Source organism: Acinetobacter sp. M5A5_2a (assembly GCF_053345265.1).
Map to the genome: position 1 here is coordinate 1 of NZ_JBKEZV010000004.1, position 57,671 is coordinate 57,671.

At 39.3% G+C, this 57,671-nt stretch carries 55 protein-coding genes and 1 pseudogene (1 of these 56 running past the window's edge); 28 read left to right on the forward strand and 28 right to left on the reverse strand.

The annotated features are described in order from the left end of the window. The first annotated feature begins 195 nt into the window (after window positions 1-195). Together ACLBWE_RS06765 and cysK are read left to right on the forward strand one after the other, a co-directional pair. A complete protein-coding gene (locus tag ACLBWE_RS06765; protein WP_447601900.1) occupies window positions 196-738 on the forward strand; it encodes a GNAT family N-acetyltransferase in 543 nt (180 codons plus the stop codon). 314 nt (window positions 739-1,052) lie between these two features. Next, window positions 1,053-2,051: a cysteine synthase A gene (cysK, locus tag ACLBWE_RS06770; protein WP_348951473.1), complete on the forward strand. Its 999-nt coding sequence runs from the start codon at window positions 1,053-1,055 to the stop codon at window positions 2,049-2,051. Window positions 2,052-2,104: 53 nt separating this feature from the next. Here the strand turns inward: cysK and ACLBWE_RS06775 are convergent, their stop codons facing one another. The 4 genes from ACLBWE_RS06775 to ACLBWE_RS06790 form a co-directional block, all read right to left on the reverse strand. Further along, window positions 2,105-2,713, reverse strand: coding sequence for a lytic transglycosylase domain-containing protein (locus ACLBWE_RS06775; protein WP_348951475.1), 609 nt, complete (start codon window positions 2,711-2,713; stop codon window positions 2,105-2,107). Between the two features lie 279 nt (window positions 2,714-2,992). Then, window positions 2,993-3,226, reverse strand: a complete 234-nt coding sequence (locus ACLBWE_RS06780) for a DUF2798 domain-containing protein (protein WP_348951476.1) — start codon at window positions 3,224-3,226, stop codon at window positions 2,993-2,995. A gap of 4 nt (window positions 3,227-3,230) precedes the next feature. Continuing rightward, a complete protein-coding gene (locus tag ACLBWE_RS06785) occupies window positions 3,231-3,797 on the reverse strand; it encodes a flavodoxin family protein (protein WP_447601903.1) in 567 nt (188 codons plus the stop codon). 16 nt (window positions 3,798-3,813) lie between these two features. Beyond that, window positions 3,814-4,299 (reverse strand): DUF2938 domain-containing protein, encoded by a 486-nt coding sequence (locus tag ACLBWE_RS06790; RefSeq protein ID WP_447601905.1) that lies wholly within the window; start codon window positions 4,297-4,299, stop codon window positions 3,814-3,816. A gap of 81 nt (window positions 4,300-4,380) precedes the next feature. Here ACLBWE_RS06790 and ACLBWE_RS06795 point away from each other — a divergent pair, with 81 nt between their 5' ends. The 4 genes from ACLBWE_RS06795 (at window position 4,381) to ACLBWE_RS06810 (ending at window position 9,603) form a co-directional block, all read left to right on the forward strand. Continuing rightward, window positions 4,381-4,785 carry a helix-turn-helix domain-containing protein gene (locus ACLBWE_RS06795; RefSeq protein ID WP_447601907.1) on the forward strand — a complete coding sequence of 135 codons (405 nt, stop codon included), beginning with the start codon at window positions 4,381-4,383 and terminating at the stop codon, window positions 4,783-4,785. 147 nt (window positions 4,786-4,932) lie between these two features. Beyond that, entirely contained in the window at window positions 4,933-6,192 is a 1,260-nt protein-coding gene (locus ACLBWE_RS06800) for an esterase-like activity of phytase family protein (protein WP_447601909.1), read from the forward strand. 214 nt (window positions 6,193-6,406) lie between these two features. Next, window positions 6,407-8,788, forward strand: a complete 2,382-nt coding sequence (locus ACLBWE_RS06805; RefSeq protein WP_447601911.1) for a YgiQ family radical SAM protein — start codon at window positions 6,407-6,409, stop codon at window positions 8,786-8,788. A 314-nt stretch (window positions 8,789-9,102) separates the two neighbouring features. Beyond that, on the forward strand, window positions 9,103-9,603 hold the full coding sequence (locus tag ACLBWE_RS06810) for a DUF2726 domain-containing protein (RefSeq protein WP_003654375.1): 501 nt from the start codon (window positions 9,103-9,105) through the stop codon (window positions 9,601-9,603). 206 nt (window positions 9,604-9,809) lie between these two features. Here the strand turns inward: ACLBWE_RS06810 and ACLBWE_RS06815 are convergent, their stop codons facing one another. Continuing rightward, the gene (locus ACLBWE_RS06815; RefSeq protein ID WP_209831395.1) at window positions 9,810-10,163 is read right to left on the reverse strand and encodes a RidA family protein; all 354 of its coding nucleotides are present in this window, start codon (window positions 10,161-10,163) and stop codon (window positions 9,810-9,812) included. Window positions 10,164-10,320: 157 nt separating this feature from the next. Here ACLBWE_RS06815 and ACLBWE_RS06820 point away from each other — a divergent pair, with 157 nt between their 5' ends. Then, window positions 10,321-11,136 (forward strand): hypothetical protein, encoded by an 816-nt coding sequence (locus ACLBWE_RS06820; protein WP_447601914.1) that lies wholly within the window; start codon window positions 10,321-10,323, stop codon window positions 11,134-11,136. Window positions 11,137-11,377: 241 nt separating this feature from the next. Here the strand turns inward: ACLBWE_RS06820 and dinB are convergent, their stop codons facing one another. The 4 genes from dinB to ACLBWE_RS06840 form a co-directional block, all read right to left on the reverse strand. After that, window positions 11,378-12,433: a DNA polymerase IV gene (gene dinB / locus ACLBWE_RS06825; protein ID WP_017391135.1), complete on the reverse strand. Its 1,056-nt coding sequence runs from the start codon at window positions 12,431-12,433 to the stop codon at window positions 11,378-11,380. Window position 12,434: 1 nt separating this feature from the next. Beyond that, on the reverse strand, window positions 12,435-13,193 hold the full coding sequence (locus ACLBWE_RS06830) for a glycoside hydrolase family 25 protein (protein WP_447601916.1): 759 nt from the start codon (window positions 13,191-13,193) through the stop codon (window positions 12,435-12,437). A gap of 77 nt (window positions 13,194-13,270) precedes the next feature. Beyond that, a complete protein-coding gene (mdtD, locus tag ACLBWE_RS06835) occupies window positions 13,271-14,662 on the reverse strand; it encodes a multidrug transporter subunit MdtD (protein WP_348951490.1) in 1,392 nt (463 codons plus the stop codon). A gap of 170 nt (window positions 14,663-14,832) precedes the next feature. Next, entirely contained in the window at window positions 14,833-15,456 is a 624-nt protein-coding gene (locus ACLBWE_RS06840; protein ID WP_311076288.1) for an LOG family protein, read from the reverse strand. Between the two features lie 326 nt (window positions 15,457-15,782). On the opposite strand from ACLBWE_RS06840, the gene ACLBWE_RS06845 reads away from it, so the two are divergent. From ACLBWE_RS06845 to ACLBWE_RS06870, 6 genes are all read left to right on the forward strand, one after another. After that, window positions 15,783-17,375 carry a TerC family protein gene (locus tag ACLBWE_RS06845; protein ID WP_447601919.1) on the forward strand — a complete coding sequence of 531 codons (1,593 nt, stop codon included), beginning with the start codon at window positions 15,783-15,785 and terminating at the stop codon, window positions 17,373-17,375. Between the two features lie 72 nt (window positions 17,376-17,447). Then, window positions 17,448-17,915: a YchJ family protein gene (locus ACLBWE_RS06850; RefSeq protein ID WP_447601921.1), complete on the forward strand. Its 468-nt coding sequence runs from the start codon at window positions 17,448-17,450 to the stop codon at window positions 17,913-17,915. Window positions 17,916-17,960: 45 nt separating this feature from the next. Next, window positions 17,961-18,605, forward strand: a complete 645-nt coding sequence (locus ACLBWE_RS06855) for a trimeric intracellular cation channel family protein (protein WP_002121256.1) — start codon at window positions 17,961-17,963, stop codon at window positions 18,603-18,605. A gap of 81 nt (window positions 18,606-18,686) precedes the next feature. After that, window positions 18,687-20,006, forward strand: coding sequence for a niacin transporter NiaP (gene niaP, locus ACLBWE_RS06860; RefSeq protein ID WP_005037373.1), 1,320 nt, complete (start codon window positions 18,687-18,689; stop codon window positions 20,004-20,006). A 152-nt stretch (window positions 20,007-20,158) separates the two neighbouring features. Beyond that, window positions 20,159-22,378, forward strand: coding sequence for a DNA topoisomerase IV subunit A (gene parC, locus ACLBWE_RS06865; protein ID WP_231764242.1), 2,220 nt, complete (start codon window positions 20,159-20,161; stop codon window positions 22,376-22,378). A gap of 296 nt (window positions 22,379-22,674) precedes the next feature. After that, entirely contained in the window at window positions 22,675-24,354 is a 1,680-nt protein-coding gene (locus tag ACLBWE_RS06870; protein WP_447601924.1) for a long-chain-fatty-acid--CoA ligase, read from the forward strand. A gap of 40 nt (window positions 24,355-24,394) precedes the next feature. Here the strand turns inward: ACLBWE_RS06870 and ACLBWE_RS06875 are convergent, their stop codons facing one another. Beyond that, complete coding sequence (locus ACLBWE_RS06875; protein WP_005037366.1) at window positions 24,395-24,784, reverse strand: hypothetical protein; 390 nt, start codon at window positions 24,782-24,784, stop codon at window positions 24,395-24,397. 106 nt (window positions 24,785-24,890) lie between these two features. Between ACLBWE_RS06875 and ACLBWE_RS06880 the strand changes: the two genes are divergently transcribed. Together ACLBWE_RS06880 and ppa are read left to right on the forward strand one after the other, a co-directional pair. Next, window positions 24,891-25,289, forward strand: coding sequence for an MAPEG family protein (locus tag ACLBWE_RS06880; protein WP_003654397.1), 399 nt, complete (start codon window positions 24,891-24,893; stop codon window positions 25,287-25,289). 127 nt (window positions 25,290-25,416) lie between these two features. Continuing rightward, on the forward strand, window positions 25,417-25,941 hold the full coding sequence (gene ppa, locus ACLBWE_RS06885) for an inorganic diphosphatase (RefSeq protein WP_004640620.1): 525 nt from the start codon (window positions 25,417-25,419) through the stop codon (window positions 25,939-25,941). A gap of 106 nt (window positions 25,942-26,047) precedes the next feature. On the opposite strand, the gene ACLBWE_RS06890 is transcribed toward ppa, so the two are convergent. Beyond that, window positions 26,048-27,355, reverse strand: a complete 1,308-nt coding sequence (locus ACLBWE_RS06890; protein WP_447601927.1) for an OprD family outer membrane porin — start codon at window positions 27,353-27,355, stop codon at window positions 26,048-26,050. Between the two features lie 962 nt (window positions 27,356-28,317). Here ACLBWE_RS06890 and ACLBWE_RS06895 point away from each other — a divergent pair. Beyond that, complete coding sequence (locus tag ACLBWE_RS06895; RefSeq protein ID WP_447601929.1) at window positions 28,318-29,139, forward strand: TorF family putative porin; 822 nt, start codon at window positions 28,318-28,320, stop codon at window positions 29,137-29,139. 44 nt (window positions 29,140-29,183) lie between these two features. Here ACLBWE_RS06895 and ACLBWE_RS06900 read toward each other — a convergent pair whose 3' ends face one another. Together ACLBWE_RS06900 and ACLBWE_RS06905 are read right to left on the reverse strand one after the other, a co-directional pair. Beyond that, complete coding sequence (locus tag ACLBWE_RS06900) at window positions 29,184-30,062, reverse strand: dihydrodipicolinate synthase family protein (RefSeq protein ID WP_447601931.1); 879 nt, start codon at window positions 30,060-30,062, stop codon at window positions 29,184-29,186. A gap of 15 nt (window positions 30,063-30,077) precedes the next feature. Then, window positions 30,078-30,854 carry an aldolase gene (locus ACLBWE_RS06905; protein WP_447601933.1) on the reverse strand — a complete coding sequence of 259 codons (777 nt, stop codon included), beginning with the start codon at window positions 30,852-30,854 and terminating at the stop codon, window positions 30,078-30,080. Between the two features lie 111 nt (window positions 30,855-30,965). Between ACLBWE_RS06905 and pdxR the strand changes: the two genes are divergently transcribed. Continuing rightward, entirely contained in the window at window positions 30,966-32,399 is a 1,434-nt protein-coding gene (pdxR, locus tag ACLBWE_RS06910) for a MocR-like pyridoxine biosynthesis transcription factor PdxR (protein ID WP_447601935.1), read from the forward strand. 25 nt (window positions 32,400-32,424) lie between these two features. Here pdxR and ACLBWE_RS06915 read toward each other — a convergent pair. The 4 genes and pseudogenes from ACLBWE_RS06915 to ACLBWE_RS06930 all read right to left on the reverse strand — a co-directional run. Continuing rightward, a pseudogene (locus tag ACLBWE_RS06915) lies at window positions 32,425-32,526 on the reverse strand (magnesium chelatase subunit ChlI family protein); the annotation flags it as partial. A 3-nt stretch (window positions 32,527-32,529) separates the two neighbouring features. Continuing rightward, window positions 32,530-33,075 carry an NADPH-dependent FMN reductase gene (locus tag ACLBWE_RS06920; protein WP_447601937.1) on the reverse strand — a complete coding sequence of 182 codons (546 nt, stop codon included), beginning with the start codon at window positions 33,073-33,075 and terminating at the stop codon, window positions 32,530-32,532. A 105-nt stretch (window positions 33,076-33,180) separates the two neighbouring features. Then, window positions 33,181-34,665: a YifB family Mg chelatase-like AAA ATPase gene (locus ACLBWE_RS06925; protein WP_447601939.1), complete on the reverse strand. Its 1,485-nt coding sequence runs from the start codon at window positions 34,663-34,665 to the stop codon at window positions 33,181-33,183. A gap of 65 nt (window positions 34,666-34,730) precedes the next feature. After that, a complete protein-coding gene (locus ACLBWE_RS06930) occupies window positions 34,731-34,958 on the reverse strand; it encodes an accessory factor UbiK family protein (RefSeq protein WP_447601941.1) in 228 nt (75 codons plus the stop codon). A gap of 278 nt (window positions 34,959-35,236) precedes the next feature. On the opposite strand from ACLBWE_RS06930, the gene glnK reads away from it, so the two are divergent. From glnK to ACLBWE_RS06960, 6 genes are all read left to right on the forward strand, one after another. After that, the gene (gene glnK / locus ACLBWE_RS06935) at window positions 35,237-35,575 is read left to right on the forward strand and encodes a P-II family nitrogen regulator (RefSeq protein WP_000780326.1); all 339 of its coding nucleotides are present in this window, start codon (window positions 35,237-35,239) and stop codon (window positions 35,573-35,575) included. A 56-nt stretch (window positions 35,576-35,631) separates the two neighbouring features. Continuing rightward, a complete protein-coding gene (locus ACLBWE_RS06940; protein ID WP_447601946.1) occupies window positions 35,632-37,026 on the forward strand; it encodes an ammonium transporter in 1,395 nt (464 codons plus the stop codon). A 161-nt stretch (window positions 37,027-37,187) separates the two neighbouring features. Continuing rightward, complete coding sequence (gene nrdR / locus ACLBWE_RS06945; protein ID WP_003654416.1) at window positions 37,188-37,646, forward strand: transcriptional regulator NrdR; 459 nt, start codon at window positions 37,188-37,190, stop codon at window positions 37,644-37,646. A 15-nt stretch (window positions 37,647-37,661) separates the two neighbouring features. Next, window positions 37,662-38,747, forward strand: a complete 1,086-nt coding sequence (gene ribD, locus ACLBWE_RS06950) for a bifunctional diaminohydroxyphosphoribosylaminopyrimidine deaminase/5-amino-6-(5-phosphoribosylamino)uracil reductase RibD (RefSeq protein WP_348951514.1) — start codon at window positions 37,662-37,664, stop codon at window positions 38,745-38,747. Continuing rightward, entirely contained in the window at window positions 38,744-40,036 is a 1,293-nt protein-coding gene (locus ACLBWE_RS06955) for a DNA adenine methylase (protein WP_003654420.1), read from the forward strand. Before ribD ends, ACLBWE_RS06955 begins: the two co-directional genes overlap by 4 nt. A 43-nt stretch (window positions 40,037-40,079) precedes the next feature. Next, on the forward strand, window positions 40,080-40,739 hold the full coding sequence (locus ACLBWE_RS06960) for a riboflavin synthase (RefSeq protein ID WP_005301612.1): 660 nt from the start codon (window positions 40,080-40,082) through the stop codon (window positions 40,737-40,739). A 61-nt stretch (window positions 40,740-40,800) separates the two neighbouring features. On the opposite strand, the gene ACLBWE_RS06965 is transcribed toward ACLBWE_RS06960, so the two are convergent. The 4 genes from ACLBWE_RS06965 to ACLBWE_RS06980 all read right to left on the reverse strand — a co-directional run bounded on the left by ACLBWE_RS06965 (window position 40,801) and on the right by ACLBWE_RS06980 (window position 43,675). Next, on the reverse strand, window positions 40,801-41,019 hold the full coding sequence (locus ACLBWE_RS06965) for a hypothetical protein (RefSeq protein ID WP_003654423.1): 219 nt from the start codon (window positions 41,017-41,019) through the stop codon (window positions 40,801-40,803). 131 nt (window positions 41,020-41,150) lie between these two features. Beyond that, window positions 41,151-41,789 carry a cell division protein BlhA gene (blhA, locus tag ACLBWE_RS06970; RefSeq protein WP_447601950.1) on the reverse strand — a complete coding sequence of 213 codons (639 nt, stop codon included), beginning with the start codon at window positions 41,787-41,789 and terminating at the stop codon, window positions 41,151-41,153. A 37-nt stretch (window positions 41,790-41,826) separates the two neighbouring features. Then, complete coding sequence (locus ACLBWE_RS06975) at window positions 41,827-42,234, reverse strand: DNA polymerase III subunit chi (protein WP_005037339.1); 408 nt, start codon at window positions 42,232-42,234, stop codon at window positions 41,827-41,829. Continuing rightward, window positions 42,227-43,675, reverse strand: a complete 1,449-nt coding sequence (locus ACLBWE_RS06980; protein WP_447601952.1) for a leucyl aminopeptidase — start codon at window positions 43,673-43,675, stop codon at window positions 42,227-42,229. The genes ACLBWE_RS06975 and ACLBWE_RS06980 overlap by 8 nt, the downstream gene beginning before the upstream one ends. 143 nt (window positions 43,676-43,818) lie before the next feature. Between ACLBWE_RS06980 and lptF the strand changes: the two genes are divergently transcribed. The 4 genes from lptF (at window position 43,819) to ACLBWE_RS07000 (ending at window position 48,863) form a co-directional block, all read left to right on the forward strand. Beyond that, window positions 43,819-44,919 (forward strand): LPS export ABC transporter permease LptF, encoded by a 1,101-nt coding sequence (gene lptF / locus ACLBWE_RS06985; RefSeq protein WP_151744797.1) that lies wholly within the window; start codon window positions 43,819-43,821, stop codon window positions 44,917-44,919. After that, a complete protein-coding gene (gene lptG / locus ACLBWE_RS06990) occupies window positions 44,919-45,989 on the forward strand; it encodes an LPS export ABC transporter permease LptG (RefSeq protein ID WP_427962454.1) in 1,071 nt (356 codons plus the stop codon). Before lptF ends, lptG begins: the two co-directional genes overlap by 1 nt. 126 nt (window positions 45,990-46,115) lie before the next feature. Continuing rightward, window positions 46,116-47,663 carry a 2,3-bisphosphoglycerate-independent phosphoglycerate mutase gene (gene gpmI / locus ACLBWE_RS06995; RefSeq protein ID WP_003654432.1) on the forward strand — a complete coding sequence of 516 codons (1,548 nt, stop codon included), beginning with the start codon at window positions 46,116-46,118 and terminating at the stop codon, window positions 47,661-47,663. Window positions 47,664-47,678: 15 nt separating this feature from the next. After that, on the forward strand, window positions 47,679-48,863 hold the full coding sequence (locus tag ACLBWE_RS07000; protein ID WP_447601955.1) for a S41 family peptidase: 1,185 nt from the start codon (window positions 47,679-47,681) through the stop codon (window positions 48,861-48,863). 4 nt (window positions 48,864-48,867) lie between these two features. Here the strand turns inward: ACLBWE_RS07000 and ACLBWE_RS07005 are convergent, their stop codons facing one another. Genes ACLBWE_RS07005 through gacA form a run of 3 tightly spaced genes read right to left on the reverse strand, consistent with a single transcriptional unit; the run spans window position 48,868 to window position 52,525 of the window. Continuing rightward, entirely contained in the window at window positions 48,868-50,286 is a 1,419-nt protein-coding gene (locus ACLBWE_RS07005) for a sigma-54-dependent transcriptional regulator (protein WP_447601957.1), read from the reverse strand. Window positions 50,287-50,310: 24 nt separating this feature from the next. Then, on the reverse strand, window positions 50,311-51,879 hold the full coding sequence (locus ACLBWE_RS07010; RefSeq protein WP_348951526.1) for a sensor histidine kinase: 1,569 nt from the start codon (window positions 51,877-51,879) through the stop codon (window positions 50,311-50,313). Window positions 51,880-51,889: 10 nt separating this feature from the next. After that, complete coding sequence (gene gacA, locus ACLBWE_RS07015; protein ID WP_003654436.1) at window positions 51,890-52,525, reverse strand: response regulator transcription factor GacA; 636 nt, start codon at window positions 52,523-52,525, stop codon at window positions 51,890-51,892. Between the two features lie 212 nt (window positions 52,526-52,737). On the opposite strand from gacA, the gene pbpG reads away from it, so the two are divergent. Beyond that, the gene (pbpG, locus tag ACLBWE_RS07020) at window positions 52,738-53,784 is read left to right on the forward strand and encodes a D-alanyl-D-alanine endopeptidase PBP7/8 (protein WP_003654437.1); all 1,047 of its coding nucleotides are present in this window, start codon (window positions 52,738-52,740) and stop codon (window positions 53,782-53,784) included. A gap of 108 nt (window positions 53,785-53,892) precedes the next feature. Here pbpG and thrC read toward each other — a convergent pair whose 3' ends face one another. The 4 genes from thrC to xerD all read right to left on the reverse strand — a co-directional run. Further along, window positions 53,893-55,032, reverse strand: coding sequence for a threonine synthase (gene thrC, locus ACLBWE_RS07025; RefSeq protein ID WP_003654438.1), 1,140 nt, complete (start codon window positions 55,030-55,032; stop codon window positions 53,893-53,895). Between the two features lie 54 nt (window positions 55,033-55,086). Beyond that, window positions 55,087-56,388, reverse strand: coding sequence for a homoserine dehydrogenase (locus ACLBWE_RS07030; protein WP_004640662.1), 1,302 nt, complete (start codon window positions 56,386-56,388; stop codon window positions 55,087-55,089). Between the two features lie 243 nt (window positions 56,389-56,631). Beyond that, window positions 56,632-57,444 carry a DsbC family protein gene (locus ACLBWE_RS07035; protein ID WP_056484281.1) on the reverse strand — a complete coding sequence of 271 codons (813 nt, stop codon included), beginning with the start codon at window positions 57,442-57,444 and terminating at the stop codon, window positions 56,632-56,634. A 146-nt stretch (window positions 57,445-57,590) separates the two neighbouring features. After that, window positions 57,591-57,671, reverse strand: partial view of a site-specific tyrosine recombinase XerD gene (gene xerD, locus ACLBWE_RS07040; RefSeq protein WP_004640667.1) — the final stretch only. 840 nt of this gene lie beyond the right edge of the window; the window shows 81 of its 921 coding nt (coding positions 841-921); its start codon lies beyond the right edge, outside the window; the stop codon is at window positions 57,591-57,593.

The window sequence follows — 57,671 nt, forward strand, 5'->3', positions numbered from 1 at the left end:
GCGCTGATGGTAGTGTGGGGTTTCCCATGTGAGAGTAAGTCATCGCCAGCTCATTATTCTAAACACCCTCAACTTAACAGTTGAGGGTGTTTTTTTATGACTGGAAATAACCATTAGAGTAGTGTTCATTAAAAATACTGCATATTATTGCGATCTTTGCTTATGATATGAGCAATTAAAATTGAGCTTCTGCTTATGCAGTTTAAAATTATCGCGGCCCAAGACCTAAATAAGCAACAGCGACAACAGATTGCTGAGCTATGTTTTTCTGCTTTTGATGAAGATCCTTGGAGTCAATATACCTTCATGCAAACTGCTGTTCATTTATTAGGCATGTTAGATGATAATATTGTGTCACATGCTTTGTGGACAGATAGAATTTTCACCATAAATGGCAGTTTCAATGTAAAAACTGCTTATATAGAGTATGTGACTACTGACTATAAGATGAGGGGTAAGGGGTTCGCATCGCAATTATTAAGACATTTAGTTGATACATTAACTTCTTTGGAATATGGGCTTGCGGCATTACAACCAGAAGATGAAGCATTTTATAAAAAATTAGGTTGGATTTCATGGTGGGGAAATTTATACATCAAACAAGATACTTCTACTCATCTGACTGATGACTATGAAATTATGCTATATCCTTTGAGTACTAAGCTGACAGATCGACTATCACATCGTTCAGAAGAGAATACTATTTGCGCAGAATGGCGAGAGGGTGAAGTTTGGTAGTTTTAATTACATAAAATATTGAACAAATATTAGCTTTAATGTTTGACCAGAAGATTAGCGTAGTCTTAATAATGTGAAATATTAGCCAGCGTTCCTATTATTTTTAATGTGGTATGTAAATAGGGGAATAAATTTATCTAATCTAATAATTTGATTCTTAAAGTATTTTTAAATTATTGTTTGTTAAAAATAAATCTATGACAAGACACGTTGTTAATTTGATAATTTAGGCATTACTTAGCTTTTCTACTTTCCTGTTTATTAGAGAAGCTTATAATGATTCAGAATCATTCCAAATCTAATAAGGATATAACATGTCTACCGACCAGCAATTTCCAACACCCAATAATTTAGGGATCGCAGTTTATTCAAATAATGCAGAAGCAATTGGTAATACACCTTTAGTTCGTATCAATCGTTTGATTAAAACTGGTGCAACTGTATTAGCAAAAGTAGAAAGTCGGAATCCTGCATTTTCTGTGAAGTGTCGTATTGGAGCGGCACTTATTGCAGATGCAGAAAAGCGTGGTGTGTTAAAAGAAGGCATGCATATTATTGAACCAACCAGTGGTAACACGGGGATTGCGTTGGCTTTTGTTGCTGCAGCTAAGGGTTACCCAATTACTTTAACTATGCCTGCAAGCATGAGTCTTGAGCGTAGAAAAGTGTTAAAAGCACTTGGTGCCAATTTAGTTTTAACTGAACCAGCGAAAGGGATGAAAGGTGCAGTTGATGAAGCTGTGCGATTAGTAGCTGAACAACCAGATGTTTATTTCCTACCTCAACAATTTGAAAATCCAGCAAATCCACAAATTCATGTAGATACAACTGGGCCTGAAATTTGGCAAGCAACAGGGGGGCAAGTCGATATTTTGGTTGCTGGTGTAGGTACTGGTGGCACAATTACTGGTATTTCTCGTTATTTCGAACAAGTTCAAAATAAACCTTTGTACTCTGTAGCCGTTGAACCTGCTGAGTCTCCAATTATTACTCAAACTAGAAATGGTGAGGACATTACACCTGCACCGCATAAAATTCAGGGAATTGGTGCGAACTTTATTCCAAAGAATCTTGATTTAGATCTTGTTGATGAAGTCCTACCAATAACTAGTGAAGAAGCAATTCAGTGGGCAAGAAATTGTGCAACGCAGGAAGGCATTTTAGTGGGTATTTCAAGTGGAGCAGCTTTGGCTGCGGCTGCTAAAATTGCAGAACGTCCTGAAAATGCTGGCAAAACGATTGTTGTTATTCTTCCAGACAGTGGAGAACGTTATTTATCTTCTGTTCTATTTGAAGGTTTATTTGACGAATAAAATTACTTGTATAAAAAGCCCATCAACAGATGGGCTTTTTATTTGACCTTAATTTATAAGGCGCTTTTTAGAGCTTTTTGATGACGTTTAACAGATCGGGCATATTTCTTAGCTTTGTGACGTGTCCAGAAACTTCGCTCATATCCTGTAGGTCCAACATTGTAATAAGCAGTGGCTTTAAACCAACTATCAGCCGACTGATAATAATGATTTAAAATATAGGCCCCACATTGAATATTAGTCGTTTCATCATACAAATTCCCGGCACAAGTTTGTTGCCAATAGCTTGGAATAATTTGAGTTAAACCTACTGCACCCGTAGGTGAGAGGGCGCTACTATTGTAACTAGACTCTTGTCTTATGACCGCGGCAAGTAAAAGAGGAGGTACATTATATTGATCAGCACTTTGAATAATAATTGGCGACAATCGATTTGCTGTGCTTTGTGGAACAGAATAAGCTTTTTGTAAACCAGACGAGAGTTTATTTGAACGCCATGAAAATGAACCACTATTCGGGCCTAAGCTCGTACATCCCGTCATTATTGTCATTAAAACAATTGTAAAAAATTTGAGGCTCAAAATGTGTATTTGAGTTGGTTTAAAATAATTGTTAGATAAAGATGAGGTAAGCAAAATATAAAACCGATAATCAAGTTTCAAATGAAATCATGGTATTCAGCTGTAACTAATGGATCAATATAAGTTCTGTTGCTCAGCACAAGCAAATAGTGATAATTTTGTATAATTAAAATGAAAAAACCCCGACATCCTGTCGAGGTTCCTTCGTATTCAGCTTATGTAGCTAACTCCTGTCAACTACCGCTTCCTGCGTTCTTATTCTTCTTCAATGAGACATCCTGTCTCTCTATGTTTCATATATTATAAAAAAATACTAAAGCTGGATATCCGCAATTCACCGCAAGTTTTGTACGTTTTAACTTACAGATATACTTTTTCAACTTTCTTAAATACGATGTCGACTAGTTTCTGTGCTACAGGAGTACAGATCAACACACTTGGGAAAGCAAATATCCACGCAATACCCCATGCGGATATCCATAATGAAAAGAAATTTTGAACTGGTCCTACTGCTTTGAAAGTCGTAATTTCTGAAATTATAAATGATATCGTTGCGGATAAAATGAGCGGAAATAAAATCCTTTGTGCTGTCATAATCTTACACTCCAAGATAAGCATTCAAGGTCATTGCAAAATTATTTCCAAATAATCGAGCAGTTTTAATGTCTCCTTCATCAAACCTATCGGGACTACTGCCGTGTTCAGCCTGAGCCATTAATCCTGACCATGAACCAAGACGATTAGCAGCTTCAGAATAAGGCACACCTTGATGTTGCTCGGGCAGAATTGGATTACCGATCCATAGCATGCCATGTTGCATACAGAAGATAAAAAGTGAAATTAATGTCGATTGTTTATCGCCTGCAGGAAGGGATGATACGGTAAACCCAGCCGCTAGTTTTCCTTTAAAGCTCTGTTTTTTCCATAGTGGGCCAGTTGCATCCATGAGTTGTTTTAATTTCGAGGATACTCCGCCTAAGTAAGTCGGAGATCCCCAAATTAAGCCATCGTATTGGATAAGTATTTCAGGATTTTCAATGAGATGTTCAGCACTCAGTAGATCTACTTTAATATTTTTTTGGCTTAATACGCCAGTTTGAATTTGCTGAGCAATAAACTGAGTATGACCTTGGCGACTATGGTAAATAATAGCAACGGTTTTCATGAGATTTTCCTTTATTTTAAATTTGAAAGATTTTTGCAGTGAGATATAAACCACAGCCAAAAACACTATGGTTAAGCAAACTTTTTAGACAATTCAAAAATGGATGAGGGGTTTTTGAAGAAGTGAAACCACTACCCATTGCAGGTTGCATAATAAAAAAAGGAATGAGAACAGTGACTAAACCAAAAAGTAGCGCTGAGTAAAACTGAGGATGAATGAGCCAATCGGAGCCCACAATGCAAAGAAAGCTCAAGGCAAAAATCAGCCCAACACTATAGTGAACAATCCAACCCAATAAATATTCACCCTTAATTTGAGAGCTTTGGGCAATGGATTGATGTATGAATTTGCCTTGAAATATCCAACCAACCCAGCGTCCGAGAAAGGCAAAGTTTAATGTAGGAATTTTGAATATCTTTAATATTAACAGCCAGATATCCATAATTACTGTTGCCCCGATACCGAGGCATAAAGCTTGAAAGAACAATGTGGAGATATTCATTTTTACACCTTGCTTTTATACGTATGAAACGTGATAAATTTATTGTGCAAGTTGAAGTTCACTTGAAGTCAAGAGGGTATTATGGATATTGGTGAAGTCGCGAAAAAGGCACAAGTCACAACAGCAACGCTACGTTTTTATGAAGAGAAGGGATTAATTAAATCAATAGGGCGGCAAGGTTTACGCCGGCAGTATGGTAAACAGGTGCTTGATCAATTGGCATTAATTGCTTTAGGTCGTGCTGCGGGTTTTTCTTTAAATGAAATCGCCACAATGTTTGGACAAGATGGTAAACCTGATCTTGATCGTCAAAAATTAAAAGATAAAGCTGAACAATTAGAGCAAATGGCAAAGCGATTACATTTTATTAGTCAAGGATTACAACATGCAGCAGAGTGTCCTGCTGAAAACCATATGAAGTGCCCGACGTTCCAGAACTTTTTGAAAGCAGCCATTGCTGGAGAATATCTGCCAACAAAACTTTAATCAGTTTTATCAAAGAGATTCAATTTTTGCTGTGTATTGAATAGTTAGCTTGTCATATTTTCGCCATAAAGATTTCATCTTTTTGAAGTAAAAACTTCATATAAGCTTGATTAAATTTGCTTAATTTTTTACCGACTGTATAAAACCATGAGCAAAAAAACTTTAGTCGCATTATTATGCTGTGCCAGTTTAGGATTGACAGCATGTAACGATGATAACGATCAAGAACAAACCTCACCCATTGAAAACGTTACCGAACCGACCCTAATTTCTTTTGCTAAGTTACCCGTAGAAACCTACGCTGCTGGTCCAGACTCTGGCGCATATGTGAAAGGTGCAAATGGAATTTATCCTCCATTTAAAGGCCAGCCTGTACAGGGCTTTTCTGCGGCATTAAAAAATGAAGATGGCAGTTATATGGCAATGGCCGATAACGGGTTTGGGACTCAAGATAATTCATCAGACTTTTTACTTCGTATCTATAAATTAAAGCCTGATTTCAAAACTAAAGCTAAAGGCACGGGTCAAGTTACTGTGCAAAGCTTTATCCAACTGCGTGATCCAAACAAGTTAATTCCATTTAATATCGTTAATGGTGATACAGCTGAGCGTTTATTAACGGGTGCTGATTTTGATCCAGAATCTATGCAACGTACTAATGACGGGACTTACTGGATTGGGGATGAGTTTGGTCCTTATTTACTTCATTTCTCTGCAGATGGAGTGTTGTTGGATGCTCCAATTGCTCTGCCAAATCCACTAAATCCGACGCAAGAACTACGTTCACCGCAGAATCAGTTTAATAAAGCGCAAATTAATTTTGTAGAGCCTCTAGTTCAGCAAAGTGGTGGTTTTGAAGGAATGGCGATTTCGCCAGATGGGCAGTTTCTTTACCCTCTTATAGAAAAGCCAATTAAATCAATTCGAGAAACGGAACGACAATTATTGATTTCTCAATTTGATCTGAAGAAAAAAGCGTATACAGGGAAATATTATTGGTTCCAATTGGACAGCAAGGCAACCAATATTGGTGACTTCCAACTCTTTAATGATAAAGAAGGCATTATTATTGAGCGTGATGCGACTCAGAATAATTTAGGCGGATATAAAAAACTAATTCGTATTAAATTAAATGAGTCAGGCCAACTAGTAAGTCGCGAAGATTTAGTCGATTTAATTAAAATTGCCAATCCTAATTTACTTTATGGCACAGCAAGAGCAGGGGATATTGGGACAGAACAAGTTTTCGCCTTCCCATTTGAAACCATTGAAGATGTCATCATTGAAAATAGCACAACGTTGACTGTTCTAAATGATAATAACTTCCCAGGCTCTACAGGGCGTAACGCAAAATTGGCTGACGATAATGAGATTATTCAAATTCGTTTGCCAAAAGCTTTGTTCTAAACCTTATAAATAAATGAGTTAAAAATGCGGCGGCTTTTATTCCGCCGCATTTATTAGAAGAATAAAATATTGAATAAACTTTAATCAAATTAATTTTTACATCCTTGTTTTCGTTTGTTTTATAAACAGGGAAAATGAATGGAATTCATGTTAAAATGATCGGCTTTCATCTTTAGATGTCACTCCTCCATCTGCTAGCCGAGATTCGCAAGCCATGTCTACTGCCTACACCATGCAAACTGCGCCAAAAGCGTTGTTTGATTACGACAAATATTGGGCGTCGTGTTTTGAACCAGCGCCATTTTTGCCGATGTCACGAGAAGAAATGGATCAACTCGGCTGGGATGCTTGTGACTTCATTTTAGTTTGCGGTGATGCCTATATTGACCATCCGTCATTTGTTTCAGGTGTGATTGGACGTGTGCTTGAGGCACAAGGTTTTCGTGTCGGAATTATTGCACAGCCAGACTGGACCAATGTTGAAAGCTTCCGCGTTTTAGGTAAGCCTACCATTGCTTGGGGGGTGACGGCAGGTAATATGGATTCGATGATCAACCGTTATACGGCAGATCGTAAAATTCGTTCAGATGATGCTTACTCTCCAAACAATGAGCCGAACAAACGTCCTGACCGTGCAGCAACAGTATATTGCCAGCGTTGTCGTGAAGCATTCCCTGATGTACCTGTGTTATTAGGTGGAATTGAAGGCAGTTTACGTCGTATTGCACACTACGATTATTGGTCAGATAAAGTTCGTCGTTCAATTTTGATGGATTCAAAAGCCGATTTGCTTATGTATGGTAATGGTGAGCGTGCCATTATTGATGTGATGCATCGTTTGGCTAAAGGTGAAAAAATCCACGAGATTACAGATGTTCGTGGTACAGCATTTATTATTAATAAACATAACAAAGCATCAAAAGCAAAGTTTGTTGAAGTTGCGAGTAATGATGTAGATACGATTGGACGTGTTGATCCAATTATTAACCCATATGTCATGACTGAAGATATTGATGGCTGTGAGGTTGAAAAAGAAAAAGGTAACTCATTAGCTCAGTATCAAGATTTCCAGAAAGAGATTGTTGCAAACCCGATTGTGCGTGAAGGCGATAAACTAGACGACGATACTCAAATCGTGCAATTAAAGCCAGCACCGTCAAAAGCAATTAAACATAAGTTGCCTCCACGCGAGTTAGCGGTAATTCGTTTACCTTCTTTTGAAGAAGTGTCAAATGATCAAGTGCTTTACGCACATGCAAACCGTATTTTGCATCTTGAAACTAATCCGGGTAATGCACGTGCATTGGTTCAACGCCATGGTGAGCGTGATGTTTGGATCAATCCACCTCCAATTCCTCTAACCACTGAGGAAATGGACTATGTGTTTGATTTACCATATGCACGTTTGCCACATCCTACTTATGGCGATGCGCGTTTCCCTGCATTTGATATGATCAAATTCTCGGTCAACATTATGCGTGGCTGTTTTGGTGGCTGTACATTCTGTTCGATTACAGAGCATGAAGGACGTATTATTCAAAACCGTTCGGAAGATTCGATCTTACGTGAGATTGAAAAAATCCGTGATACAGCACCAAACTTCACAGGCATTATTTCTGACTTAGGCGGTCCAACAGCAAACATGTACCGTTTGCATTGTAAAGATCCTGAAATTGAAAAGAACTGCCGTAAACCTTCTTGTGTATATCCGGGTGTTTGTCAAAACTTGCATACTGATCATGCACCTTTAGTACAGCTTTATCGTAAAGCGCGTGCGATTAAAGGTGTGAAGAAGATTCTAATTGGTTCAGGTTTACGTTATGACCTTGCCGTACTGAATCCGGAATATGTAAAAGAACTGGTACAACATCATGTTGGCGGTTATTTAAAAATTGCTCCAGAGCATACCGAAAATGGCCCTTTATCGAAGATGATGAAACCGGGTATTGGTACGTATGATCGTTTCAAGCAAATGTTTGACCGTTTCAGTAAAGAAGCAGGAAAAGAGCAATACTTAATTCCTTACTTTATTGCTGCGCATCCGGGTACTTCAGATTATGACATGATGCACCTTGCAATCTGGCTTAAGAAGAATGGTTTCCGTGCCGATCAGGTACAAACGTTCTATCCATCGCCAATGGCAACTGCAACCACCATGTACTATTCGGGTAAAAACCCGCTTGCTAAAGTAGCTCGCTATACTGAAAAAGTTGATATTGTAAAAGGTGAGAAACGTCGTCGTTTGCATAAAGCATTCTTACGTTACCATGATCCAAACAACTGGCCATTACTTCGTGAGGCCTTAAAAGAAATGGGCCGTGCCGATTTAATTGGTAATTCGAAGCAGCATTTGATTCCGACCTATCAGCCACAAGGTACTGCTGAAGGTGAATATAAATCTGCGCGTAAGAAGAACTCGTCTGTGGCGGGAGATTCAGCAAAACGCGGTCAGGGGCAATCTCGCTCAGCAGCGGGGCAAAAACGTCCACAAAAAGGACAGGTTCTAACCCAGCATACAGGTTTGCCTCCTCGTGAAACAGGTGAGAAAAGACCGTTTGGTGGTAAAAGTAAACCAAAATCAAAAGCTCGTGGATAATGATAAAAAAGGCTCTTAAACAGAGCCTTTTTTGTTTTTAATGTCTCTATTTAAATCGCATAGTGAGATTTTTGCAGATTTAAAGTACAAAAAACGTAACGAAAAATGATAAATACCATAAATCTGACGAGCTGCACTTGATTGTTGTTGACTCTATGATTATAAATAAGGTGAGGGTGGCTAAATTTAAGCCAAGCTTGATAACTACAAGTGAAATTACTAAGTGAACCTTTTAAAGAACGGCTGTGTCGTTATCAATTAAAACAAAGTGTGATCTAGCAAAATCATTATAAAAAACTTAAAGGATTAAGCCCATGTATTATCTAATTACGATCTTATTATTATTTTTGGCTGTTGTGATGGCAGTGAAAAGTCTTTCACGAAGGCATCAACATGATAGTGCCTTGAAGCGCCGTGCAGTATTAACGAGTCATGAGCAAATAACATTAACCAGACTACAAACAGTTTTGCCTAAATTTACAGTATTGGCACATGTATCCTTTGATGCACTATTAACTACAAAATATGCGCATACACGTCGAAAATATCAAAATATGGCAGCTGATTTTGTTGTACTTGATCAAAATTATCAGGTTGTTGTAGTTGTTGTTCTTGGCGAAAATGGTTTACGCCGAGCGCATCAACAATATGAACGTCGTCTGTTGCAACTCGCTGGTTATCGCGTGCTGCATTATAGTGAGGTACCTGACTATCATGATCTAAGAAGAGACTTATTGAGTCCAGAAACAGAGATGGCAACTTTACATGCAACGCCACAGCTAGAAAGAATGTCAAATGCTTTTGTGAAGTCTTAAAAAGTAGGTAACGTCGGATTTGGATAATAGTTCGGTGCAATAAAGATTAAAAATAATTGTGCCTCATCTTGAATAACAAGTATGGGCAAGCTTAGCAATTTGATAAGCCCTAATAAGATACTGACATTAATTATTTAAGCAGTAAAAAATTGAGCAATATAACTAGAGATATTGCTCAATTTAATCTCGATTTATATTTATAAAAATTATGGAAGTACTGCAACAACCGTCATTTCTACAAGCACGTCCGGCGTATAAAGTTTGGACTCTACACAAGTACGCGCTGGTGGATGTCCTTCACTAATCCATGCATCCCAAACAGCATTCATCGCTGCATAATCTTTTTCGATATCTTTTAGAAAAATCATGACAGAAAGAATGTGGGTTTTATCGGTTCCAGCTTCTGCCAATAAGCGATCAATATTATCTAAAGTTTGCTGAGTCTGTGATGTAACATCTACGCTTGTATCATCTGCGAGTTGCCCAGCTAAGTGTACTAAATTACCTGAAATCGCAACTTCGCAGTAGCGTGAAGTAACGTGTAAACGCTTTACCGTCATATTTATTACCGAGTAAAAAAATAAAATGAATTGTACTTGATCGAACTATATTAAATTGTAAATTTTATATTTAAATAGAATAATTAATGAAAATATTTATTATATAGTTTGAGTATTATATTATTAATAAAAATAAACTTAATTGGATATATTCAAGTTGAAAAGAATTATACTATTTATATTATGGATATTAATTAGCACTACCTCTATATCTTATGCATTTAATCCAGATCAACAGTATTTGATGTTCTTAAAAAAATATGAAAATTTGTCAAATAGTTCAGATGCTAAAGGGTTGGAAATGTATGCAGATGATGCAAAAATTCATGCAACAGGTATAGCCCCAGATGGTATTGAAAGAACAATAAGTATGACTGGTAAGAAATTTAAAGAGTTAAACTTAGAGAATATTGAATTAATAAAAAGAATGGCTTATCAAATTAAATTGAGCAATGTGAAAATTATAAGAGAACAAGAGTCCGCGAAAATTACAGCCACTAAGTATAGTAATAGAAATTGTTATTCAGATAATGACTATTATATGGTGGTTTCAAGAAAAGATGATAAAAAACTATATATTACAGAAGAGTATTCAACACTTAACCCACCGAATTTGTGCAAAAAAGGAATAAAAGATGATCTCGAATTACAGTTATCTTTGGGAGCAAATTTAATGAATAAAAATCTACCAAGACAGGTAGATAGAGAAACAAATTTCGAGCATGTCGAAGCGAAAGGTAAGGAGTTAACTATGATTTACCGTTTAATTCACTTCAATGCGGCTGATCTTCCTATTGAATGGAATGAATGGGTTGAAAGTAATGGAATTCCGGAAATGATAAAGAATGTTTGTGAAAATACAACAATGAAAGAACTATTAGATAAAGGAGCACAAATTAGTTTGAAATATTACTATAAAGATAGTTCTTTAATTACTCATATTAAAATGAAAAAACAAGACTGTAATATATAAATATTTTTATTAAAGAATAAATTTTAATTGAGATCTTAATAAAAGGGCACATTTGTGCCCTGTAATATTCGGATTTGGTCGTCACGCCAATCACAGGACGGTATGCCAAAAGTAAAGGTTGCTTTAAGCATGTTGCAAATACATGGGTAATGAATATGCGCTGATTAGGTTACTCTAAACTTGGAGCAAAAGGGAATAGATTTTGTTCAAAATCCACTCTTTTTGAGTGAAAAGTAGTCAATCACCAAAGGTTTAGTTGAAAGTCATCTGATTGGGTTTGTAACTGATAAACCCCTATACCAATTAAGCGAAACTGGAAATGTTCGGGAATCTGCATTTCATTTAATAACAAAAATAAAACTTGGATTAGGTCGTGTAGCGACTGAATAGGTCTTTTAAAGCTTTTACTATGTTGTAAAGTCTGAAAATTCTTGAGTTTAAGTTTGACATTAACACCACGTGCATTGAGCTGTTTTTTCTCTAAGCTTTGCCAGACTTTTTCGGCTAATCCCTGCCAATAGGGCTGACATTGAGCTAAAGTAAAATCACTATCAAAGGTAGTCTCTTTTGAAATTTGTTGGCGAGCTCTTTCAGCTTGAACAGGTCTATGATCAATTCCTTGTGCATATAGATAAAGCTGTTGACCATATTTACCGAAATGGTGAACTAAAATAGCTTCTTCAATTTTCTGTAAGTCACCCAAAGTATGTAGTTGAAGTTGCTGTAATTTTTCTTGAGTGACTTTACCCACACCAGGAATTTTTTTAAGTGGAAGATCTTGAATGAAATTAGCAACCTGCGAAGGTTTTATTACGCATAAACCATTCGGTTTATTCCAGTCCGAAGCAATTTTTGCTAAAAACTTATTGGGTGCTACACCTGCCGATGCAGTGAGTCCAGTTAATCTGAAAATATCTTCTCGAATATGCATGGCAACTTCAGTTGCACTCGCAATCTGTTTTAAATTCTCAGTGACATCCAAATAAGCTTCATCTAAAGATAATGGCTCAATAAGTAGCGTATATTGCTGAAAGATCGAGTGAATTTGAGCTGAAACTGTGCGATATTTTTCAAAATTTGGTTCAATAATAACGACTTGAGGGCATAGTTTTCTTGCCTGACTCATCGACATGGCTGAACGCAAACCAAATTCGCGGGCAGGGTAAGATGCAGCAGCAATGACAGCTCGCGGATGATGAGACGAAATAACAACGGGTAAATGCCTTAATTCAGGTTGTTCCCGTAGCTCGACTGATGCATAAAAGGCATCCATATCGATATGAATGATTTTGCGCATATTATTGTGCTTTCACGATGCCTTGGTGCTGTAAAAATTGGTGCCATTCTTTGACTGACCCCTCATAGACATTGAGATCTACAGGCTTTATCACCCCTTCAATTTTACCTTGATTACTATGCTGCCAAAAGAGCCATTTTCTTTTATCTTTGAGTTCAGGTTTAGCTTCATAATCACGAACCCAAAGGGGAGTAGCAGAAAAATTTCCAACTAAGACAATGTTATAAAAAGTTCTAGAAATATAAAAGATGGGCTGTTTGCCATAATGGTGTTTTAAGCGATCATGCATGATGCCAATTTCTTTAATTAATTGTTCTTTGGTGTATGTATTAATACAGTTACTGTCGTATTCCAGATCAATAACTGGCGGAAGCGCATCTGATTTTTTAGGCACAGTCGCAATAAAGTTATCTGCTTGTGTCTTACCATCTCGACATAGACGGTAAAAGTGATAAGCCCCTACATGAAGCCCATGTTCACGAGCTTTGAGCCAGTTTTCTTGAAATTTTGAATCCTTGTAATCACCACCTTCAGTCGCTTTTAAATAAACGAATTGGAACTTCTCCGGTGATATTTTTTTCCAGTCAATATCACCTTGATGGTGAGAAATATCGAATCCTTGAACTGGATAATCTTGTGCAACGGCTTTTTGTTGATAGAACAGACCAAAATAAGCCAGAACTCCCATAACACATGTTAAGCCAATTCCGATTAAGGTATTGTACCGTGCTGTGAAAAAGATTTTAGCCAGTTTGGTCATGCAAAACTCATTACAGATTTGAAGCCGACATCATAGCGTGATTCAAGAGGGAGAAACCACGCTAAAAATGCAACGGCTTATACGGGGGTATTTTTTGGAATTTGCCAGAAGATAAGTGCAGCAATGACATTGATACAACCGAGGCAAATTAAAGTGACATGGAATGCTGTTGTCACGTGATCGGCACCATAATAACTGGTAAATACATTAATGAGTGTACCTGCCAGCGCCACGCCAATACTCATTGATAGCATCATGATCATCGATAAAAAACTATTACCGCTACTCGCATCTTGTTGAGGTAAATCTTTTAAGGTCAAAGTGTTCATTCCAACAAATTGTAATGAATTTAATGTACCAAATAAGAAAAAGTGTAAGGCTCTAAACCAAGTTGGAGTATCGACTGTCATGATGGCGAAAGAGGCAATACATAGCCCGACCAGCGTTGTGTTGATGAGTAAAAAACGTCGGTAGCCAATTTTCTGAATAATTGGTCTGACGATTGGCTTTGAAAATAATGAACCTAAGACCAGAGGAATCATCATTAAACCCGCAATAAAAGGTTCAAAACCAAAAGCGACCTGTAACATGAGCGGTAAAACAAAAGGTAAGGCATTACCACCAAAGCGGGCAAAGAAATTACCTAAAATACCAATCGCATAAATTTTATTTCTAAAGAGTCGGCTGCGGAATAATGCGTTTTGATGGGTATGAGAATGATAGGCATACCAAAGTGTTGCGATTATGCCGATGACTAATAGCGAAATGCTGAACCATTTTGAATATTCAGGTGATGCCAGATGTTCGATACCCAAAGACCATCCAATCATTGCTACCACTAATAAGATGAAGCCGCCTAAATCAAATGTTTTGACTGAAGGTTCTTTTAAATTAGGCATGACTTTTAATGTCATTAAGATGCCTAAGATACCCATAGGAATATTGATGAGAAAAATCCAGTGCCAAGTTGCAACTTCAACTAACCAGCCGCCTAAAGTTGGACCAGCCAAAGGCCCGAGTAAACCTGCAAGACTCATTAAGCTCATTGCAGCTAAGAACTGAGTTCGAGGAATAATTTTTAAAAGTGATAGTCGGCCAACAGGGAGTAATAATGCTCCACCCACGCCTTGGATAACTCGGAAAACTAACAGCTCATTGAGACTTTGAGAAAGACCACAACCTAAAGAAGCCAGAGTAAAAATAACGATTGCCGATAAGAAAATATTTCTAACACCAAAGCGGTCTGCTAACCAGCCACTTAAAGGAATACAGGCAGCTACTGATAAAACATAGGCCACTACTACGCTGTGCATGCGTAATGGATCTTCATTTAGATGATGAGCCATTGCAGGAATAGCAGTATTTACAATCGTTGTGTCCAAAGCCTGCATAAAAAAGCCAATGGAAACCAAAAGTACGAGTAAGCGATATTCAGGTTGCAAGGCTTGGTGAGTCGGCGTGGCATTCATAACATTTGAAAGTTAACGTTTTGGTCTAGTGTAAAACAAATTGAAAGTAAAAAAAGTAAGACAATGTTGAGTACCCCTTTACTAAATCTAATTGCTTTTGAAGGCACGGTGAAAATAGTTAAAACAAAAAAAGCGGCAGAACCGCTTTTTTATAGAGAGTAGGTGGGCAACTAGACAACAAATCTTTTCGGCATTTTTAAATTTTTAATGACGTTATAAATCTGATCAACATCATCACATACAATTAATTTAGCTCGGTGCTGAAGGGGAAGAAAACCCTCTTGAACAGCATGATCTAACTGAGCAATCAATGCATTATAAAAACCATTTACGTTATATAAAATCATGGGTTTTTGATGTTGGTTGAGTTGACCCCAAGTGGCTATTTCTAATATCTCTTCGAATGTTCCTAAACCACCCGGTAATGCAACAAATGCACTTGCACGTTCAGCCATCATGGCTTTGCGCTCATGCATGGTTTCTACCACGTGTAATTCGGTTAATCTTGAGTGTGCTTCTTCATAGTTGAGCATAAAATCAGGGATCACTCCCACAGCTTCACCGCCATTTTCGAGTACGCTGTCGGCTACTTGTCCCATTAAGCCAATGCTTGCACCGCCGTAGACCAAACCAAAGCCTTGCTCAGCAATGCCGCGAGCGAGTTCAATTGCCTTTTCTCGATAGATTGGATTATTTCCTACACGTGAACCACAATATAATGCAATAAGAGGTTGTTTTGTTTTTACAGCTGTTATAGATGAATCATTTACTGCCATTGTTAATACGCTATTCATTGCTTTATTTTCACCTTATCACGTTCATATTTCTTGTCTACACTAAGCCAAAGATATGACAACTTTATAAGCAGATTTATAAGAAAGATTCATGTTTTGTATGGGTTTGGTGAATGCCCTTCATGAACAAATAAAAATGATGAATTTCTATTAAATCTTGCCTATACTAAAAATTCGTTTAACAACATATGAACAAATATGGGTAGTGGTTGTAGTCGCTCCGTTTTAATTTCTTGTCCTAAAAAAACATTTTCCCTCCTTTGTATGGGCATGCCTGCTGTGTTGCCAAATAAAGATAAAATCCAGTCAGCGCAGGAGCAGGATCGATGATCTTTGAATGGATGTCTGATCCCTCCGCTTGGGTGGGCTTAGCTACTTTAATCGTTCTTGAAATTGTATTGGGGATCGATAACCTCGTTTTCATCGCTATTTTGGCCGAAAAACTGCCGCCAGAGCAGCGTGGTAAGGCTCGAAAACTGGGATTAGTATTAGCCTTAGGAATGCGTCTAATACTTTTAGCTTCGATTGCTTGGGTTGTGACTCTGACTGAACCACTCTTCCATATTCTTAATCATCCATTCTCTGGTCGTGATTTGATTTTGTTGTTCGGTGGTGTGTTCTTGCTCTTTAAAGGCACCATGGAATTGCATGAACGAATGGAAGGTAACCAACTTCATAAAGAAGATAATCCTGTTCATGCTGCGTTCTGGATGGTCATTGTCCAGATTGTTGTGCTTGATGCTGTGTTCTCGTTAGATAGTGTGATTACAGCTGTAGGTATGGTGAAAGAGCTATCAATCATGATGGTTGCCGTTGTAATTGCTATCGGAATCATGTTGTGGGCATCAAGACCACTCATGGACTTTGTTAATAAGCATCCAACGGTCGTTATTCTGTGTCTTGGTTTCTTGATGATGATTGGTTTCTCTTTGGTCGTGGAAGGTTTTGGTTTCCATATTCCGAAGGGCTACTTATATGCTGCAATTGGCTTCTCTGTTTTGGTAGAAATTATCAATCAGAGCATGCGCCGCAATCAGGAAAAGCTGGTTACAACCACAGACTTGCGTTATCGCACTGCCTCTGCGGTTTTACGTATGCTAGGAAGTAAAAACAGTGGCTCTAGCTCAGATACACAATCTTCTGATAAAGAGGACGTATTAGCTACTCAAGCTTTTGCAGATGAAGTTTTTGATGAAGACAATGGTGTTTATCATAGTGTACTTGTGCAAGGTGTTCTTGGTTTATCAGAACGTCCAGTAAAGTCCGTAATGACGCCACGACCTGAACTTGAATGGATTGATTTAGACGATGAGCCTGAAGTTTTAAAAGAACGTTTAATGTCAATGACACACTCTCGTTTGATTGTTGCACGTGGTGAGCTTGATAATATTGAGGGTATTGCACTCACTCATAAAGTTTTGAATGGCTTTATTGAAACTGGTGTGGTCGATTTCCAAAAGCATTTACGTGAACCTGTCATTGTGCATGAAAATGCTCAGGTACTTATGGTGATGGAGCAATTACGTCAAGCGCCTTTACAAATGGCAATCGTTTTAAATGAATACGGTTCAATTGAAGGTATTGCAACACCAATCGATATCTTAGAAGCAATTGCGGGTGAATTCCCAGATGAAGATGAACTAGATGCAGCAGCTGAGAGCTTGGAAGATGGTTCATTAATACTTGAAGGTTCAACCGACATTCGCCATGTATCTTTGTTATTAGGCCGTGATTTGGTTGATGAAAGTGAACAGTATTCTACTTTATCGGGCTATTTATTATTCCATTTAGGTCGCTTGCCTGAAAATGGTGAAACTGTTGAAGCAGATGGTTATCGCTTTGAAGTGGTGACGATGGAAGGCCATAAAATCGAGAAAGTTCATATTGTTTCTATCGAACAAGGTGAATCAAAAGATTAAATGACATTTCAAGTCTAGAAACATCATAAAATAGCTCAAATCTGAGCTATTTTTTTATTTGAGAAACACAGAATGACTCAACACACTTGTCCATGTGGAAAAGGCAGCTATGCAGAATGTTGTGAGCCTTTACATTTAGGCACAGCAAAAGCCCTCACAGCAGAGCAGCTGATGCGTTCGCGTTATAGTGCTTTTGCATTGCAGCAAATTGACTATATTGTGAAAACAACTGCTTTGGGTCAGCAAACTGCGCTTGATAAAGAGGCTATTGCAGACTGGAGTAAACAAAATCAATGGCTGGGTTTAGACGTTATTCAGGCCAAAGAAAAATTAGACAAAACGCATGCGCAGGTTGAGTTCAAGGCGCATTATCATGATGGACAAAAAGCTCAGGTTCACCATGAGGTTTCACATTTTGTATGTCACCAACAACAATGGTTTTTTCTTGACCCCACGGTAGATATGCATGTCACGATGAAACAACCGTGTGTATGTGGCTCCGGAAAAAAATTTAAACAATGCTGTGCACAATTCATATAACTTTACCTTAAAATACGGCCACCGTTTGGCCTGAGGGAAAGGGCGATGTTACTCACCGTTATTTATATTATTGCGATTACTGCCGAAGCCATGACAGGTGCATTGTCTGCTGGACGACGGAGTATGGACTGGTTCGGTGTCGTACTGATTGCCTGTGTGACGGCCTTGGGTGGTGGTTCTGTACGTGATGTACTACTCGGCCACTATCCTTTAACTTGGGTAAAACATCCTGAATATTTGGTTCTGACTTGTTGCGCTGCATTTGTCACAATCATTATTGCCAAATGGATGCGTCACTTACATAACATCTTTTTGGTGCTCGATGCTTTAGGTTTAATCGGGTTTACCATCATTGGTTGCCAAATTGCATTGCAAATGGGACACGGTTTTGTCGTATCAGCTGTAGCTGGTGTATTGACCGGAGTTTCTGGCGGTATTTTACGTGACATTTTATGTAACGATGTCCCGTTCGTTTTCCGTCGCGAACTTTATGCGAGTATTTCTTTTGTAGCGGTCATCTGTTATTGGGTATGTCAGGATTTAGGATTAAGTTTAGAGTTAACCGTCATTTCAACCTTAATTTTCGGTTTTACCCTGCGTTTGATTGCCATCTATTTTGGTTTAGAAATGCCTAAATTTATTTATAAAGATGATGATGCAGAATCGGCTTCTTCAACCGACGAACATTAATCATGCAGAATGCTATGTGAGCATGCTATAACAATTAAATATATTGTCTTGCTCACTTACTTTTTCCAGTAGAGTTTTCCTATGGACCTGATTTCACGTATACAAAATCTTCCAATCGGCAAATTCCACTACACATTATTGTGGGTGGTTGGGCTAGGTTGGATGTTTGATGCGATGGACACAGGAATCATTGCTTTTATCATGACAACCTTAGTCAAAGACTGGGCATTAACTCCAGCCGAAAGTGGCTGGATTGTGAGTATTGGCTTTGTGGGAATGGCGATTGGCGCAGTTTGTTCGGGAGCTTTAGCAGACCGTTTTGGCCGTAAGACAATATTTGCCACAACCATGGCAATTTATAGTATTGCCACAGCCTTATGTGCTTTTGCGCCAGATTTAAAGTGGTTATTAATTTTTCGTTTTATTGTTGGCGTTGGTCTTGGTGGACAGTTGCCTGTTGCTGTAACACTAGTTAGTGAATATATACCAGCACATGTACGTGGTCGTTTTATTGTATTGCTTGAAAGTTTTTGGGGTTTAGGCTGGTTAGTTGCTGCATTAATTTCTTATTTTATTATTCCTAAGTTTGGTTGGCATATTGCATTTCTCATGGGTGGCCTTCCACTGATTTATATTTTAGTGATTTGGAAAAAACTCCCTGAGTCGATACCGTATCTCATTAATCGTGGTCGTATTGAAGAAGCGCATGCATTAGTTCAAAAATTAGAAGCTCAAGCTGGTGTTCAAATTGTCCATCATATTGAAGTCATGCCTGTAGCTATACGACAAAAGGTTTCTTTTAAACAACTTTGGAGTGGTCCTTTTGCACGCCGTAGTTTAATGCTCTGGCTCATTTGGTTTGGGATTGTGTATTCATACTATGGCATTTTCACTTGGTTACCGAGTTTATTGGTGAAACAAGGCTATGACATTGTTAAATCTTTTGAATATGTTCTTCTTATGATTTTGGCACAGCTACCCGGTTACTTGGCAGCTGCATGGTTTGTAGAGCGCTTGGGAAGAAAGATTACACTGGCTTCTTTTATTGGCTTTTGTGCATTGTCTGCATATTTCTTTGGACAAGCCGACAGTGTGAACAGCATTATGTTTTGGGGCTGCCTCATGTCATTCTTTAATTTAGGAGCATGGGGCGTGCTGTATACCTATACGCCAGAGCAATACCCAGCCAATATTCGAGCTTTTGGTTCTGGTTGGGCTTCGGCAATGGGGCGTTTAGGCGGGATTTTGGCGCCGATCGTTGTCACACATATGATGGTGGCTAAGAATGGATTTAGCCACGTTTTTATGATGTTTACAGTTGTTTTGCTTTTGGTTGCTGCTGTAATTTTGATATTGGGTGAAGAAACCCAAGGAAAAAGATTAGAGTCGATAGGCCTCTAGTTTTGCCTAACTTTATAGCAAGTAACTAAAAATATAGAGAGATGAGACATAATTTGACGCTCAGGTGACAGACTCCCTCTTGTGTCTGTAACATAGCCCACTTAGCATAAGACTCATTTAAAATAACGACTGATTTGGAAGATAAGCTGACTATGACCAGCCTTGCGCATCAAGCGACAGAAAACCGCTCTGTAGCCGAATTTACTGAACAGGCTTACCTGAATTATGCCATGTACGTCATCATGGACCGTGCATTGCCACATATCAGTGATGGTTTAAAGCCTGTACAGCGCCGTATTGTATTTGCCATGAGCGAATTAGGGCTGAAAAATAGTGGTAAGCCAAAAAAATCAGCTCGTACAGTCGGTGATGTACTTGGTAAATACCATCCTCATGGCGACTCGGCATGTTATGAAGCCATGGTATTGATGGCACAGCCTTTTAGTTATCGTTATCCTTTAATTGAAGGACAAGGTAACTGGGGGGCGCCGGATGATCCTAAGTCATTTGCTGCGATGCGTTATACCGAAGCAAAACTTTCTGCTTACAGTGAGTTATTGTTAAATGAGTTAGGGCAGGGCACAACTGACTGGCAAGATAACTTTGATGGTTCATTAAAAGAACCTATTACGTTGCCAGCGCGTATTCCTAATATTCTACTCAATGGCACAACGGGGATTGCTGTTGGTATGGCGACAGATATTCCGCCGCATAATTTACGTGAAGTGATTAAAGGAACGATTGCCTTAATTCGTAATCCGCAAACTTCAGATGAAAAATTGGCTGAATATATTCCAGCGCCAGATTTACCAACAAAAGCTGAAATTATTACTCCACCAGAAGAATTACTCAAAATCCAGACTACTGGTCGTGGTAGTTACCGCATGCGAGCGGTGTACACCATCGAAAAAAATGAAATCGTGATTACTGAATTGCCTTATCAGGTATCGGGTTCTAAGGTCATTACTCAAATTGCCGACCAAATGCAGGCTAAGAAGCTACCATTGGTGGTGGATATACGTGATGAATCGGATCATGCAAACCCAACACGATTAGTGATTGTACTTCGTTCAAATCGTATTGATGCTGAAGCGGTGATGAGCCACTTATTTGCAACGACGGACTTAGAGTCAAGCTATCGTGTTAATTTAAACATGATTGGTGAAGATGGGCGTCCTCAGGTTAAATCGATTCGTCGTATTTTGCTGGAATGGATCGAAATTCGTAAGAAAACGGTGACTCGCCGTTTAGAATACCATTTAAACCGAATTGAAAAGCGCCTGCATATTTTGGCAGGTCTTTTAATTGCTTATCTTGATATTGATACGGTTATTCGTATTATTCGTGAAGAAGATCAGCCTAAACCTGTATTGATGGAACACTTCAAGATTGATGAGATACAGGCAGAAGCAATTTTAGAACTCAAGTTACGTCATTTAGCAAAACTCGAAGAGATGGAAATCCGTCAAGAGCAGGATGAACTTGCAGCAAAAGCAGCAATTATCCGTGAGCAATTAGGAAATCCAGAATCTTTAAAGAACCTGATTATTGGTGAATTAAAAGAAGACGCGAAAAAGTTTGGTGATGAGCGCCGTTCTCCAATTGTGGTACGTGCTGAAGCTGTCCAGATTAAAGAACAAGACCTTGTACCTGCAGAAACAGTAACGGTTGTTTTATCTGAAGCAGGTTGGATTCGTGCCGCAAAAGGTGCAGATGTTGATGCAGAAAATTTAAACTACCGTGCTGGCGACCAATACTTAAGTCACGCTGTGGGCAAAACCAATCAACGGATTTATTTCCTTGATGAGACAGGGCGTAGTTATGCTTTACCTATCAGCAGTTTGCCATCAGCAAGAGGTTTAGGTGAACCATTAAGTTCCAAACTTGCTCCTGCAAGTGGCGTGTCGTTTATTCAGGTCTATCTAGAAGATGAAGCGTCTGAACTTATCGCTGCTAGTACATCAGGTTATGGATTTAAAACTCAAGCCAAACAGCTAGATACCAATGCCAAAGCAGGTAAAACATTCTTGTCGGTGCCTGAAAAATCAAAAGCTTTACCATTAATATCTGCTCAAAATATGACACATTTGGCTGTGCTCAGTTCAGCAGGTCGACTCTTAATCATTGATTTGGCAGAACTCCCAAATTTAAATAAGGGTAAAGGTAATAAGTTGATACAACTTGAAGCAAAAGAGCAAATTTTATCCATGACAACCCTGAACTTAGATGAAATAATTCAGGTGGTTGCAGGGCAACAACATTTAAAATTAAAAGGTGATGATCTACAAAAATACCTGGGTAAACGAGCTTCAAAAGGTCAGCTCTTACCACGTGGATATCAAAAAGCAAATAAACTGTTGATTCAGAGATAAAGCTAGCGTCTGGCAACATAAATACGCTATATATGGCAACATGTTCAAGCAATGAACTGAACTTGTTGGTATTGAATAACGATTAAAAGGACAGCAATTTGGAGTACGTAATTTGTACTCCATGCAAAAAATTTGGCAGGGTTAAATTGTCAAAACTTCTGTCTCATAATCTTGTTCGAAGTGTCATGAATGTGCCAATAAGTTTTAAATATGTTCTGGCACCAAGAAGCTAAAGAATAGCTGGGGCATTGAATAACAGTTATTACTAAGGATTACGAATCGGAGATAATGGCATTATGGAAAAAATTTGGTTTGCAGAATACCAAAAGACAGGGATTCCAGAAACAGTAGCATTGCCTGCGGAAAATACCTCACTTGTTGATATTTTTGAGAGTAATTTCCAAAAATTTGGTTCTCGTGATGCCTTTATCTTTATGGATAAAGCGATGTCATTTAATGAGTTGGAGCTTGCAAGCCGTAAGTTCGCGACCTATTTGCAAAATTTGGGGTTAGCAAAAGGAACTCGTGTGGCAGTGATGATGCCGAATGTGTTGCAGTATCCTGTAGTTGCATTAGCTGTCTTACGTGCAGGCTTGGTATTGGTGAATGTTAATCCACTTTATACCGCGCGTGAACTTGAGCATCAATTAAATGACTCAGGTGCAGAAGTACTTGTGATCATCGAAAACTTTGCCAGTGTTTACCAAAGCATTTTAGGTAAAACTCCAGTGAAGCATGTTGTAGTTGCATCAGTAGGAGATATGCTCGGTACACTCAAAGGTACTTTGGTGAACTTTGTATTACGTAAAGTACGTAAGCAAATTCCGGCTTGGAATATTCCGGGACACGTTAAATTTAATTCGGCATTAAATAAAGAAAACTCGAGTAATTATAAGCGCCCGACGTTAACTTTAAGTGATACGGCTGTACTTCAATACACTGGTGGTACGACGGGTGTTTCAAAAGGTGCAGAGCTTACTCATCGTAATCTTGTAGCAAACTTACTTCAGTGTGATGGCATTTTCCAAAGTAAATTTGGAGCAAACGATGGTGCTAAAGGCGACCGTATTGTTTGTGCATTGCCGCTTTATCATATTTTTGCGTTCATGGTTTGCGCGATGTACGGTATGTATAAAGGTCAGGCAAATATCTTGATTCCGAACCCTCGTGATTTACCAGCTGTTATCAATGAACTGCGTAAATATCAACCATCATTCTTCCCAGCGGTAAATACATTATTTAATGCTTTAGTGAATAATGAAGAGTTCAGACAACTTGACCATAGCAAGTTAAAAATGGCGATGGGTGGTGGTATGGCCGTTTTACCTTCTACAGCAGAAGCTTGGAAGAAAATTACTGGCACAACCATTATTGAAGGTTATGGCTTGTCAGAAACCTCACCGGTAGCAACTGCAAATCCACCTGCTTCTACTGAATTTAGTGGCACAATTGGTATTCCGTTACCTTTAACTGAAGTGGCCATTTTAGATGATGACGGTAAAGAAGTTGCTTTAGGTGAGCAAGGTGAAATCTCGATTCGTGGTCCTCAAGTCATGAAAGGTTACTGGAACCGCCCTGATGAGACAGCTAAAGTCATGACAGCAGATGGTTTCTTCCGTACGGGCGATATCGGCGTGATGGATAGCCGTGGATATACAAAAATTGTAGACCGTAAAAAAGATATGATTTTGGTTTCTGGCTTTAACGTTTACCCAAGTGAAATCGAAGAAGTTATTGCTAAACATCCAAAAGTATTGGAAGTTGCAGCGATTGGTGTTCCAGATGAAAAATCAGGTGAAGTGCCAAAACTCTTTATTGTGAAAAAAGATCAAAGTTTAACGACTGAAGAAGTTTTGAGCTTTGCTAAAGAAAACTTAACAGGCTATAAACGCCCTCGTTATGTTGAGTTTATGGATGAATTACCAAAATCAAATGTAGGCAAAATTTTACGTAAAGACTTACGTAAACCAGTTTAATCGGTTAATAAAAAAAGCGCCTTAGGGCGCTTTTTTTATTTTATATTTTATGACTTTTTATAAACCAGCGGTCTATATAAGGGCGTCCAATTCCAACCATCCCTACAAAAACAAGCATTGTTCCGAGTTGCAGGCGTAGGTGAGTTAAATCAAGCTGACCATAACTTAAATAATTATCTGCTAAGCAATATATCGTAATCACAATGAGCCAGTGCCACAAAGGAAGTCGTTTAATACCAACAGCAATAAAGGTAATTGTTAAAATAACAAAGGTGCCAAGTGTAGATTGCCAATTTAAATTTGCACAAATCACACTCAGTAAAAAAGCGACAATAGGGAGTACGATCTTTAATATGCGATCTATCTGAAGTTGATTCTGTTTTTGCTTATCCAAGACTTCAAACAGTTCTTTTTGATCAGGTTGTTGCATACATGGCCCTATTCATCAGTGTTGACAAGTGATTGCATAAAATTTCAGGTAAAAACGCAATGTTATGATAGCATGATCAACAGTATTTTCAGTGATGGATGGCACTATGCAGGGCATCAGCGGCATTATCTATATTATTTTAGTGGCATGTTTACTGCCATATGCATTTACCGCAATTGCAAAAATTACAGGTGGTTTTCAGCCTGCCGATAATCAAAACCCGAGAGCTTTTTTTGCCAAAACAACTGGTCTGGCTGCTCGAGCTAATGCCGTACAACAAAATAGTTTTGAAAGCTTACCTTTATTCTTAACGGCTATTTTAATGGCCGAATATATGGTTGTTCCAGAATACTTTATTCTGAGATTAGGTTGGGCATATATTATTTTAAGAGTTATTTATGGGATCTGCTATTTAAGTAATTGGGCAACTTTACGCTCGATTGTCTGGTTCTTATCTATATTGTGTCCAATCTTCTTATTAGTGGTCACGATTAAACTGACTTGAGTGTCATTCTGTCATCATTCATATCAACTTTCGCGTGTGCGCATTGTATAATCGGCATCATTTTGATGATATCCACGCTATAATCGAGTGGATTTTACATCTGACTTCATAACGAAAGAGTATTGATATGAGTTACAGCGATATCCCAGCAGGTAAAGATGCCCCAAATGACATCTATGTCATCATTGAAATTCCTGCAAATGCAGCACCAATTAAATATGAAATCGACAAAGATTCTGATGCATTGTTTGTAGACCGTTTCATGGGCACAGCAATGTTCTATCCAGCGAACTATGGTTATGTTCCAAATACTTTGTCTGAAGATGGCGACCCGTTAGACGTACTTGTTGTAACTCCACATCCAGTTGCTGCTGGTTCTGTAATTCGTTGCCGTCCAGTGGGCAAATTAAAAATGGAAGATGACGGTGGTATCGATGCGAAATTAATCGCTGTTCCACACGAAAAATTGTCTCCACTTTATAAAGACGTGAAGGAATATACAGATCTTCCTCCATTGTTGATTAGCCAAATTGAGCATTTCTTCAGTCACTATAAAGATTTAGAACCAGGTAAGTGGGTAAAAATCAGTGGTTGGGAAGGTGCTGATGTTGCTAAAGCTGAAGTACTAAAAGCAATTGAAGCTGCTAAATAAGCTTTGATTTATAAGCTTAGAGTTTCTCAATTGATATTCTGAGCTTAATAAAAAACCTACATCTGTTGCCAGATGTAGGTTTTTTTATGCTTGATAGATCTATGAATTAGAATAATTTCACAGGAATATCAAGGAAAATACGCCATTCATTGGTGTCACCGATGTAAGCATTCGTTTGGTAAGCATCGCTTGCGCGGTAGTAAGAGTTACGAATACGAAGGCTCGCATCTTTAGCGAAACCACTTTGAACTGTGTATTTCACTTGGTTAAAGAATTCGTGTTCTTCAGCATCATCAGTTAAACCTTTAACTTTGATGTCCCAACCGTATACAAATGCAGTTGTCCAGTTTAGACCAGGTAATACACCTAACTTACCAAAGTCGAGGCTATATTGGATTTGTGCAGACTTTTCATCATTACCAATGAAGTCAGACAAATAAGAGTTTGGCAAATAAATACTTTGACCGCCGTCAGCATTTTCACCATAGTCATAACCAACATTGCCGCTGTTTTGTTGGTATGCAACCATGATGTTATGTGGACCAGTATTGTAGGCTGTAGATATTGCCCAAATATTGTTTTTACGATTAGATAGGTCATCAGTAGTTTGTGAATAAGTAAAAGCACCCTCATCAAACTTAGTATGATAACCACTAAAATCATAAGTTAATGAACTATCATTAGCCAAAGGCTGCTTATAGTTCACATTGACATAATGGCGTTCAAGTTTATCTTTGCTGTCTAAGCCATAATAAGATGCATTTAAATTGTCATCAAATTTGTACTTAGCTCCCCAAACAATTGCACGGTCAAGATGACGGCCATCTGTGTTCACTTGGTCAGAATACTGATCTTTAGTGAATTTACCTGCAATTACTTCTAAATTTTTAATTTCATGACTGGTTAACAAAGTACCTGTAAAGTATTCAGGCACTAAACGAGCTGTGTTACTTGCCAGAACTGGTAAATCAAGTACTTGAGTACCATAACGTACTGTTGTGTTCGAGAAACGTGCTTTTACGTTACCACCACCACGAGCCCAATGATCGTAAGAATCACCAGCACCTTTAGTTAATTTTCCATCTTTAAGCCCAGTTTCACGTGGAATCATGTTATTACCAGCGTTATTATTTTCGCCAATTTTAAATGAACCATCACCAACAACGCCAACACCGAAACCAACAATACCAGGGGTAAAGCCAGAATCAATATTTACGATTGCTGTTTGAGCAAATGAACTGGTGTCATCCACGCCATTTTTCTTATCACGGCTGATGTAACCTGTACGGAAGAGAATAGAACCGTTCGCATCTTCAACAAATCCTTTTGCCTCACTTTGCTCACTTGCCTGAGCTGAGGAAATTATTGCCGCAGAAATGAGAACTGCTAATGTAAGTTTTTGTGCATTTAGCATATTTAAAGAACCTCATAAAAACGATAAATCCTGTGCCTTGTTATTGTTCAGGGCCTAGGATTTGAATCAATTGTATAAGTAATCTATAAAAAAGATATATTTTTGTTGATTTTATTTTATATATGCTATGCAGAAATTGATTAATGTGTTACTGGTTGTTTACTAAATTTACTATTAAGCTTTTATACTTAATGTATTGTTTAAAATAAAAAAAGTAATTTATTTTTTAGTGGATTTTTACCATTTATTTTATATTCCAAGCTCAAAAAATAGTTGAATCTTGTGTTCATTTTTTGCTCTTTTTTATTGGATATGTTTACTTTTTAATCTTGTCTTAAGTTGATTTTTTTAACAGTTTATTTTCAATGCCCTCTAAATTGTTACTATATAACATTATTTTTAATGCATGATGTACAAAAAGAGATCACTATAATAAGCCAATGGAATTTAGTTGATTTGATCAAATTTAGTGCGATATTTTGCGTAAATTTTGTGCATTACTATTTTTGCTCATATTATTGCTTAAAAAAGACCCAAAAGAGTTCATCAGTTTCAAAACAGAAAAAAATAAAGAAATCTAATTAAAAGAAATGCCCATTCACAGACCATTACAAGCCCGGCTTTAAGAAATTTACGTAATTTTTATATCTCTTATTTAAGTTTAAATAGAAATTTTACATTGAGTAAATGGATACTCCTGATGTCGCTAATTTATTTCCGACAAGGTATTTTCTCATGTTGCTCTTTTCTAATCGGATAGATGTCTTATTTTATAATATTGTTTTTTATGAATATATCTTTATAAAAATTAAATGGAATTTTTATTGTAGAGATATTTTGATTTCAATATTAATGATATGCAGCGAAGGGAAATATGGACTTGGCACAGCAATTGCTAAAGCTTAAGTAACACAATGTGTTTTATATACATAAATCGTGCATTCATTATGGGGGAGATCAAAATGATGAAATTTGCACTTAAGGCCTTAGGTCTTGGTATTTTCGCAGCTGGTTCAACCATGGCTATGGCTGAAGAAGCACCATCTTTTTATGGTATCACTGCAACAGGTAATGTAGCGGCAACTACAGACTACCGCTTCCGCGGTGTTACACAATCGTCAAATAACCCAGCCATTCAAGGTGGTTTTACTTTTTCTCATAAGTCAGGTGCTTATTTATCCCTCTGGGGCTCAAGCGTTGATTTTGGCGTAACTGGCAATTCAACAGAGACAGATGTCGCTTTGGGTTATACCAACACTTTAAAATTAACGGATACGCTTGCGCCTACTTATGATATTGGTGTAATTCATTATGGCTATATTGGCTCTGGTCATAGTTTTGACCGTAATGGTATTGGTTATGATGGTAAAAATGGATTAGATTTTAATGAAGTTTACGGTAAATTAACTTTTGCTGATTCTTTATTTAAAGGTGATGCACTTAGTGTGGGTGTAAACTATTCAGATGACTACTGGGCTCATTCTAAGCAGTTCTGGTATTTTAATGTCGGTTATTCAGCACCAATTGCAGACACAGGATTTACTGGACTTGCATCAGTTGGCTATAACAAATTCAAAAATAAAGATGCTTTAGCCGTAGTTGCGGGTGGTCCAGGTAAAGACGATAGTTATATCGATTATAAAGTTGGTGTAAACCGTAACATCTTGGGTATTGTTGCTGAGCTAGATGTTGTGGGTACAGACATTAGCACTTCTGGTATGACTGATGCTGGGAAAAAACCTTATGACACAGGCTTAGTGTTTAGTTTAACTAAAACATTCTAAGTTTATGCGGTAAAAAAAGCGGGTTTATTGCCCGCTTTTTTTAATTAGTCCTCTATTTGAGCAAGTAACTGTTTTAAGTGACTAAGCTCAACATCATTTGCTTTGATCAGAGGTTTACGTGGCGTACCCGCAGAAATACCTTTTAGCTGCAAACCTGCTTTAATCGTTTTAGGTAAACCACCGCTTACGATAAAGCGTAGTAGAGGAAGTTGCTGGTAAAATGATTTTTGAGCCTGATTTAAATTACCATTTTTCACATGCTGAATAAGTTGTTGGGGGAGCTGACCTAATAGATTAGGCGCTGCTGTACACCAACCACTAGCTCCTGCACATAAGGCTTCTAAAGCTAGAGGATTACAGCCGTTATAAAACGGGAGTTCTCCTTTTGATAGCTCATAAATTTGATGCATACGCTGAATATCACCGCTACTTTCTTTTACCATCGTAATGTTTGGAATCTGATTAAACATACGCACGATTAACTCTGGAGACATATCAACACCGCTAGTTGCAGGGTTGTTATAAATCATAATCGGCAAAGTCGTTGCTTGTGCAATTAACTGATAATATTCAAAAATCTCTTGATCTGTTAGCTTCCAATAAGATACGGGAATCACCATAAGTGCATCTGCACCATAGCTTTGCGCGATCTGCGCTTTTTTGATGGCTTGATCCGTCGTGAGTTCTGAAATCCCAATAATGACAGGTAAGCGTTTATTAATACTTTCAATTGAAGTTTTGGCAACTAAGCACCACTCATCCCATTCAAGATAAGCGCTTTCGCCAGTACTGCCTAGAGGTGCGATGGCATTACAACCATTTTCAATAAGCAAATCCAACATTTGCTTTAGAACAGGAAGGTTAATGGTGTTGTCATTAGAAAATGGGGTGACAGGGTAGCCAATAATACCGTTTAGTTTCATGGTAGAAGTCTCTTTTTAAATACAGTCAGAATGTTTTTTCAAAGCTTTACGTGCGTAATAAGCAAAGTTCACTTTGTTACGTTTGTCAGTAGATACCCAGTCATGAGCTTCTGTTGCTAAATCGTGGGGGATAGGCTGAATTTGTCCGGCCGACATCGCTAGCAGTTGCAGTTGAGCTGCGCGCTCAATTAAAAGAGCCAAGTTGCATGCTTCTTCAATGGTTTTTCCTGTGACCAATTGACCATGGTGAGACAATAAAACAGCACGGTTTTTACCCAAAGCAGAAGAAATCAAAATGCCTTCTTCGTTACCTACAGGGACACCCGGCCAATGACCTACAAATGAGCAATCTTCGTAGAGTGCACAGACATCCATTTGAGAAATCATGAGCGGAATCTGTAGCATGGAGAGTGCTGCTACATGGGTAGGATGCGTGTGGATAATGCAGTTCACTTCGGGATGTTCTTTATAAATCCACGTATGAAAACGATTGGCCGGGTTTGCCATTCCTTCTTGATTGATTGGCTCTAAATCTTGATTAACTTCAAGTAAGTTTGAGGCAGTAATTTCATCAAAGCCTAAACCAAAACGTTGAGTAATAAAGGAATCTTTATTTTCACTACGACATGTAATTTGGCCCGCTAAACCAGCATCATGGCCATTATCAAATAAAATACGACAAGTGAGTGCGAGCTTTTGGCGGTCAGTTAAATCTGAATCGCTAATCCACTTTTGCATGTCTTGCTGTGCATGTTGCATCAGATCTTGTTTGTTTACAGAAGCAGTCTTCATCTCTTCTCCAGTCCAGTTGACCAAATTAAGTAGGTGAAGGCAGAATAGAAAACAACTGGGTGAATCAATACATCCAGTTTTTACAAGTTATATGGTCCAGATGGGGCGAATATGCTAAGACCTTGGCAAATACATTTCCGTATCGATGAAAGAGAAGAAAAAACAGTTTTTTTAAAACTGACTAACTTGATTAGTCAGGAGATTTTAAGTGGTCGCTTGGTGCAAGGGACTATGTTGCCTGGGTCTCGTAGTTTGTCAAAAGAATTGGGAATTAATAGAAAAACAGTACAAGCAGTATATGAAGAATTAGAGGCGCAAGGCTGGCTTGTGACTCGTCCTAGAAAAGGCACATTTGTGGCAGATATTTTGCCGGAAAAGCAGCTCCAAATAGAGTCTGTAAATGAGCGAAAAGTTAATGATAAGCCAACTATTCAAGAAGTTGCTTTATACCCACACAACGATGGTGTGCCTGACCCAAGGCTTATTCCGTATGAGTTATTTTCAAGAGCCTATCGGCATGCATTGATTAAAATTACCCAAAACCAGTACATGGGTTATGGAAACCCTCAAGGTATGATTGAGTTAAGACAAGCCTTGCAAAAAATGTTGTCGATGGAACGTTTTATGAGTGTTGCCGAAGATGAGATTTGTATTGTACGTGGCAGTCAGATGGGAATTTTTCTTGCATCCCGTGCACTACCAAATCGACAGGGAGTGATTGTAGTTGAAGAGCTGTATTATCCCTCTGCTTTTAAAGCGTTTCAGTCGAATGGGTTTCAGGTCGTTTCTGTCAAATTAGATGAGCAAGGTATTGTCATTGAGGATTTAGAACGGATTTTACAAGAACATTCAGTTGCTGCCATTTATACAACTCCGCATCATCAATATCCCACAACTGTCACGATGCCAATGAGCCGCCGTCTTCAGCTCTTAGAACTTTCAAAAAAATGGGGGTTTTATATTATTGAAGATGATTATGATCATGAATTCCACTATGACAGTCGGCCTATGCCACCCTTAGCGAGTTTGCCTCATTCTGAGCTGGTCATTCATGTTGGCTCATTATCTAAGGTTTTTGCACCTGGTATTCGTTTGGGATACATTGTTGCATCTCAGACTATCATTCAATCCATTATCGAAGATATTTTATTGATTGATCGGCAAGGTAATAATATTACCGAACTTGCTTTAGCAGATTTAATGCAGCGCGGTGAAATCAAACGACACATTCGTAAAATGAAAAAAATATATCAGTTACGCCGTGACCATGCCTTAACTGAATTTAGCAGAGTTTTTTCAGGTGATGTCCACATTCAACCTCCAGCAGGCGGAATGGCTTTATGGGTGAAATTCCAGAAATCTTTTACTAAAGAGCAAGCCTTAAGGTTAGACGAACTCAACATGGATACAGAGCATAAGTTTAGACAGGATGATTCTTCTAATCGTTGTATTCGTTTTGGCTTTGCAGCTTTATCAGAGAAAGAAATTACTTCTTTAATTGAGAAGTTAAATGAGGTTCTTAATAAAAGAACAGCGGACTCATAATCCTTTGTTCTAATCTTAGTGCTGATTATCTCTGATAAGACAGCGCTGTTGTAAGATGAGAGCTTTGAATTACATCACTTTGAGCCAAATCGACAATGGTCCATGCTACTCGTAAAGCACGATGAAAAGTTCACTCTAATTGATCTTGATACTTCTGAATCTCGGAGATAAAGCTCAGCAGAAAAGGTGTGATTTGTGATTTATATTGTTCAGTTTGTAGCATCTCAACAATTTGTTCAGGAGATTTGCTAAGAAGTGAGAAGCGTAAAAATAAATCTTCAAAAAAATTGCTGCTAACAGTCGAAAGTACTCTTCTTAAAGAAACCAGCATATCGTCGCCGCGGCTAGATGCATGAACTAGAACGATAGGCTTGTCTATGATTTCGGTGCGGGAAACTATCCAGTCAATTGCATTTTTGAGACCGCCTGGAATACAACGGATATATTCAGGACTTGAGATGATAATGCCATCTGAGGCAGAAACAGATTTGATAAATTCTTCTACTACAGCAGGCGTTTTTTCTCCCTCATCATCCGGAGAAAAGATAGGCAAAGTATTAATTTGATCGAAAACTGAAAATTCAATACTGGACGGTGCTATATCTTTCATTGCTCGTAATAGCGCTGTATTTGTAGATGCCTCTCTTGCACTGCCGGATATAGCCAAAATTTTCATAGCGTCCTCTTTGCCTTTTTATATAGGCAGTAATAAATTCTTTAATTAACAACTCATATAAATATTAAAAAACAGCGGACTCACGATCCGCTGTTTTTTCATTTGTTAACTATTTCCTCGATAGGATAATGCTTCTGTAAGGTGAGAGCTTTGAATCACTTCACTTTGAGCTAAATCGGCAATGGTACGAGCAACGCGTAAAACACGATGATAAGCGCGGGCCGATAAATTTAAACGTTGTTGAGCCATTTCAATCATTCGTTGAGAAGTACTATCAAGTACAGCATGTTGTTCTAGCTGCTTCGGCGAAAGCGCCTGATTTAAACAATTTTGTCTTTGAATCTGTTGTTCATAGGCATAAATCACCCGTTGTCGAACACTACTCGAATCTTCAACAGGCGTTGGATCTTGTAGCTCTTGGGCCTTTAACGGTGGCACATCAATATGTAAATCGATACGGTCAAGTAAAGGTCCAGATATACGGTTTTGATAGCGCTTAATACTCTCAGGTGAACACTGACAACGACTATCTTGATTAAATGCATAGCCGCATGGACATGGGTTCATCGCCGCAATCAGTTGGAAGTTAGCCGGATAAGTAATTTGCCGAGCTGCTCGTGAAATAATGATTTCTTTTGACTCAAGCGGCTGGCGTAAGACTTCTAGTACTTTTCTATCAAACTCGGGGAGCTCATCTAAAAAAAGTACTCCTAAATGCGATAATGTAATTTCGCCCGGTTTAGGGTGAGAACCGCCCCCAACGAGTGCAATCGCTGATGCTGTATGATGGGGCGCTCGAAATGGTCGCTGACCAAAAGTATGTGATGTATTTGAAATAGAGTAAATGCTAGCAACTTCAAGCGTTTCTTGATTAGTCAGAGGCGGTAAAATTGAAGGAAGCCTTGAGGCGAGTAAAGTTTTACCTGTGCCGGGTGGTCCTTTAAAAAGTAAGGAGTGCCCTCCAGCAGCAGCAATTTCGAGTGCACGGCGTGGGCGTAACTGACCTTTTACATCTGCAAGGTCAAATTTATAAGGCATTTGGTTTGAAGTGGTCTTAGGCTCAACCGAAGATAGAGACTTTGTGCCCAGAAAATGTTCACAGACTTCTTTTAAGTGGCTCACTGGATAACATTTAAAGTCAGGTAAGTGACTAATATCCTGACTATTATCAAGTGGTAAAAGCATTTTATGTTTGGCTTGTTGACAAGCCATTGCCAAAGTTAAAGTACCTGACACTGGCCTTACATGACCATCAAGTGCTAACTCTCCAATAAATTCAAAATCTTCGGCACAGTTTTCTGGGAGCTGACCAGAGGCAATTAAAATACCTAAAGCAATTGGTAAATCTAGACGTGAACCATCTTTGGGCAAATCTGCTGGTGCAAGATTAATGGTCAGTCGTTTAGTCGGAAATTGAAATCCACTGTTAATAATCGCTGAGCGAACTCGGTCTTTACTTTCTCTTACTGCCGCTTCGGCTAGGCCTACAATGGTAAGAGAAGGTAAGCCTTGACTCACATGTACCTCTACTTCAATGAGAGGTGCATGTAAACCCAAAAGTCCCCGTGTATAAATTTTAGAAAAAGACATCTTATTGTTCCATTATGGTGCTTCATTTTTAATCGTTGTAAAGTATAAGTGCGCTACATTGGTGCTTATTTTTTATTCTTTAAAGTTTCTTCTAATAGTTCTACTTTTTTTTGTAGCTCTGCTAAACGTTGGTTGGCTGATTGCAGTGCGGTCTTTTGGCGGTCAATTTCTTGTCTGGAAACAAGATCTAACTTTTCGACTGCTTCATTTAATAATGCACGTAAATTTTTTTCCAAATCTTTTTTAGGCTCATCAATTTGTTCCAGAATGGCCTGTAATAAAGTTTCTAGCATGAAATATCCAAAGTGTTGTATTACCTTATGGTTTACAGTTTACCACTGCTTGAAGGTGGGATATAGGTTTCAATTCTTTTAGTACAAATAGAACATTAAATCAGCATGTAAACATACTGAAAATTCATTTTATTTTTAATAGCTCATCTACATCTTGATCACTAAATAGGTTATAAAGAAAGTTCATGCAATAGATTCATTTCCCTCAACCTTTGAAATATTGGCATGAAAATTGAACATAAAACCTTACTGGTGAAAAGAAGCCGAAGGAAACAAACATGAAGCTTGTAACTGCAATTGTAAAACCGTTTAAATTGGATGATGTGCGTGAAGCGCTCTCTGACATTGGTGTACAAGGGATTACCGTAACTGAAGTTAAAGGTTTTGGTCGTCAAAAAGGACATACAGAACTCTACCGTGGCGCGGAGTATGTGGTTGATTTCTTACCTAAAGTAAAAATCGAAATTGCGATTAGTGATGAAATGGTCGACGCGGTGATTGAATCAATTACACGTGTAGCAAGCACAGGAAAAATTGGCGATGGTAAGATTTTTGTGACTAACCTGGAACAAGTAATCCGTATCCGTACGGGTGAAACTGGACCAGATGCTGTCTAATTGGCACAAAGCTTGCTGAGTAGAAAATAACTCGCAAATGAGGTTGGGGGACACGAATGAAAAAAATGCTTATGGCGCTGAGTCTATCAGGCGCTCTTTTGGGTGGTACTGCCGTTTGGGCAGAAGAAGCTGTAACAACGCCTACATCGGAAGTTGCGGCTACATCAACATCTCAAGCTACTGCAACCACTGCAGAAGCACCAGTTGCTGAAACTCCGGCAGCTCCAGCACCAACACCAAAACTTGATACGGGTGATACCTCTTGGATTTTAGTCTCAACAGCTTTGGTACTGTTGATGACCATTCCTGGCTTGGCATTGTTCTACGGCGGTATGGTCCGTAAGAAAAACGTCTTAAGTACTATGATGTTCAGCCTTTCTGCTGCAATTTTGGTAAGTTTAATTTGGGTGATTGCTGGTTATTCACTCGCGTTCTCTGGCACAGGTGCATACTTTGGTGACTTGTCTAAAGCTATGCTAAACGGAGTCGCGTTTGATGCATTGAGTGGGACAATTCCTGAAAGTCTCTTTGTTATTTTCCAAATGACCTTTGCCATTATTACAGTTGCAATTCTAAGTGGTTCTATTGCGGACCGCATGAAGTATTCAGCTTTCATGGTGTTTATTGCAGTTTGGGTACTCGTAGTCTATGCACCAATTACTCACTGGGTTTGGGCGGCAGATGGCTGGTTATTTAAAGCAGGCGCATTAGATTTTGCTGGTGGTACAGTTGTACATATCAACTCAGGTGTTGCAGGTCTCGTTGCGGCTTACATGCTTGGAAAACGTATTGGTTTGGGCCGTGAATCTATGGCTCCGCATAACTTGACTCTAACTGTAGTCGGTGCAAGCTTACTTTGGGTGGGTTGGTTTGGCTTTAACGGTGGTAGTGCTTTAGGTGCTGGCGCTCGTGCAAGCATGGCAATTTTAGTGACTCAAGTTGCTGCCGCTGCTGCTGCGTTCTCTTGGTTAGTTGTTGAACGTATGATTCGCGGTAAAGCATCTGTATTAGGTGGTGCTTCTGGTGCTGTCGCTGGTTTGGTTGTGATTACGCCAGCAGCAGGCTTCGTCGGTGTAGGCGGTGCTTTAGTCATGGGCCTTATCGGTGGCGTAGTTTGCTTCTGGGGTATTACTGCACTTAAACGCTTACTTAAAGCTGATGATGCTTTGGATGCGTTTGGTTTACATGCTGTAGGTGGTATTGTCGGTGCGATTTTAACTGGCGTATTTTACAGTGATGAAATCATCAAAGCAGCCAACGTTCCATTAGCAGCAACATTCACTGGGCAATTATGGGTACAAGTTGAAGGCGTATTGGCAACCATGGTTTACAGTGGTGTAGCGACTTTTGTAATTCTTAAAGTGATTGATCTTGTGATTGGTATCCGTGTTAACGCTGATGATGAACGCATGGGTCTGGATTTAAGCCAACATGGCGAACGTATTGAATAATTCGTAATATATCTGCTGTCTTAAAAGAACAGTCTTGCGCTGTGATCAAAGCGATGCTTTGATCTTGCTCAGGACTGTTTTTTTGTCTCATAGAATGCTGGTTCTGTAAGTGTAGAAACTTTGCTACACTAGGTCAAAGTAATCGACCCTATAAATCCGCTATGCATTGTCCATTTTGCAACGCCGCAGATAGTAAAGTCATCGATTCACGTTTAGCCGCCGAAGGCTGTCAGATTCGTCGACGTCGTGAGTGTGTAAGTTGCGGTGAACGTTTTACCACTTTTGAAAGCTATGAAGTGGTGATGCCCCGTGTGATCAAATCGAATGGAAAGAATGAACCTTTCGATGAGGCCAAGCTACGCCGTTCGTTAATGCATGCATTGCAAAAACGTCCGGTTACCCAAGAACAGATAGAAACTGTTTTAAGTGATATCCAATTGCAGATTCGCCGTTTAGGTGAGCGTGACGTGAAGTCTAGAACAATTGGTGAAGTCGTCATGCAATCTCTATTTGCACTCGACCATGTCGCTTATGTTCGATTTGCTTCTGTTTATCAAGATTTTCAGGATGTTGAAGCTTTTCGCCGTCAAATTGAGCAAATGCAGCAACGTGAACAATAATTATTTGAGATTTTTATGTCTGAGTTGAAAAAAGATCAATATTGGATGCAACAAGCTATTGAACTTGCCAAACGAGGTCTATATTCGACTAAGCCTAATCCAAATGTTGGTTGTGTCATTGTCAAAGATGATCAGTTAATCGGTGAGGGCTTCCATCCTAAAGCAGGTCAACCACACGCAGAGGTTTTTGCCTTACGTCAGGCAGCTGAGCAGGCTCAAGGTGCAACAGCGTATGTGACGCTTGAGCCATGTGCACATTATGGAAGAACTCCTCCTTGTGCCGAAGCACTGGTTAAGGCACAGATTAAAAAGGTGGTTGTGGCATGTCCTGATCCAAACCCACTTGTTGCCGGTAAGGGTGTTCAGATTCTGAAAAATGCCGGAATTGAAGTAGAAGTTGGCATTTGTGAAAATTTGGCAGAAAAATTAAACCGAGGTTTCTTAAAGGCGATGTCTACGGGCATGCCTTATGTACGCTTAAAAGTAGCTTCAAGCCTAGATGGACGTACTGCAATGGCATCTGGTGAATCGAAGTGGATTACCGGTGCAGTTGCGCGTCAAGATGTACAGCATTGGCGTGCCATTTCAGGAGCAGTGATTACAGGGATTGATACTGTGATTGCAGATGACTGTCAGCTTAATGTACGAAGTCTGGACAGTGTTGATATTGAGACAATTGCACAGCCAAAACGGATTATTTTAGACCGTCAAGGTCGTTTGCCGCTCGCTGCTAAAATTTTAGAAAACCCTGAAACTGTGATGGTGATGGGGCCATATCGTCAAGAACTTGCCGATTTAGGCGTGATACAATTAGAAATTCAGCCTTTAAAAGTGCTGTTACAGACCCTATCTAAGCAATATCAAATTTATGATGTATTGGTAGAAGCCGGTGCAACATTATCTACTGCCTTTTTACAAGAAGGTTTGGTAGATGAGTTAATCAGTTATATTGCCCCGACATTATTGGGGAAAAGTGCAAGAGCCATGTTCAATGCAGAGTTTGAATATATGGCACAACAACTTCGTTTTACACTTCTTGATGTGACACAACTTGATCAAGATATACGCTTAAGGTTAATCCCTACGCAAGAGAAAGTATGAATCCAGAGCCTTCGGTTTATCACAAACGTCGTCATGCAGCCCGTACGACAGACGAATATCTTTTCCATCAGCTTGTTCCTTACTTGGGTAATAAGCGCCGATTGCTCCATCTAATTTTAGAAGCCCTTGAAATTACAGGGACGCTGAATAGCAAGAAAAAGAATCCTCCGATTTTTGCCGATTTCTTTGCCGGCAGTGGTGTAGTGTCTCGTTTGGCGCGTCAAAATGGTTACCGAGTGATTGCGAATGACTGGGAACCTTATAGCCATGCGTTAAATCATGCGATTTTAGCTTGTATTGATGCACCTGCTTTTAAAGAGCTAGGCGGGTATCAGAAGGCAATCGATTATTTAAATCGCTTACCTGAAGTTAAAGGTTGGGTAACACATAATCTTTGCCCACGTAATGATGATATTTATGATCCAGCTCGTGACCGTTTGTTCTTTAAACGCCGTAATGGTATGCGTATTGATGCGATTCGCCAGCAGATTGCAACATGGCAATCTCAAGGCGCAATTAATGATGTAGAGATGAGTGCTTTGCTCGCACCATTGCTCTATTCAGCAAGTTTTGTCAGTAACACCAGTGGCGTATTTAAAAGCTTCCACCAAGGGTGGGGCGGACGTACACAAACTGCGTTAGAACGAATTGAATCATTACTTTGGTTAACACCGAGCCGTTTTTGCGAGATTGGTGACCGTAAACGTCCTGCTGCTGAAATGTGGTGTGTAGATTCACAGCATCTAGCAAATCAAATGAGTGGTTTTGAAGTAGATGTTGCCTATCTTGATCCACCGTATAATCAGCATGCATATAGTAGTAATTACCATGTTTTGAATGCATTAACTTTATGGGATCAGGTCGATTTACCTTCACCAGATACCAAAGGTTATAAGAGCGGAATTGATAGAGCTTGGCGTAAAGAGCGTCCAAGTCCATATAACTCTTCTAAATATGCGAAAGATGCGTATGAAAAACTGCTTTCAACCATCAATGCCCGCTATATTCTGACCAGTTATTCAACTGATGGTAATATCGAGCCGAAAGATTTGCTGATGGCCAATCTGGAGCGGGGCAAAGTGACCTTGTTAACACAAGATGTTCCGCGCTATCGAGTAAGTAAACAGCGACAGTCTGAACGTGCACGCGTGCTTGAGTTTATTGTGATTACTGATACTCATGCCAAGTCAGGACCACCATTACGTCAGTTATTAGGCCAGCTTTACCACTTCGCCGAGCTAGGTGGTGTAGATACCTCAGGTAATAGCACACAGCTCGCACTTTGGTAAGCGCTGCAATTTAAGCAGTGTAAAAAGATTTGGAGATTGAGCCATGTTTACAGGCATTATTGAAAGTTTAGGAAAAGTTGAAAGCCTGCAAAGCGTAGGTGGTGATGTGCGTTTACGTATTCAGACTGATCTGGATATGTCAGATGTACATTTGGGTGACTCAATTGCGACCAATGGTATTTGTCTCACCGTGATTGAATGGGGCGATAATTGGTATGCAGCTGATGTTTCTCGTGAAAGCTTGAACCGAACGACTTTGGGTAACTGGAAAGTTGGGCAACGTGTCAATGTTGAAAAAGCAATGTTACCGACAACACGCTTTGGTGGACACATTGTAAGTGGTCACGTTGATGGCGTGGGTGAAATTACCGTAGTACGTGAAGATGCTCGCTCAATCTATTATGAAGTGACGGCACCCGCAGAACTTGCTAAATATTTAGCGGAAAAAGGTTCTGTGACGGTAGATGGGATTAGTTTAACGATTAACCACTTACGTGGGAATATTTTAAGCTTGAACTTAATTCCGCACACAGCAGAACGTACTAACATTGGAACATGGCAAGTAGGCAGCAAGGTAAACCTTGAAGTCGATGTTTTAGCGCGTTATATCGAGCGTTTATTGCTAGGTGACAAAGCTGCTGAACAAAAAACAGAGTCAAATATTAGTATGGCTTTTTTAGCTGAGAATGGTTTTTTAAAATAAAAAGCTAAATCGTTAAAATAAAAAAAACCGGACACTTGTTCCGGTTTTTTATTTTGAAAACTTAATGCTTGGTTAGCGTAACCGAGTGTGTGCCGACCCATGGCTTGTTATGCTGAGTGCGAGTAATTGTAAAATCACGGGTTTCAGACTCACGTGTAAGTAAGATAGATAAAGAGTTAAAGTCATTATGACTCATATAAAATTCTTGTGCTGAAAACGTCCATTGCTCACCCTGATTAAGCTGTTCAACTTGCTTTGAAATCTGATGCAGAATGTCCATCTCTTATCCTCATTAATTATCTTGAATAGTTACTTTTCATTCTTATAATTAATTGATCTATAAGAATAATCTATATGTCTATTCTGTGACATATACGTGTCACTTTTATGACAAAAGAAATATTTAAAGGTTTACTTTTCTATTTTTTCATCAGAAAACTTAGAATTCTTTAAAATGTATTCAATTTCTTCTTGAGCTGCCGAATTTAGCTTGGCTCGGAAAGCCGTTACAGACTGTTCAATTAAGCTCTCAGCTTCAAGTTCTAAACGAATACGTAAACTTTCAAGCTCAGATAAGATTTGATCATCGGTAATACTAAGTTTTACACCAGCAGAGTAATTGACTGCTGGTGTTTCAGGATTTTTCTGATAACGCGCGGTTTGCTCTGCAATCTCTTGTTCTAAATGGCTACGTAATGTGTGTAACGTTTCAGTCTGTTCATTAAACTTACGAATTTCATCTGCTTGCAACTCCGCAGCATAAGCAGCTTCTGATGCACGTTTGTCAGCAAGTGCTTTTTCTAAAGCAAGTTGACGACGAATACGTGCTTGCTCAATGAGCTCTGCTTTGAGGTCTGCGTAGGCTTGTTCAATTTTTTGCTGTGATTCTAACTGCGCTTTTTCGTCATTTAAAACCCAAAGCTGAATAGGGGTTTGGGGTTCGAGTAGATCGCAAATACGTGCCAGATCCTGTTGATAGGTATGACGGACAGCTTCAGGCGCATTTAACCATCTTTTTTTAAAATCTTGCCCGACATTTAATGCCACCATGGTTCTCCTTGATCAACAGTATTTACATTTTAGCGCGTTATAATTTAAAGGTCCGCGGTTCTATACCCAAACGGCGATACATTTTAAATTTTTCTCGACCAATTTGCTTGGCTGTTTCATTATTTTCAACAATTTCTATAATGTGGCTAAAATGATCAACTTGTTCAAGTGCATGATTGTTAAAATTAAATACTAACAAGCCTTGTTCAAGTGGTTGTTTAGCCGAAATACATACAGCAGCATCAGGCTGGTCAACACCATGCCCAATGAAACTGACTGGGTCAAATTCCCATAATCTTTCATCAAGCATCTGTTGTAGCTGCACATCTGGGCAATACCACCAGATTTTAGGATGCTTCTGTAATATTTTTCGACATAAACGGCAAGCACTATCGACTTGCCGTTCTTCGCTGGTTTCAAACAGATAAAAACTAACTTTAGCCATTCGTATTTACACGATTCGCTAAAAATTGCATGAGTAATGGTACTGGGCGACCTGTTGCACCTTTAGCTGGACCAGATAACCATGCTGTTCCTGCTACATCTAAATGAGCCCAACGATATTCACGTGTAAATCGCTCAAGGAAACATGCAGCCGTAATCGCGCCGCCATATGGTCCACCGATGTTTGCAATATCTGCAAATGGTGAGTCAAGTAACTCTTGATAATCGTCAATGACAGGCATACGCCATACACGGTCAAACGATTGCTCGCCCGCTTGTTGGAGCTCGGCTGCTAAAGCATCATCAGGTGAGAACAAACCACTGAGTACTTTTCCTAAAGCGACTACACACGCACCTGTTAACGTCGCAATATCCACCACTACTGCTGGATTGAAGCGTTTGATATAGGTCAATGTGTCACACAGTACAAGACGGCCTTCAGCATCTGTATTCAAGATTTCAACAGTTTGCCCGCTCATGGTTGTCACAATGTCACCTGGACGAGTTGCTTTACCAGAAGGCATATTTTCTGCTGCTGCAATTGCACCTACCACATGAATATGAAGTTTTGCTTCGCATAGTGCACGAATGGTACCCAGTACAGAGGCTGCACCGCACATGTCGAATTTCATTTCATCCATGCCAAGACCTGGTTTTAAAGAAATCCCGCCTGTATCAAAAGTTACGCCTTTACCAACGAGAACAACTGGAGCTTGATCAATCTGTGCTTGATATTCGAGAGTTACGATACGACCCGGACGTTCAGATCCTTTGCTTACTGCAAGAAAAGCGTACATGCCTAAATCAGCCATTTGTTGCTCATTTAAAACAGTTACTTTAAGTAAGTCAGGGAATTCTGCGGCTAAAGCTAGAGCCTGTTCTGCCAAATATTCTGGGAAACAAATATTCCCCGGACGGTTGCCAAGATCACGTGCATAAGACTGACCAGACTGTACTGCATGTACTAAATTCAGTTGTTTTTCATCTAGGCTAGTTGTTGAACTAATTAAATCAACCTGTTGTAACACAAATTCATTTTTTTTCGATTTAAACTCATCATAACCATAAGCTGCTTGAGTTAAGCTTAAAGCAAATAAATAATGGTGCTCGACAGGTAACCCAGCAATATCAATTGCGATATGCTTAAATTTATTTTGTGTCGATTTGATAATAGTTTGAGCCAATTTAGCTAACTTAACTGTCTGAAGTTCGGCTGTTTTTCCTAAGCCAAGTAATTGGCTATGAGGCTGATTTGAAATCTGGCCAAACAGTGGCAGAGTTTCATTGAAGTTGCCTTTAAATTGGGTAGCGCTAAGAACGCTTTCTAGGTTATTGATTTGATATGTGTTGACGTTGCTTTGTAGCTGTTCTGAATCAACTAAAACCCACAAAGATTCATTAGATGTCTGTTCGGGAAAAGTTGTGTAAGTTGTAAATTTCATGGCTGTCGTGATTGCCTATAGAAAGTTATGATGAATTAAAACATTGAAACACTTTCAAGCATAGCGTTGCAATGTGCGGTTTTATATTTTTAACATTCGGGTAAACTAGCAGTCGTCCCGATTAGCCTTTTGGAAGTATTACTTTGATTATTCGGCGTTATCTCGTCAAGCAAGTTGTCTCTACCTCATTGGTGGTCATTTCCTTATTGACCTTAATCATGATGGGTGGTCGTCTGATCAAATACTTTGGTGTGGCGGCGCAGGGGCGTTTAGATGCCAGTATCTTGTTTAGCATCATTGGATATCGTTTACCTGAATTTCTAACACTCATTTTACCACTGGGTTTTTTCATTGGTTTAATGTTGGTGTTTGGTCGTTTATATGTTGACCATGAAATGGCAGTACTGAACGGTAGTGGTGTAAGCCGTCATCAATTAGCACGATTACTCATTCCAATGACGCTTGTTTATATGGTTTGTCAGTCTGTGCTTATGCTCTGGATGACGCCGTGGGGACTACGTGAGTTTGAAAAATTAACCACCACCCAAGCGGTTCGGACAGGCTTCGATTTGGTTCGCCCAAGAGAATTTATTTCTTCTGGACCCTATACGATTTATGCAGGTTCCTTGTCAGAAGACCGAAAGAATTTGAAGGACATTTTCTTTTATCAACGTGCGACCAAAGAAGATAAGCCAGATGTCATGATCTTGGCAAAAGAAGCGACTCGTGTAGAAGTTGCAAATGACACAGCCAATGTCGTTGATCTGGTGCAAGGCCGTCGTTATGAAATATTCCCGGGACAACCAAAATATACACAAGCAGAGTTTCAGTCTTATCGTCTACGTTTAGAAAATGATAAAGATGTTAAGTTTGAAAGTGGCGATGTAGAAGCATTATCAACGACTAAACTCTTTTCAAAAACAAATGATCCAGTCATAAGAAGCGAGTTGGGATGGCGTTTGTTTGGACCATTCACCATTATGATTGCTTTAATGCTTTCTGTGGCATTGTCTGAGGTGAGTCCAAGACAAGGTCGTTATTACCGTCTTATTCCGGCGATTTTTATTTTTTCCAGTCTGATTGTATTAATGATTGCAATCAAGACTCGTATTAGTAAAGAAGAACTCGATATTTGGGCTTATCCTGCCGTGTTGGTTGTTTATGGCGTTGCAGCTGCCTTATTTTCACGTAAACAGAAGTTGGCACCTAAAATCAAGAAACAGATCAAGCGAGTGAAATTATAATGTTAGCACGTCGAATAGTCGCCAAATATGTGACGAAAACCACTGCGCTTGCAATGTTTGGCACCACAGTTGTTTTGTCGATTTTACAGATCTTATTTACGTACCTTGGCGAGTTGGGTGAACTCAAACCAGACTATAACGCATGGCAAGCTCTCATCTATGTGTTGTGGGGAGCGCCTCGTTATCTATATGAAATTTTGCCTATTTCTGCCTTGATTGGTGCTGTAATCGGTTTAGGTTCACTAGCGACTAGCAGTGAACTTATTGTTATGCGCTCTGCTGGTATTAGCTTATGGCGTATTGTTGGTTGGGTGATGCGCTCAGCTTTACTGCTTATTATTTTGTCGTTTGCCTTAAGTGAGTGGGTTATCCCTTATACGAATGAAAAAGCACAAAGTGTTAAAAGCCACCGCTCTGTAGCTGCTTTAGGTGAAGTGAAAGGTTATTGGTCACGTGAAGGACAGCGATTTATCTATATCGACTATGCTAACTCTCAAGGCAATTTAAAAGATATTCAAGTGGTCGATTTTGACCAGAACTATTACTTACAATCATTAATCAATGCTCAGCAAGGACAGTTCGTAAAAGATGGTCAATGGGCTTTGAAGAAAGCAGAACAAATGGATATTTTGGCGACAGGCAATGCCATCAAGACTGACCATGATGAACAATCGCTTGCTTTAGCATTACAGCCTAAATATGTGCATATGGTGACTTTAGATCCTGAAGATTTATCGCCAAGCCAACTGATTAGCTTCATGCGTTATATGGATGAATATAGTCAGGTACCAAAGACTTACCAGTTGGCTTTCTGGCAAAAAGTTGCTTCGCCATTTTCGTTGATCGCTCTGGTTCTAGTGGCGTGTTCATTCATTTTTGGACCATTACGCCAACAATCGATGGGTTTCCGTTTGGTAATTGCATTGTTTATTGGTTTGAGTTTCTATTATTTGCAAGATTTCTTGGGCTATGCCAGCTTGGTTTATGCCCCATCTCCTGCATGGTTCGTACTCGTACCTATCTTGTTAATGTTTGGCGCCGGAAGTTATTTGCTTTACCGCGCTCGCTAGTAATAATTGAAATTTATGGTTTTCATCAATCGTAGATATTGGTGAAAGCCATAGGAAAAAATAGAGTCTTGACCGAAAATTCGGTAAGATATCGTGACGAAATTGTAGACAAAAGAGAAATAGATTATGACGGATGCAACTGCTGGCAAGATCCCTCACGTTCTGGTCATTATGGATGGTGTTGGTCACCGTGAAGCAATTGAAGATAATGCTTTTCTTGCAGCAAAAACACCGAATTTGGCGGCAATGACAGCAAAGCATCCAAATAGTCTAATTTCTGGTTCTGGTGAAGATGTTGGTTTGCCTGATGGACAAATGGGTAACTCTGAAGTCGGCCATATGAATCTTGGTGCTGGTCGTGTTTTGTATCAAGACTTTACCCGTATTACTAAAGATATTCGTACTGGCGACTTTTTTAAACATGAAGTGTTGATTGACGCCGTTGAAAAAGCCAAAGCTGCTGGTGGTGCTGTTCATATTATGGGGTTGCTTTCAGACGGTGGCGTTCATTCACATGAAGACCATATTGTGGCGATGTGTGAGCTTGCATTAAAGCGTGGTGCAAAAGTTTATTTACATGCTTTCCTTGATGGTCGTGATACACCTCCACGTAGTGCTCAGCCGTCTTTAGAAAAATTAGATGCATTATTCGCTCAGTATCCAGACCAAGGCCGTATCGCGACTATGATTGGCCGCTACTTTGCAATGGACCGCGATAACCGTTGGGATCGTGTTGAGCAAGCTTATCGCTTGTTGACCGAAGGCGAGGCACTTCGTACTGCGCAAACAGCAGTGGAAGGGTTAGAGTTAGCTTATGCAGCCAATGAAAACGATGAGTTTGTAAAAGCGACTCGTATTGGTGATGTTGCTAAAGTGCAAGACGGCGATAGCGTTGTATTTATGAATTTTCGTGCTGACCGAGCTCGTGAAATTACTCGTGCATTTGTAGAAAAAGACTTTGCAGGTTTTGAGCGTAAAGTTGTACCAAACCTTTCTAAATTTGTCATGCTAACCCGTTATCAAGCTAGCATTGATGCGCCAGTTGCATACATGCCAGAAGCATTAAAAAATTCATTGGGTGAATATTTATCTTCTCTTGGAAAGACTCAGTTACGTATTGCCGAAACTGAAAAATATGCTCATGTAACGTTCTTCTTTAGTGGCGGGCGTGAAGATGAATATCCGGGCGAAAAGCGTATTTTGATTCCATCTCCAAACGTTGCAACGTATGACCTTAAGCCTGAAATGAGTGCTTATGAAGTAACTGATGAATTGGTTAAAGCCATTAATTCTGGCGAATACGATTTATTGGTTGTGAACTATGCCAATGGTGATATGGTAGGTCATACAGGTATTTTTGATGCTGCAGTTAAAGCAGTTGAAGCAGTCGACCTCTGCCTAGGACGTGTCTATGAAGCGGTAATGGCAAAGAAAGGCCATATGTTGATTACTGCTGACCATGGTAACGTTGAACAAATGCAAGACTATGAAAGTGGTCAAGTTCATACTCAACATACAACGGAACTTGTACCGTTTATCTATGTTGGCCCAACACAAGCAACAATTGCAGAAGGTGGTGTGCTTGCCGATGTAGCACCTACGATTCTCAATTTAATGCAGATTCCTGTTCCTGCTGAAATGCAAGGACGTAATCTGATTACATTATCTGCATAAGCCATAGGTGATTGGATGCTGCAACACATTAAATATAAAAAACTTATTGTAAGTATGTTGCTGTGTTGCAGCCAATTTGCTTTTGCAGCGCCAGTTGTAAAAGAGAAATTGTCACCTCTGCATTCCGATTCGGAAGAACCGGAACATAGTTATGCAGAGGTACCGATTGAGTCGATTCAACAGTTTGTTCAAATCTATGGAATCGTTCGAGATAATTACGTTGACGTGAAGTCCGACGATGCCTTATTTCAACAAGCCATTAAAGGGCTGGTGAGTGGGCTAGATCGTTACTCGCGCTATTTGTCGGCAGAAGAATATCGTCAATTGATTCAATATACCGAAGGTGACCTTGCCTCGGTTGATTTTGCTTTAAGCCCTGAATTGCATGTCCATAAATGGATGATTCGTGATCTTAAAACTGGCTCAGACTCATACAAATTAGGTTTGAGAAATGGTCAAGTGATTCTCAAGATTGATAATCAAGACTTAAAAAATTTAAACCAAGATCAGGTGCTAGGGCTGCTTTATGGCTCTATCGGAAGTACGCTTCAAGTACAAGCAGAAGATTTAAATGGAAACATCAACTTAGTTCGTAATAAAAAAATAGAAACCGATATAGAACCTGTAATGCTACATAATCAGGTTTTGGTGCTAAAAATTAGAGTATTCCAGCAAGACACGGCAAATGAAATTAAACGGTTAATTGAAGAAAATAGTTCACCACGTTTAAAAGCCGTTTTAATCGATTTACGAAACAATCCGGGGGGATTGTTATCAGCAGCAGTCGAGTCGGCAGATTTATTTCTAAATAGTGGGATTATCGTTTCAACTAAAAGCCGTTCGGAAGGTAATCAGCAATTTCAGGCTCTGCCAGGCAATGAATTTCAGAATATAAAATTAGGTATATTAATTAATCATCGTTCTGCATCGGCAGCCGAAGTTTTTACTGCGGCCATGAAAGAACACCAGCGTGCTTGGGTAATCGGTGAAAAAAGTTATGGGAAAGGCGTAGTGCAGAAACTGTTTCCTTTGCCAAGTGGTGCGGCACTGCAAATGACAGTCTCACACTATTACACGCCAAATGGCAATATGATTGAAGGGCAAGGTATTCAGCCTAACCAGAGCTATCCTTTGCCCCCAGAAATGAAAGAAGACGTATATTTAGATCGCGTTGCAGACTTATTTCTAAAGAAAAAATAGTCTTTTATACTTCCTCTCCCAATTCGGTATCTAAGCCAAACTTTTTCAGTCGATAGCGTAAAGAGCGAAATGTCATTCCTAGCTTTTTAGCTGCTAAGGTCCGGTTCCAATGTGTCATGTCCAACGCGTTCAGTAGAATATCTTTTTCAATATTTTCTAAGTAGCGTTCTAAGCCTTCCATTGGTAATTTTGGCCGAGTCTGAGTAATCGCAGTTGATGTGTCATTCACTTGTTTAGTTGTGATTTGCGAGTTAACGCTACTGCCCCTGAGAGGAGGTGCTAAGTGTGTTAAATCAATACATTCATCATCACTTAAGGTAATGGCTCGTTCAATCATATTTCTTAATTCACGAACATTACCTGGAAAATCTTGCTGCAATAAATAAGTTTCAGCAGTAGTGGTTAATTGTTTGCTTGGAATTTCCCATTCCATACAAACCTTTTGAATAAAATGATTGGCTAATAACAAAATATCGCCACCGCGCTCACGCAGTGGTGGCAACATGATATCCATAACATGAATACGGAAAAATAAGTCCTGACGGAATTTGCCTTGTCGGACTAATAACTCTAAATCTTGGTGGCTGGCGCTAATCACCCGAAAATCAACATCGATTTCCTGATCTGAACCTACTGGACGAATTTTTTTCTCTTGTACTGCCCGAAGTAATTTGACTTGCATACTTAAAGGCAATTCGGCAATTTCATCTAAAAATAAGCTGCCGCCATGAGCGGATAAAATAAGGCCTTGTTTGTCTTGGGTAGCTCCAGTAAAACTGCCTTTTTTATGTCCAAAAAGTTCACTTTCCATGAGCTCAGTTGGAATTGCTCCACAGTTAATTGCAATAAACGGACCTTCGCTGCGGTTACTCAAACGGTGAATAAGATTAGCAACAACTTCTTTACCTGTACCAGACTCGCCTGTAACAAACACAGGAGCTTGGGAACGAGCTATTTTTTTTATAGCAATACGCAAGTTTTGTATCGGTGGAGAACGTCCGATTAATAGGTCATTCTCCAACGTTATTTCACCAAACTCATGCTCTGGTTTTGGCTGATTTAGCGCTTTTTTTAATAACTGATCTAAATGAATTTGGTTAATAGGTTTACTTACAAAATCAAAAGCTCCCGCCTTTAATGCTGCAATGGCAATATCCATATTGCCGTACGCAGTTAGAACTGCAATTGGTGTGTGAGAATAAGTTTGAGAAACATGTTTAACTAATTCTAAACCGCTACCATCGGGTAGGTTTAAATCGGTTAAGCATGCATCGTAATGAAACTGAGTAAAGAGTTGTTTGGCCTGTTCAACCCGATAAGCAAGATGTGTTTTAATCCCCATTCGCGCAAGAGTCATTTGCATTAAAAGGCACAAATCTTCTTCATCGTCTACAAGCAAAACTAGTGGTTGCTGTTCTGCCATTTCCCCAAAAACCTAATAAAAAAATCAATATATTATTGGGCATTCCATTTGGAAGCATGCCCCTTGTTTTTGCTCTACATACGTGAGCTTTGCATGGTTTGCCTCACAAAAACTATGAGACAAATATAATCCTAAACCAGTTCCATTAATTTCGGTACTAAAAAATGGTTTAAATAATTGAGATATATCACGTTTTGAAACACCTTCGCCGTAATCGATCACATCAATATAAATTTTATTTGTTTGTGAGTGAATGTTGATCAGAACATGGGGTGAATTGGGGGCATTATGTCGTACAGCATTCCTGACAAGGTTAATCAGCACTTGTCTTAGTTGTTTCTCGTCAAATAATAATTTTAAGGATGAATCAGAAATTTTAAGCTGTATAGAATGTTTAACATCCGATAGATCTTCGTCTAATAACGTCTTTATGAAATTGTTTAATTCAATCTGGATTGGATGAGTTCTTTCGCTGCTGGCAAGTCCTAAGGTGTCTTGAACAATACTATCGATGCGTTTTGTTTGCTTGCCAATCATACGGCGTAAAGTATTTTGCTGCTCTAAATCACTATCTTTAAGTAATTCATTTGCTTGAACAATTGCTGCCAGAGGATTACGGATTTCATGTGCAATACTGGCTGAAAGTTGCCCTAAAGCAGCAAGTTTGAGTTGTTGAGCTTGCTGATTAATGTGTTGTGCATCTTGTAAGATGAGTAGCGTCAATGCTTGTTGTGGCACCACAAGATGCTGAACTTTAATGTTAATAGAGTAAGCCGACAGCCGAGACTCAAAAATAAATCGATCACCTTCTTGTAGGTTATCAAACTTAAGAATTTCAAATAAATCGGGGTGCCATTTAGCTAAAGGATATTTTTCACTGGCAAATTGTGGGGGAATGCCTAACAGAGAGCAGGCGGCCGGATTACTTAGAACAATGTCGTAGTTTTCATCTAGAACAAGATAGCCTTCTTCAATTTGTTCCAAAATATAGCGGTTAATATTTTGTAGTTGATAGAGTTCTATTGATTGGTGGAAAGTTAGCGCCTCAAGTAATTTAAAGCGCTGAACCGCAATTTGTCCGATCCCATGCACCACAAAAAATAAGAAGGCTAATAAAGCACTATTACCAATAGTATTTAGATTATTGTAGTCAAATAAACTACCGACAAAACGTTGGTAAATAACGGCAATGACCGCAAGTAATGTAATGAGTAAAGACATTCTTGCGCTGAGTAAAATTGCCGAGGTAAATATAGTAATAACATACAGCAAGCTGAGTTGTAGATTTGGTTCACCTACAGAAAATGTAAGTAAACTCAGACAGATAACATCAACTACAAAAAATAAAATAAGCTGCTTTGTTGCCTGAGTTGAAATAAACTTAAAACACAAAAGCTGAAGAAGGCTTAATATGGAATAGCCAAGCAGTGTGTAAGAATATAAAACGGGCTGTTGTAGACTATTGTCGATTTGAGCATCGGTTAAAACCAAAATAATATTGAGGCTAACCGCAATAATAAGACGATATAAACCATACCACGTGCCCAAACGAAAAATCGTATTGGACAACGATGAGTTTAAGGGAAATTGCATATAAGTTTGATTACGGCTTGATCAGACCATACCGAATCGCAAGATGAGTTAGTTTAACATCACTATCGATGGCGAGCTTTTCAAAAATACGGTAGCGGTAAGTATTCACCGTTTTGACACTTACAAAAAGTTTGTCCGCAATTTCTTGAGCGCTAATACAATTTACAACCATCATTGCAACTTGCATTTCTCGTTCGGATAGGGCGTCAAAAGGTGATTGTTGTGTGTCGGATAGATAGGAACTCGCCAACTGCTCAGCAATATCTGCACTGAAGTATTTACCACCTTGCATGACTTTGTTGATTGCTCGAACCATCTCTGTAATTGGAGCACCTTTCGTGATGTAGCCTTTAGCTCCTGCTTTAAGCAAAAGAGAAGGGTAAGGTTCTTCTGATAAGCCACTTACAGCAATAACTTTTGTATCTGGTGCGGTTTGTAGTAAACGACGCGTTGTTTCTACGCCCCCGATGCCTGGCATGTTGACATCAAGTAGCACAACTTGAGGATGTTTCTGACGAACAATAGCAATTGCTTCTTCACCCGATTCGGCTTGTCCAATGACCTCTACATCGGCATGATCTTCTAACATACGGCAAATGCCTGTACGTACAAGTTCATGGTCATCCACAACTAAAACTGTAATCAAGAAGACCTCCTTTCTTTCAAAAAACAAGTTTTTTGTTACATAAAGCAAAATTAGCTTGCAATGGAATGACAAAATTAGCAATCCTATTCTTATATAGTGAGCGAATAGTTGTGCACAATTGTGTCGGTAAAAGCGTTATACCTTATACCTCAAATGTAAGGCATAATTATAGTAAGCGCAAATGTGTATCACCCTGAGTCGAGTATTGTGCCGTGAAAAATTCTAAAAAGTCTTTAATACATGTGCTGAGCATGTCTATTTTGCTTAGTTTGAGTTCAACAAGCTTTGCAGAACTCGTCAATAACCCGTCCTCAGGGAGTGGTGGGAGTGCAAGTTTAAATTGGTCTTCAGCTGACGCTAGCCAACTTTTGAATGATGAAGATGATGAGCCAACTATACAAGGGTCAACATCTGTAACTACAACTTTACGTGGTGGTAATGCACCCAAAGTTGTGGCATCTGCACCAAAATTTGCTCAAATCCGCGATACCTCTGGTTACAATGCTCAGCCGAGTGTAAGTGCTCGCGCTGCGTTAGTGATGGATGCGCAAACTGGTGAAGTGTTGTTTAGTAAAAATACGAATGCTTCTGTGCCAATTGCATCTATTACCAAGTTAATGACAGCAGTGGTAACGGCAGATGCCCGTTTAAACATGTCAGAAGAAATTATGCTTGAGCAAATTGATTTTGCGGGGGCAAACGGTAAAAATTCAAGTTCAACACTCCGTGTTGGCGACAAGATGAACCGTGCAGAAGTGTTGTTGTTTGCTTTAATGAAGTCTGAAAATCCGGCAGCGGCTGCTTTAGCGCGTACTTATCCGGGTGGTCGTCCTGCATTCGTTGCTGCAATGAACTCTAAAGCACGTGCTTTAGGTATGAATGCAACTCATTATTATGAATCTACAGGCTTAGATCCGCGCAATGTATCTTCTGCGCGTGACTTAGGGATTTTGGCAAGTACTGCTTCTCAGTATGGCTTAATTCGTCAATTTTCAACCACACCAACTTATGATTTCAACTTGGGTTATCGCGTATTGAAATCTAACAATACCAATGCTCTAGTGCGTAATGGTGGTTGGAATATTAACTTGTCTAAAACGGGTTATATCAATGAAGCAGGTCGCTGTGTTGTCATGCATACGACTGTAAACTCACGTCCAGCAGTGATTGTATTGCTTGGTGAGCCAAGTTCGCAAGCACGTAATAATGATGCAACTAACCTATTGAGTTGGTTAAGTAATTTACCAAAACGTATTTAATTTAATTATTCTAAAAACGCTTCTATCAAGAAGCGTTTTTTTATAGCTATTAAAAAAGACATAAAAAAACGGCTGTGTTGAACAGCCGTTTTTATGAAAACTCAGATTTTACATGTTAGATAAAATCGAATCTTTTACTTGGCTCATTGTTGCATCAATTGACAACATGACTGCATCAGCACATTGTTTGATTGCAGTATCTGGGTCTTTCAAGCCATTACCAGTCACTGTACATACAATTACAGAACCTTCAGCAATTTTACCTGCTTTAATGTCACGAATCGCACCACCGATAGAAGCAGCAGATGCTGGCTCAACAAATACGCCTTCGTACATAGAAAGTAAGCGCTGAGCTTCTAAAATTTCGCTGTCTTGAAGTTCATCAAACCAGCCTTTAGAGTCACGTACTACCGCTTTAGCATGGTTCCAGCTTTGTGGGTTACCAATACGAATTGCAGTTGCAACTGTTTCTGGGTTTTCAACTGGAGCGCCACGTAAGAATGGAGCTGCGCCAGAAGCTTGGTAACCAACCATTGTTGGTAAACCTTCAGGTTTTGGACCAGTGAATTGATCAGTAGCTGCATCATAAATCACTTGTTCAAACTGATCAGCAGGTTGATTTGCTACTGCTTCAGTATAGCCCATCCAGTGAGCTGTGATGTTACCTGCGTTACCTACAGGTAAGCAGTGATAATCAGGTGCACGGCCTAAAGCTTCAACGATTTCGTAAGCAATGGTTTTTTGACCTTGCAAACGGTAAGGGTTGATTGAGTTTACAATCGTTACAGGCGCTTGATCAGCGACTTCTTTTACAAGACGCATACCATCATCGAAGTTACCACGGATTTGCATAGTGATCGCACCATACATCATCGCTTGCGCCATTTTACCCATCGCAATTTTGCCTTCTGGAATCAAAACAAACGCTTTGATACCTGCACGTGCAGCATAAGCAGCAGCAGCAGCAGAAGTGTTACCAGTAGATGCACAGATAATCGCTTTAGAGCCTTCTTCAACCGCTTTGGTTACAGCCATGGTCATACCACGGTCTTTAAATGAACCAGTTGGGTTTAAACCCTCATATTTCACATAAATTTCAACATCTTTGCCAATAATACGTGGAATATTCTCTAGTTTAATGAGTGGGGTGTTGCCTTCCCCCAAAGAGATAGCACGAGTAGTTGCCGAAACTGGCAAACGGTCACGATAACGATCTACAAGACCAGTATAACGATTGGCATTAGACATGATGGTGTTCCAATTAGAGGTGAAGCGGGAGAGGGAATCTTTCCCTCAACCTGATTAACTATCGAGCGATTCTAAACGAATTCTTACGATTTCGCCACGAATTGCAGGTAAGGCTTGAATTTGTGCAAGTGCCTCATCCATTTTAGATTCGACGATTGGATCGGTGAGAATCACGATTGGAATAAGGTCTTTTAAACGGGATTGTTGCATGATGGCATCAATACTAATTCCAGCACGGCTTAAGATTGTAGTGACATCTGCAAGTACGCCAGTTTGATCTTCGGCATTTAAGCGGATGTAATAACCTGTGGTCATTTCTTCACGGCTTAAAATTGGCACATTTGTTAATGCTTCAAAAGCAAGTTGAGGAATAGTTCCAGCACCATCTTCGGTATAAGAAATATCACGGACAATATCAATTACATCGGCAACAACAGCAGAAGCAGTTGGACCAGCGCCAGCACCAGCGCCGTAATAGAGTGTAGGGCCTACAGCATGCGCTTGAACTAAAACCGCATTTTTAACACCATTTACATTCGCAATAAGCTGCTCATCTGGAATGAGTGTTGGGTGAACACGTAGTTCAATACCCTTTTCAGCGCGACGCGCAATTCCTAGGTGTTTAATGCGGAAACCGAGATCTTCGGCATATTTCACATCTTGTGCAGTAATTTTGCTAATACCTTCGGTATAAACTTTATCAAACTGAAGAGGAATACCAAACGCACAAGACGCTAAAATGGTAAGTTTGTGCGCAGCATCGATACCTTCAACGTCAAAAGTTGGATCTGCTTCTGCATAGCCAAGTTCTTGAGCTTCTTTTAATACATCATCAAATGCACGGCCTTTCTCACGCATTTCGGTCAGAATAAAGTTACCTGTGCCGTTAATGATACCTGCCAACCATTGAATATGGTTTGCAGCAAGACCTTCACGAATGACTTTAATAATTGGAATACCGCCAGCAACTGCTGCTTCATAAGCGATTTGTACAGCATTATCTTCAGCTGCTTTAAATAGTTCGTTGCCATGTTCAGCGAGTAGAGCTTTATTTGCAGTAACGACTTGTTTGCCGTGTTTGATCGCTTCCATGATGACTTCGTAAGCAGGGTGTATACCACCCATCACTTCAACAACCATATCAACGTCTGGTTGACGAACGATATCAAGTAAATCTGCGCTTTGTTTAATCCCTTCTAATTCGAGATCTGGACGAGGGCGGCGTGTTCCAACGTGGGTAATTTGAATTTCTCGACCGGTGCGACGTTTAATTTCAGCGGCATTTTCTTGTAGTAGTTTAAGGGCTCCTCCACCTACGGTTCCTAGACCGAGTATTGCCAGGCGAACTGGTTTCACGTCACACTCCATTCATCATTTAATCATTTAGTTGAAGCTAGATCATAGCTAAAAAAAACGCCAGACTCTAGCGCTTTTAGTGCCTGTTCAATGAATTAGAGTGCGATGTTTAGAAAAGAAGAGTAGATCAGTCTTTAAACACAGGTGGATAAAGTATTAATTATTGAAAAAACAAAGCGCTGCAATAAGAGCAGCGCTTTTCTTAAGAGACAGATGATTAATCATTCATCAACTTTAAGTGGATTATTTATCCAGACGTTTAATTAATTCATCTGGCGTTAGATATCCACCCAAGTACTCGCCATCAGCATTGTAAATAGCAGGTGTACCATTTACACCCATATTCAAGCCAAGTTGATATTGCTCTCGAACAGGGTTTTTACATTGAGCAGGTGGAATGTTGATACCTTGTACTGCTTGATTAAAGGCAGCTTTACGATCTGCACTACACCATACAGCTTCCATGGTTGGCATAAATTGTTCGCCGCGTGGCCAAGCGATATAGCGTACCTCAATACCCTTTTCATTAATTTCGGGTATGTGCTCATGTAGCTTATGGCAATAAGGACAGCTTGCATCGGTAAACACATAGATCACGTGCTTAGCCTTGCCTTTTGCAGGGTAGACAATAAGATCTTCATTTTTTAAAGCGGCAAGATGCTTTTTATTTTCTGATGCTTGAAGTGAATCACCAATATTATGAAGCTCTTTGCCTCCTAATCGGATTACATCACCCTGAATTAAATATTTACCATCACTTGTTGTATAAACTGATGTCATCCCTTCTAGATTTACCCAATATAAATTAGGAACTTCAGTCGGTTTGATATCTAAAATTTTGGCGCTGATATTTGCATTCTTAAATTGTTTTTGCAAAGTTTCGATTAAACGCTGCTTGGCATTACGCTCGATAATGGTTGAAGCTTCCCCTGTAGCAGGTGCAGTCGCTGTGAGCGCATCTTCTTTTTGTGGTTTGTTTTCTTTAGAACAAGCACTGAACAAAAGGCTAGATGCCAGAGTACAGGCAAGAAAAATTTGAGAGCGGGTAAAAGACATAGATAACCCTTATTTCATCAGTATTTATAGTCAGAAGCTGCTAAGCATACCAAAAAATCTAAGGTGTATTGTTAAAACTTTCTTAACCTTTGTGAACGAAATCAAACGATTGATCTGAAATACTTGCGTGGAGCTTGAAAGCTTTATCATCCTCTAGGGTGATGTTTTTCATGTAATTGTTGCATTCTGACTTGTGCAACATGCGTATAGATTTGAGTCGTAGATAA

Coding starts and splice junctions, on each gene's coding strand:
- ACLBWE_RS07000 (WP_447601955.1), top strand. CDS start 47,679: ATGCTGCAACACATTAAATATAAAAAACTTATTGTAAGTATGTTGCTG.
- ACLBWE_RS06830 (WP_447601916.1), bottom strand. CDS start 13,193: ATGACCAAACTGGCTAAAATCTTTTTCACAGCACGGTACAATACCTTA.
- ACLBWE_RS06890 (WP_447601927.1), bottom strand. CDS start 27,355: ATGCTAAATGCACAAAAACTTACATTAGCAGTTCTCATTTCTGCGGCA.
- ACLBWE_RS06790 (WP_447601905.1), bottom strand. CDS start 4,299: ATGAATATCTCCACATTGTTCTTTCAAGCTTTATGCCTCGGTATCGGG.
- ACLBWE_RS06855 (WP_002121256.1), top strand. CDS start 17,961: ATGTTACTCACCGTTATTTATATTATTGCGATTACTGCCGAAGCCATG.
- thrC (WP_003654438.1), bottom strand. CDS start 55,032: ATGTCTAATGCCAATCGTTATACTGGTCTTGTAGATCGTTATCGTGAC.
- dinB (WP_017391135.1), bottom strand. CDS start 12,433: ATGCGCAAAATCATTCATATCGATATGGATGCCTTTTATGCATCAGTC.
- lptG (WP_427962454.1), top strand. CDS start 44,919: ATGTTAGCACGTCGAATAGTCGCCAAATATGTGACGAAAACCACTGCG.
- ACLBWE_RS06895 (WP_447601929.1), top strand. CDS start 28,318: ATGATGAAATTTGCACTTAAGGCCTTAGGTCTTGGTATTTTCGCAGCT.
- mdtD (WP_348951490.1), bottom strand. CDS start 14,662: ATGAATGCCACGCCGACTCACCAAGCCTTGCAACCTGAATATCGCTTA.
- ACLBWE_RS06955 (WP_003654420.1), top strand. CDS start 38,744: ATGAATCCAGAGCCTTCGGTTTATCACAAACGTCGTCATGCAGCCCGT.
- ACLBWE_RS07010 (WP_348951526.1), bottom strand. CDS start 51,879: ATGCAATTTCCCTTAAACTCATCGTTGTCCAATACGATTTTTCGTTTG.
- ACLBWE_RS06980 (WP_447601952.1), bottom strand. CDS start 43,675: ATGAAATTTACAACTTACACAACTTTTCCCGAACAGACATCTAATGAA.
- ACLBWE_RS06850 (WP_447601921.1), top strand. CDS start 17,448: ATGACTCAACACACTTGTCCATGTGGAAAAGGCAGCTATGCAGAATGT.
- ACLBWE_RS06840 (WP_311076288.1), bottom strand. CDS start 15,456: ATGAATAGCGTATTAACAATGGCAGTAAATGATTCATCTATAACAGCT.
- nrdR (WP_003654416.1), top strand. CDS start 37,188: ATGCATTGTCCATTTTGCAACGCCGCAGATAGTAAAGTCATCGATTCA.
- parC (WP_231764242.1), top strand. CDS start 20,159: ATGACCAGCCTTGCGCATCAAGCGACAGAAAACCGCTCTGTAGCCGAA.
- ACLBWE_RS06800 (WP_447601909.1), top strand. CDS start 4,933: ATGAGCAAAAAAACTTTAGTCGCATTATTATGCTGTGCCAGTTTAGGA.
- ACLBWE_RS06810 (WP_003654375.1), top strand. CDS start 9,103: ATGTATTATCTAATTACGATCTTATTATTATTTTTGGCTGTTGTGATG.
- ACLBWE_RS06815 (WP_209831395.1), bottom strand. CDS start 10,163: ATGACGGTAAAGCGTTTACACGTTACTTCACGCTACTGCGAAGTTGCG.
- ACLBWE_RS06940 (WP_447601946.1), top strand. CDS start 35,632: ATGAAAAAAATGCTTATGGCGCTGAGTCTATCAGGCGCTCTTTTGGGT.
- ribD (WP_348951514.1), top strand. CDS start 37,662: ATGTCTGAGTTGAAAAAAGATCAATATTGGATGCAACAAGCTATTGAA.
- ACLBWE_RS06845 (WP_447601919.1), top strand. CDS start 15,783: ATGATCTTTGAATGGATGTCTGATCCCTCCGCTTGGGTGGGCTTAGCT.
- ACLBWE_RS06925 (WP_447601939.1), bottom strand. CDS start 34,665: ATGTCTTTTTCTAAAATTTATACACGGGGACTTTTGGGTTTACATGCA.
- gpmI (WP_003654432.1), top strand. CDS start 46,116: ATGACGGATGCAACTGCTGGCAAGATCCCTCACGTTCTGGTCATTATG.
- ACLBWE_RS06780 (WP_348951476.1), bottom strand. CDS start 3,226: ATGACAGCACAAAGGATTTTATTTCCGCTCATTTTATCCGCAACGATA.
- cysK (WP_348951473.1), top strand. CDS start 1,053: ATGTCTACCGACCAGCAATTTCCAACACCCAATAATTTAGGGATCGCA.
- ACLBWE_RS06930 (WP_447601941.1), bottom strand. CDS start 34,958: ATGCTAGAAACTTTATTACAGGCCATTCTGGAACAAATTGATGAGCCT.
- niaP (WP_005037373.1), top strand. CDS start 18,687: ATGGACCTGATTTCACGTATACAAAATCTTCCAATCGGCAAATTCCAC.
- ACLBWE_RS06875 (WP_005037366.1), bottom strand. CDS start 24,784: ATGCAACAACCTGATCAAAAAGAACTGTTTGAAGTCTTGGATAAGCAA.
- ACLBWE_RS06765 (WP_447601900.1), top strand. CDS start 196: ATGCAGTTTAAAATTATCGCGGCCCAAGACCTAAATAAGCAACAGCGA.
- ACLBWE_RS06975 (WP_005037339.1), bottom strand. CDS start 42,234: ATGGCTAAAGTTAGTTTTTATCTGTTTGAAACCAGCGAAGAACGGCAA.
- ACLBWE_RS06870 (WP_447601924.1), top strand. CDS start 22,675: ATGGAAAAAATTTGGTTTGCAGAATACCAAAAGACAGGGATTCCAGAA.
- ACLBWE_RS06795 (WP_447601907.1), top strand. CDS start 4,381: ATGGATATTGGTGAAGTCGCGAAAAAGGCACAAGTCACAACAGCAACG.
- blhA (WP_447601950.1), bottom strand. CDS start 41,789: ATGGTGGCATTAAATGTCGGGCAAGATTTTAAAAAAAGATGGTTAAAT.
- ACLBWE_RS06880 (WP_003654397.1), top strand. CDS start 24,891: ATGCAGGGCATCAGCGGCATTATCTATATTATTTTAGTGGCATGTTTA.
- ACLBWE_RS06960 (WP_005301612.1), top strand. CDS start 40,080: ATGTTTACAGGCATTATTGAAAGTTTAGGAAAAGTTGAAAGCCTGCAA.
- ACLBWE_RS06920 (WP_447601937.1), bottom strand. CDS start 33,075: ATGAAAATTTTGGCTATATCCGGCAGTGCAAGAGAGGCATCTACAAAT.
- pdxR (WP_447601935.1), top strand. CDS start 30,966: ATGCTAAGACCTTGGCAAATACATTTCCGTATCGATGAAAGAGAAGAA.
- ACLBWE_RS06900 (WP_447601931.1), bottom strand. CDS start 30,062: ATGAAACTAAACGGTATTATTGGCTACCCTGTCACCCCATTTTCTAAT.
- ACLBWE_RS06805 (WP_447601911.1), top strand. CDS start 6,407: ATGTCTACTGCCTACACCATGCAAACTGCGCCAAAAGCGTTGTTTGAT.
- ACLBWE_RS06905 (WP_447601933.1), bottom strand. CDS start 30,854: ATGAAGACTGCTTCTGTAAACAAACAAGATCTGATGCAACATGCACAG.
- ppa (WP_004640620.1), top strand. CDS start 25,417: ATGAGTTACAGCGATATCCCAGCAGGTAAAGATGCCCCAAATGACATC.
- ACLBWE_RS06965 (WP_003654423.1), bottom strand. CDS start 41,019: ATGGACATTCTGCATCAGATTTCAAAGCAAGTTGAACAGCTTAATCAG.
- glnK (WP_000780326.1), top strand. CDS start 35,237: ATGAAGCTTGTAACTGCAATTGTAAAACCGTTTAAATTGGATGATGTG.
- ACLBWE_RS06785 (WP_447601903.1), bottom strand. CDS start 3,797: ATGAAAACCGTTGCTATTATTTACCATAGTCGCCAAGGTCATACTCAG.
- ACLBWE_RS07005 (WP_447601957.1), bottom strand. CDS start 50,286: ATGGCAGAACAGCAACCACTAGTTTTGCTTGTAGACGATGAAGAAGAT.
- ACLBWE_RS07035 (WP_056484281.1), bottom strand. CDS start 57,444: ATGTCTTTTACCCGCTCTCAAATTTTTCTTGCCTGTACTCTGGCATCT.